54 protein-coding genes and 1 tRNA gene (1 of these 55 only partly in view) are annotated in these 57671 nt (G+C 63.3%); 30 read left to right on the forward strand and 25 right to left on the reverse strand.

The genetic code is table 11. From position 1 onward, the window contains the following. Positions 1–948: anhydro-N-acetylmuramic acid kinase (locus CTR53_RS11390; RefSeq protein ID WP_290813072.1), on the forward strand; the 948-nt coding region annotated here is incomplete at its 5' end. 184 nt (positions 949–1132) lie between these two features. Here the strand turns inward: CTR53_RS11390 and CTR53_RS11395 are convergent. Together CTR53_RS11395 and CTR53_RS11400 are read right to left on the reverse strand one after the other, a co-directional pair. Next, positions 1133–2563 carry a hypothetical protein gene (locus tag CTR53_RS11395; protein ID WP_290813074.1) on the reverse strand — a complete coding sequence of 477 codons (1431 nt, stop codon included), beginning with the start codon at positions 2561–2563 and terminating at the stop codon, positions 1133–1135. A gap of 124 nt (positions 2564–2687) precedes the next feature. Further along, positions 2688–3143, reverse strand: coding sequence for a GNAT family N-acetyltransferase (locus CTR53_RS11400; RefSeq protein WP_290813076.1), 456 nt, complete (start codon positions 3141–3143; stop codon positions 2688–2690). 231 nt (positions 3144–3374) lie between these two features. Here CTR53_RS11400 and CTR53_RS11405 point away from each other — a divergent pair, with 231 nt between their 5' ends. Beyond that, positions 3375–4106: a hypothetical protein gene (locus CTR53_RS11405; protein ID WP_290813078.1), complete on the forward strand. Its 732-nt coding sequence runs from the start codon at positions 3375–3377 to the stop codon at positions 4104–4106. 59 nt (positions 4107–4165) lie between these two features. On the opposite strand, the gene CTR53_RS11410 is transcribed toward CTR53_RS11405, so the two are convergent. Further along, positions 4166–4852, reverse strand: coding sequence for an alpha/beta hydrolase (locus CTR53_RS11410; protein ID WP_290813080.1), 687 nt, complete (start codon positions 4850–4852; stop codon positions 4166–4168). A gap of 111 nt (positions 4853–4963) precedes the next feature. On the opposite strand from CTR53_RS11410, the gene CTR53_RS11415 reads away from it, so the two are divergent. From CTR53_RS11415 to CTR53_RS11425, 3 genes are all read left to right on the forward strand, one after another. After that, entirely contained in the window at positions 4964–6106 is a 1143-nt protein-coding gene (locus tag CTR53_RS11415) for a cysteine desulfurase family protein (RefSeq protein WP_290813082.1), read from the forward strand. 165 nt (positions 6107–6271) lie between these two features. Continuing rightward, positions 6272–6598 carry a ferredoxin family 2Fe-2S iron-sulfur cluster binding protein gene (locus tag CTR53_RS11420; RefSeq protein WP_290813085.1) on the forward strand — a complete coding sequence of 109 codons (327 nt, stop codon included), beginning with the start codon at positions 6272–6274 and terminating at the stop codon, positions 6596–6598. A 10-nt stretch (positions 6599–6608) separates the two neighbouring features. Beyond that, positions 6609–7367: a sulfite exporter TauE/SafE family protein gene (locus CTR53_RS11425; protein ID WP_290813087.1), complete on the forward strand. Its 759-nt coding sequence runs from the start codon at positions 6609–6611 to the stop codon at positions 7365–7367. Here the strand turns inward: CTR53_RS11425 and CTR53_RS11430 are convergent. After that, positions 7364–7627, reverse strand: a complete 264-nt coding sequence (locus CTR53_RS11430; protein ID WP_290813089.1) for an FCD domain-containing protein — start codon at positions 7625–7627, stop codon at positions 7364–7366. The genes CTR53_RS11425 and CTR53_RS11430 overlap by 4 nt on opposite strands. Further along, positions 7617–7937, reverse strand: a complete 321-nt coding sequence (locus tag CTR53_RS11435) for a GntR family transcriptional regulator (protein ID WP_290813091.1) — start codon at positions 7935–7937, stop codon at positions 7617–7619. The genes CTR53_RS11430 and CTR53_RS11435 overlap by 11 nt, the downstream gene beginning before the upstream one ends. A gap of 87 nt (positions 7938–8024) precedes the next feature. On the opposite strand from CTR53_RS11435, the gene CTR53_RS11440 reads away from it, so the two are divergent. The 6 genes from CTR53_RS11440 (at position 8025) to CTR53_RS11465 (ending at position 14208) form a co-directional block, all read left to right on the forward strand. Beyond that, positions 8025–9014, forward strand: a complete 990-nt coding sequence (locus CTR53_RS11440) for a tripartite tricarboxylate transporter substrate binding protein (protein ID WP_290813093.1) — start codon at positions 8025–8027, stop codon at positions 9012–9014. Positions 9015–9075: 61 nt separating this feature from the next. Then, positions 9076–10815 (forward strand): L-arabinonate dehydratase, encoded by a 1740-nt coding sequence (gene araD, locus CTR53_RS11445; protein WP_290813095.1) that lies wholly within the window; start codon positions 9076–9078, stop codon positions 10813–10815. Positions 10816–10824: 9 nt separating this feature from the next. Then, a complete protein-coding gene (locus tag CTR53_RS11450) occupies positions 10825–11766 on the forward strand; it encodes an SMP-30/gluconolactonase/LRE family protein (protein ID WP_290813098.1) in 942 nt (313 codons plus the stop codon). 17 nt (positions 11767–11783) lie between these two features. Continuing rightward, positions 11784–12500, forward strand: coding sequence for a ribonuclease activity regulator RraA (locus CTR53_RS11455; RefSeq protein ID WP_290813100.1), 717 nt, complete (start codon positions 11784–11786; stop codon positions 12498–12500). A 373-nt stretch (positions 12501–12873) separates the two neighbouring features. Further along, on the forward strand, positions 12874–13710 hold the full coding sequence (locus tag CTR53_RS11460; RefSeq protein WP_290813102.1) for a ferredoxin--NADP reductase: 837 nt from the start codon (positions 12874–12876) through the stop codon (positions 13708–13710). 111 nt (positions 13711–13821) lie between these two features. Further along, on the forward strand, positions 13822–14208 hold the full coding sequence (locus CTR53_RS11465; RefSeq protein ID WP_290813104.1) for a TfoX/Sxy family protein: 387 nt from the start codon (positions 13822–13824) through the stop codon (positions 14206–14208). Positions 14209–14345: 137 nt separating this feature from the next. Here the strand turns inward: CTR53_RS11465 and CTR53_RS11470 are convergent, their stop codons facing one another. The 16 genes from CTR53_RS11470 to CTR53_RS11545 all read right to left on the reverse strand — a co-directional run bounded on the left by CTR53_RS11470 (position 14346) and on the right by CTR53_RS11545 (position 30058). Continuing rightward, positions 14346–14534 (reverse strand): DUF2783 domain-containing protein, encoded by a 189-nt coding sequence (locus tag CTR53_RS11470; RefSeq protein ID WP_290813106.1) that lies wholly within the window; start codon positions 14532–14534, stop codon positions 14346–14348. A 2-nt stretch (positions 14535–14536) separates the two neighbouring features. Further along, on the reverse strand, positions 14537–14971 hold the full coding sequence (paaI, locus tag CTR53_RS11475; RefSeq protein WP_290813109.1) for a hydroxyphenylacetyl-CoA thioesterase PaaI: 435 nt from the start codon (positions 14969–14971) through the stop codon (positions 14537–14539). Continuing rightward, complete coding sequence (locus CTR53_RS11480) at positions 14968–15759, reverse strand: enoyl-CoA hydratase-related protein (RefSeq protein ID WP_290813111.1); 792 nt, start codon at positions 15757–15759, stop codon at positions 14968–14970. Before CTR53_RS11480 ends, paaI begins: the two co-directional genes overlap by 4 nt. Positions 15760–15798: 39 nt before the next feature. Beyond that, positions 15799–16863: a GGDEF domain-containing protein gene (locus CTR53_RS11485; RefSeq protein ID WP_290813113.1), complete on the reverse strand. Its 1065-nt coding sequence runs from the start codon at positions 16861–16863 to the stop codon at positions 15799–15801. A gap of 106 nt (positions 16864–16969) precedes the next feature. After that, a complete protein-coding gene (locus CTR53_RS11490) occupies positions 16970–17680 on the reverse strand; it encodes an ABC transporter ATP-binding protein (RefSeq protein WP_290813115.1) in 711 nt (236 codons plus the stop codon). Positions 17681–17685: 5 nt separating this feature from the next. Further along, entirely contained in the window at positions 17686–18444 is a 759-nt protein-coding gene (locus CTR53_RS11495) for an ABC transporter ATP-binding protein (protein WP_290813117.1), read from the reverse strand. After that, complete coding sequence (locus CTR53_RS11500; protein ID WP_290813120.1) at positions 18437–19570, reverse strand: branched-chain amino acid ABC transporter permease; 1134 nt, start codon at positions 19568–19570, stop codon at positions 18437–18439. Before CTR53_RS11500 ends, CTR53_RS11495 begins: the two co-directional genes overlap by 8 nt. 12 nt (positions 19571–19582) lie before the next feature. After that, positions 19583–20500 carry a branched-chain amino acid ABC transporter permease gene (locus tag CTR53_RS11505; RefSeq protein WP_290813122.1) on the reverse strand — a complete coding sequence of 306 codons (918 nt, stop codon included), beginning with the start codon at positions 20498–20500 and terminating at the stop codon, positions 19583–19585. 70 nt (positions 20501–20570) lie between these two features. Then, positions 20571–21761, reverse strand: coding sequence for an ABC transporter substrate-binding protein (locus tag CTR53_RS11510; protein ID WP_290813123.1), 1191 nt, complete (start codon positions 21759–21761; stop codon positions 20571–20573). 217 nt (positions 21762–21978) lie between these two features. Further along, positions 21979–23172 carry an ABC transporter substrate-binding protein gene (locus CTR53_RS11515; protein ID WP_290813125.1) on the reverse strand — a complete coding sequence of 398 codons (1194 nt, stop codon included), beginning with the start codon at positions 23170–23172 and terminating at the stop codon, positions 21979–21981. Between the two features lie 431 nt (positions 23173–23603). Next, positions 23604–25259 (reverse strand): AMP-binding protein, encoded by a 1656-nt coding sequence (locus CTR53_RS11520; protein ID WP_290813128.1) that lies wholly within the window; start codon positions 25257–25259, stop codon positions 23604–23606. Next, positions 25246–26724, reverse strand: a complete 1479-nt coding sequence (locus tag CTR53_RS11525) for an NADH:flavin oxidoreductase (protein WP_290813131.1) — start codon at positions 26722–26724, stop codon at positions 25246–25248. Before CTR53_RS11525 ends, CTR53_RS11520 begins: the two co-directional genes overlap by 14 nt. Continuing rightward, positions 26721–27902 carry an acyl-CoA dehydrogenase family protein gene (locus CTR53_RS11530; protein ID WP_290813133.1) on the reverse strand — a complete coding sequence of 394 codons (1182 nt, stop codon included), beginning with the start codon at positions 27900–27902 and terminating at the stop codon, positions 26721–26723. The genes CTR53_RS11525 and CTR53_RS11530 overlap by 4 nt, the downstream gene beginning before the upstream one ends. A 1-nt stretch (position 27903) precedes the next feature. Further along, complete coding sequence (locus CTR53_RS11535; RefSeq protein ID WP_290813136.1) at positions 27904–28731, reverse strand: enoyl-CoA hydratase family protein; 828 nt, start codon at positions 28729–28731, stop codon at positions 27904–27906. Then, positions 28728–29249: a MarR family winged helix-turn-helix transcriptional regulator gene (locus tag CTR53_RS11540; protein WP_290813139.1), complete on the reverse strand. Its 522-nt coding sequence runs from the start codon at positions 29247–29249 to the stop codon at positions 28728–28730. The genes CTR53_RS11535 and CTR53_RS11540 overlap by 4 nt, the downstream gene beginning before the upstream one ends. Then, positions 29246–30058: an SDR family NAD(P)-dependent oxidoreductase gene (locus CTR53_RS11545; protein WP_290813142.1), complete on the reverse strand. Its 813-nt coding sequence runs from the start codon at positions 30056–30058 to the stop codon at positions 29246–29248. The genes CTR53_RS11540 and CTR53_RS11545 overlap by 4 nt, the downstream gene beginning before the upstream one ends. A gap of 183 nt (positions 30059–30241) precedes the next feature. Here CTR53_RS11545 and CTR53_RS11550 point away from each other — a divergent pair, with 183 nt between their 5' ends. Then, positions 30242–30751 carry a hypothetical protein gene (locus CTR53_RS11550; protein WP_290813145.1) on the forward strand — a complete coding sequence of 170 codons (510 nt, stop codon included), beginning with the start codon at positions 30242–30244 and terminating at the stop codon, positions 30749–30751. Positions 30752–30754: 3 nt separating this feature from the next. Here the strand turns inward: CTR53_RS11550 and CTR53_RS11555 are convergent, their stop codons facing one another. Together CTR53_RS11555 and CTR53_RS11560 are read right to left on the reverse strand one after the other, a co-directional pair. After that, on the reverse strand, positions 30755–30997 hold the full coding sequence (locus CTR53_RS11555; RefSeq protein WP_290813148.1) for an Lrp/AsnC ligand binding domain-containing protein: 243 nt from the start codon (positions 30995–30997) through the stop codon (positions 30755–30757). Between the two features lie 72 nt (positions 30998–31069). Continuing rightward, on the reverse strand, positions 31070–32632 hold the full coding sequence (locus CTR53_RS11560; RefSeq protein ID WP_367158967.1) for a DEAD/DEAH box helicase: 1563 nt from the start codon (positions 32630–32632) through the stop codon (positions 31070–31072). 199 nt (positions 32633–32831) lie between these two features. Between CTR53_RS11560 and CTR53_RS11565 the strand changes: the two genes are divergently transcribed. From CTR53_RS11565 to CTR53_RS11640, 16 genes are all read left to right on the forward strand, one after another. Further along, positions 32832–34001 (forward strand): M20 aminoacylase family protein, encoded by a 1170-nt coding sequence (locus CTR53_RS11565; RefSeq protein WP_290813154.1) that lies wholly within the window; start codon positions 32832–32834, stop codon positions 33999–34001. A 19-nt stretch (positions 34002–34020) separates the two neighbouring features. Continuing rightward, positions 34021–34845: an MBL fold metallo-hydrolase gene (locus tag CTR53_RS11570; protein ID WP_290813157.1), complete on the forward strand. Its 825-nt coding sequence runs from the start codon at positions 34021–34023 to the stop codon at positions 34843–34845. Between the two features lie 15 nt (positions 34846–34860). Beyond that, positions 34861–35421: a histidine phosphatase family protein gene (locus CTR53_RS11575; RefSeq protein WP_290813160.1), complete on the forward strand. Its 561-nt coding sequence runs from the start codon at positions 34861–34863 to the stop codon at positions 35419–35421. Between the two features lie 109 nt (positions 35422–35530). Continuing rightward, the gene (locus CTR53_RS11580) at positions 35531–35989 is read left to right on the forward strand and encodes a MarR family winged helix-turn-helix transcriptional regulator (RefSeq protein WP_290813163.1); all 459 of its coding nucleotides are present in this window, start codon (positions 35531–35533) and stop codon (positions 35987–35989) included. 171 nt (positions 35990–36160) lie between these two features. Further along, positions 36161–37018 (forward strand): xanthine dehydrogenase family protein subunit M, encoded by an 858-nt coding sequence (locus CTR53_RS11585; RefSeq protein ID WP_290813166.1) that lies wholly within the window; start codon positions 36161–36163, stop codon positions 37016–37018. A gap of 3 nt (positions 37019–37021) precedes the next feature. After that, positions 37022–39748 carry a molybdopterin cofactor-binding domain-containing protein gene (locus tag CTR53_RS11590; RefSeq protein WP_290813169.1) on the forward strand — a complete coding sequence of 909 codons (2727 nt, stop codon included), beginning with the start codon at positions 37022–37024 and terminating at the stop codon, positions 39746–39748. A gap of 15 nt (positions 39749–39763) precedes the next feature. Continuing rightward, positions 39764–41263, forward strand: a complete 1500-nt coding sequence (locus CTR53_RS11595) for a 6-hydroxynicotinate reductase (protein ID WP_290813172.1) — start codon at positions 39764–39766, stop codon at positions 41261–41263. Then, positions 41260–42135 carry a UPF0280 family protein gene (locus tag CTR53_RS11600; protein ID WP_290813175.1) on the forward strand — a complete coding sequence of 292 codons (876 nt, stop codon included), beginning with the start codon at positions 41260–41262 and terminating at the stop codon, positions 42133–42135. The genes CTR53_RS11595 and CTR53_RS11600 overlap by 4 nt, the downstream gene beginning before the upstream one ends. Before the next feature lie 5 nt (positions 42136–42140). Further along, positions 42141–42725, forward strand: coding sequence for an amino acid synthesis family protein (locus CTR53_RS11605; RefSeq protein WP_290813178.1), 585 nt, complete (start codon positions 42141–42143; stop codon positions 42723–42725). A gap of 70 nt (positions 42726–42795) precedes the next feature. After that, complete coding sequence (locus tag CTR53_RS11610; protein WP_290813181.1) at positions 42796–44001, forward strand: ABC transporter substrate-binding protein; 1206 nt, start codon at positions 42796–42798, stop codon at positions 43999–44001. A 74-nt stretch (positions 44002–44075) separates the two neighbouring features. Further along, entirely contained in the window at positions 44076–45971 is a 1896-nt protein-coding gene (locus tag CTR53_RS11615; protein WP_367158968.1) for an ABC transporter permease, read from the forward strand. Beyond that, positions 45971–46732, forward strand: coding sequence for an ABC transporter ATP-binding protein (locus CTR53_RS11620; RefSeq protein ID WP_290813184.1), 762 nt, complete (start codon positions 45971–45973; stop codon positions 46730–46732). The genes CTR53_RS11615 and CTR53_RS11620 overlap by 1 nt, the downstream gene beginning before the upstream one ends. 1 nt (position 46733) lies before the next feature. Continuing rightward, entirely contained in the window at positions 46734–47435 is a 702-nt protein-coding gene (locus CTR53_RS11625; protein WP_290813187.1) for an ABC transporter ATP-binding protein, read from the forward strand. A gap of 8 nt (positions 47436–47443) precedes the next feature. Next, positions 47444–49486, forward strand: a complete 2043-nt coding sequence (locus CTR53_RS11630; protein ID WP_290813190.1) for a hydantoinase/oxoprolinase family protein — start codon at positions 47444–47446, stop codon at positions 49484–49486. A gap of 4 nt (positions 49487–49490) precedes the next feature. Then, positions 49491–51206 carry a hydantoinase B/oxoprolinase family protein gene (locus CTR53_RS11635; protein ID WP_290813193.1) on the forward strand — a complete coding sequence of 572 codons (1716 nt, stop codon included), beginning with the start codon at positions 49491–49493 and terminating at the stop codon, positions 51204–51206. 28 nt (positions 51207–51234) lie between these two features. Then, positions 51235–52011 (forward strand): hypothetical protein, encoded by a 777-nt coding sequence (locus CTR53_RS11640; RefSeq protein ID WP_290813196.1) that lies wholly within the window; start codon positions 51235–51237, stop codon positions 52009–52011. Here CTR53_RS11640 and CTR53_RS11645 read toward each other — a convergent pair. Continuing rightward, on the reverse strand, positions 52008–52508 hold the full coding sequence (locus CTR53_RS11645; protein WP_290813199.1) for a hypothetical protein: 501 nt from the start codon (positions 52506–52508) through the stop codon (positions 52008–52010). The genes CTR53_RS11640 and CTR53_RS11645 overlap by 4 nt on opposite strands. Before the next feature lie 148 nt (positions 52509–52656). On the opposite strand from CTR53_RS11645, the gene CTR53_RS11650 reads away from it, so the two are divergent. After that, positions 52657–52733: transfer RNA gene (locus tag CTR53_RS11650), tRNA-His, on the forward strand. Positions 52734–52794: 61 nt separating this feature from the next. Here CTR53_RS11650 and CTR53_RS11655 read toward each other — a convergent pair. Beyond that, complete coding sequence (locus CTR53_RS11655) at positions 52795–54396, reverse strand: class I adenylate-forming enzyme family protein (protein ID WP_290813201.1); 1602 nt, start codon at positions 54394–54396, stop codon at positions 52795–52797. A 160-nt stretch (positions 54397–54556) separates the two neighbouring features. On the opposite strand from CTR53_RS11655, the gene putA reads away from it, so the two are divergent. Next, positions 54557–57671: the 5' portion of a trifunctional transcriptional regulator/proline dehydrogenase/L-glutamate gamma-semialdehyde dehydrogenase gene (gene putA / locus CTR53_RS11660; RefSeq protein ID WP_290813204.1), read on the forward strand. 722 nt of this gene lie beyond the right edge of the window; 3115 of the gene's 3837 nt are visible here — the first part of the coding sequence; it begins with the start codon at positions 54557–54559; its stop codon lies beyond the right edge, outside the window.

Raw genomic sequence — 57671 nt, forward strand, 5'->3', positions numbered from 1 at the left:
AACGATGGTCCCGGACATGCGCTCGGTTTAAGCCGCGACCTCGCCGTGGCGCATGCCGATGCCGTGCAGGCGCTGTTGGGCAAGGCCGGCATGGCGGCGAAAGATGTCGCCTGGCTCGGCTTCCATGGCCATACCCTGCTGCATCGTCCGGGTGAGCGACGGACATGGCAGGTGGGCGACGGCGCGCTGCTGGGCAAACTTACCGGCATCAGTGTGGTGAGCGACTTCCGCAGCCAGGATGTGGCGATGGGCGGGCAGGGCGCGCCGCTGGTGCCGCTCTATCATGCGGCGCTGGCAAAACATGCCGGCCTCGCGCCGCCCTTGCTGGTGCTCAATCTCGGCGGCGTCGGCAACGTGACGTACATCGGTGGTGACAGCGAAAATGACCTGATCGCCTTCGACACCGGCCCGGGCAATGCGCTGATCGACGACTGGATGCTGCGGCATGCCAATGCAACGCACGATGAAAGCGGAAAAACGGCGGCGGCCGGCGCGGTGAACGCGGATCGTCTCGCGCGCCTGCTCGATCATCCGTATTTCGCGCAGCGCCCGCCGAAATCGCTCGACCGCAACGACTTCTCGGCGGCGGCCGTCGAGGGCCTGTCGGTGGAAGACGGCGCGGCGACGCTCGCGGCCTTCACCGCAGCGAGCGTGGCGCGTGGCTTAAGTCATCTGCCGCAGCGTCCGCTGCGCTGTCTGGTCTGCGGCGGCGGACGCCACAATGCCACGCTGATGAAGCTGCTGACCCAGCATCTCAACATGCCGGTCGAAGCAGTCGAGGCAGTCGGCTGGAACGGCGATCATCTGGAGGCCGAGGCCTTCGCGTTTCTGGCGGCACGCGCCGTGCGCGGATTGCCGCTGAGTCTGCCCGGCACGACCGGCGTGGCGATGCCGGTGAGCGGCGGGCGGATTCACAGGTTGGTTCCGGACGAAAAGGCGAGCCTCTGATACCGGCTTGACCTGCATGAATTCTGCCGTGATATTATAAATGTATGCCCACTATGGGCGCTTGAGCCAGTTCTTTGGAACTGGCGGGTGCCACGGCCGGCAATGAAGCTCGTGGCACCTTGTAAACGCCCTGCCGGAAACGGTGGGGCTTTTTACTGAAGATTGATCCGCGCTTCTTCCAGCCTCAGGCTGTCGCCGCCCGCTGCGGGATATGGTCGAAGCGCAGCGCCTGACGATGGCCGGGCGTGGCGATCTGCGGTGCCACGGCATCGCCGAATACGAAGCTGAAACCGGCATTGATGCCGAGTTCCAGTTCGGTGGCATCGCTCACGTTCCACAGGATCGATTCCATCTTGTGCCAGGCAGCGCGCTTGGCGAAGGCCGACAGCGCCTGGAACCGCATGGCCGGATCGGCGATGGCGGTCGGCAGCGAGGTGGCAAAACCCTGGCAGCCGGTCTGGGCGTAGAGGTCGATCAGGCGGGCATCCGGCCCGATATCCAGGATGCGCACGGCGCAGAAGCGCTGGATGTAATTGAAGGCATCGGCAATACGGCTGGAGGGCGTGCCGTTCGGGATATTGGTGATCACGATCGACAGGCTGCGGAACAGGCCGGCGGGCAGATCCTTGAAGCGGTCGAGATAGATGTTTCGTGAGCGCGAGGTCGCCAGCGTGGCGAACGACACCGGAATGGAGATAAAGCCCTTGTAGCCGCCGGTCACCATGCGATGCAGGCCGAGCAAAGCGGTGGTGAGCCGGTAGCGGTCGAGCAGGAATTCCAGTTCCTCGGGATCTTCCAGCATCGGATCGCGGGCATCGGCGGCACGGCCGGTCGGCATATGCGTGACATGCACGGTGTAGAAGGAGAAGGCGCGGCGCCGCGTGCTGAAATTCGGATAGAAGGAGGCTTGGCATTCCTTCAGGAAAGCGGCGCTGGTCTTTTTCTGGAACAGTGAGGTCAGCGACTGGTCGAGATCGGTGAGGTCCGGTCCGGCGCCCAGCATCGGGGCGGGCCGCGGCTGCGCGGTGTCGGCAAAGCCGTCATGCACCGGCTCGTCGCCGAACAGCAGCACGTCGCCGCTGGCCCCGCCGGCTGCATCGGACGCCTCGGTGCCACCGGTCTTCACATGCTGCAGCAGTTCATCCATCGAATTCACCTTGCTGGACAGGAAGTCGCTGTTGACCTCGGCAACGCTGGAGGAGATGCGGATGGCGTGTTCAGGCAGCTCGCCGAGGATCAGGCGCTCGGCTTCCTGCGCAATGGCGGCGGCCTTGGCCTTGGCCTGCGCATGATTGAGCTGCACGAACAGCACCAGGTAATCGTCGTTTTCGAGGTGGAAATGGGTGTCGCCGGCGTCGACGCGGTCGCGGATCACGCCTTCGACAATGTTGTGGATCGTGTCGCGGCGTTTCGGCCATTCGTCGCCAAGCGCATCGCGCACGGCCTGCAGTCCGATCATCTGGAGATTGCCAGCCTGAATTTTACGAGGGAGCTGGGCATTGCCGGCCACCACCCGCAGATGCGGCGCGGTGCCGGTACCGGTGCGGCGGGCCGGGCGGACATCCGCGGCCTCTTCGTTGAACAGGAAAGATTTCATCCGGTCGAAGACAGACATGGTTTATTTCCTCCGTGGCTCCACTATGGACCCGCCGGGTCAAACCGCGAGTTACTACCCGGTTACGCTGCAACCGGAAGGCATTACTTTTCGGATAGGGGGAATCGGGAGCGGGGCCGGGAAATCAGGCCAGCGCTTTCGCCATCGCATAGGTGGCGCCGCTCGGATGCGGGAAGTAGCCGAGGCGCTGATAACCGAGGCGTTCGTAAAATTCCACGCCGGTGAGCGAGGCCGAAAGTTCGAGCTTTTCCAGTCCGCGTTGCCGCGCGAAATCCTCGATGTGATCCACCAGCAGGGTGCCCAGTCCCAGCCGCTGGCGTTCAGGCGAGACGAACAGCGCCCAGAGCTGGCCACGCGCATAGGCCCCAGTGCCGACGATTTCGCCGTCGATCTCGGCGACGAAGACATCCTGGTTGCGGATGCGGGCCAGCACGCGTTCCAGCGAAAAGCCGGCATAGACGCGATTGATCTCGGTGACGGAATAATCCGCCGCATTGCTGACGCGCAACGTGCGCCGGATCAGCATCGTGATCGCTTCGGCGTCAGTCTGGTCGGCGGGGCGGATCGGGATGGCGAACATGCAGAGTCAGATAGGGATGGCTCTCGAAAAACCCAATCGTCGTTCCCGCGAAGACCGGAACCCAGTTTTGCCAACGTTCCGGGCTCCGGGGCTGGGTCCCCGCTTTCGCGGGGGCAACGGGGGGAGGGCGGGGATATGAATAATATCCTTACAATGTTCTTTTTTTGTTTACATTGCCGTCAAGCCGCGCTACCCTGATCCGCCTCTGGGATTTATCCGATGGAGGCCGTCATGGCTCTGAACGAGATCGATCCGGCGCACGAGACACCAAGCGCCGGCAAGAAGACGCGTGTACGCATCGACTGGAAACGCGGTGCCGCCCTGCTGGTGGCGGGCGAGGCGCCCGATGGCGTCGCCGCCGCACTCGGCATCACGCAGGACAGACTCTGGCGCCATCTGCGCAGCAGTCTGCGATTCCAGTTCCTGCTGCGGCAGGCGCGCGAGACCCAGTTGCTGCTCGGCCGGTTGCAGCTCGAAGCGGCCAGCAACGCGGCGGCGATCCGCTGCGCGCAAAAAGCCGAGAAGTCGCCGGCCGGCCTGTTCGAACAATTCAAATCCGCCAGCGTGCCCGCCTGGACGCAGCCGTCCTCCGTCGATGGCCGTGACATGGTGCTGCGGCTGGCCGACAGCCTGCGCCGCGCACCGAAACGTCCGCCGCGTGTCGCCAAGGCGCCGGATAAGGGTGAAATAAGCAAAAATAAGGATGCCATAAGCGAAAATAAGACTCAGGCAAATGCGGATAAGCCTGCTGTCAGTACCGCTGTAGATGCGGATAAGCTGCTGAAAGATCAGGCTGTGATGCCGCAACGGCCGTCGGCAGCGCCCACACCGTCCTCACGGATACCGCCCTACGGCAGGGTGCCCGGTCCGCAGGGCGGCGGCACCGTTCAACGCACCGATGTCTTTGGTCGTCCGTTGCCGGATGTGGAGATGCCAGCCCCGGATCGTCATGGCCGGGTGTGACGAAAGGCCCTCACCCCGACCCTCTCCCGCAAGCGGGAGAGGGAGGGTGTGTGTCGCGCTTACGACTGCTGCGTCGCCTGCGCGCCCTTGCCGGCGCGGGCCGAGGTCGGTGTGAAGCTGGTCTTCACATACTTGTCGGCGGCAGCGGTCAGTTCGTCGAGCTTGCCTTCGAAGAAATGGTTGGCGCCCTGCACCTTCTTGTAGTCGATCTTGATGCCCTTCTGCAGGGCGAGGCGCTGCGCCAGCTTGGCCACTTCGCCTTCGGCCACGATCTTGTCCTCGGTGCCCTGGATGATCAGACCCGAGGAGGGGCAGGGGGCGAGGAAGCCGAAATCGAACATGCCGGCCGGCGGTGCCACCGAGATGAAGCCGTCGATCTCCGGGCGGCGCATCAGCAGCTGCATCGAGATCCAGGCGCCGAAGCTGAAACCGGCGATCCACACGGCCGAGGCATTGGCATTCACGCTCTGCAGCCAGTCGAGCGCCGAGGCGGCATCGGACAGTTCGCCCTGGCCGTTGTCGAAGGTGCCCTGGCTGCGGCCGACGCCGCGGAAGTTGAACCGCAGCACCGAGAAGCCGCGTTTGGCGAAAACGTGGAACAGGTTGTACGTGACCTTGTTATTCATCGTCCCGCCGTACAGCGGGTGCGGATGCAGGATCAGCGCGATCGGCGCATTGACCTCCGGCCCGTGGGTATAACGGCCTTCGAGCCGTCCGTCAGGGCCGGGGAATATGATGTCAGGCATCTCGGTTCGTCACTTTGGCGCCTCTGGGGAGGGGCGGCGCTGGATAATTGGTTGATCGGGGATCAGTTTTACCATACTCGGCAGAGCGAAATTCAAGCCTAAAAGCAGGAAATGAACTCCAGCTACCTTGACTATAACGCAACCGCGCCGCTGCGGCCCGAGGCCCGGGCCGCCCTGCTGGCGGCTCTGGAGGCGCCCGCCAACCCCTCGTCGGTGCACCGTTTTGGCCGCACAGCGCGTGGAATCGCGGATATCGCACGTGGCCAGGTCGCCGATCTGGTCGGCGCCGAGGCGCGCCGGGTGGTGTTCACCTCGGGCGGGACGGAAGCAAATAATCTGGCGCTGCGGCTGGCCATCGAGGGCGCCGGGGTCAAAAGCCTGGTCATGACCGGGATTGAGCACGACTCGGTTTTGCGCCCGGCCCGCCATTCCGGCCTGCCGACCTATGAAGTGGTGGCAGGTCCAGACGGGGTGGTTTCCCTTGCGGCACTCGAGGCGACGCTGGGGGCCGCGCGCGCCGCCCATCCGGGTCCGGCCCTGGTCGGCCTCATGCTGGCCAACAACGAGACCGGCACGATCCAGCCGGTGGCCGAGGCGGCCCGGTTCGCCCATGCGCACCAGTCGCTGCTGCTCTGCGACGCGGTCCAGGCGGCCGGCAAGATCGCCGTCAATCTCAGTCAGCTCGATGCCGACTTCCTGACCCTCTCGGGCCACAAGCTCGGCGGACCGACCGGGGTGGGGGCGCTGATCACCCGCGACGACTGGACCCCGGCGCCGCTGCTTCGGGGCGGCGGGCAGGAGAAGGGCATGCGGGCCGGCACCGAGAACCTGTCCGGCATCGCCGGCTTCGGGGCGGCGGCGGCGGCGGCCCAGCACGGGCTCTACGGGATGAAAAACGTCGCCGGCCTGCGCGACCGCCTGCAGGCCGGACTGCTGGAGGCCTGCGCGGAGGCACCCGTCTACGGCGCCGACGGGCCGGCTGGCCGGCTGCCCAACACGCTCTGCATCGGCATGCCCGGGGTGGCGGCCGAGACCCAGGTGATGGCACTTGACCTGGCCGGGGTGGCGGTGTCGGCCGGCTCGGCCTGCTCGTCGGGCAAGGTGACGCCGAGCCATGTGCTGACCGCCATGGGCCTGCCCGAGGCGGCGGCGCGCGAGGCGATCCGTTTCAGCCTCGGCTGGGCCAGCACGACGGCGGATGTCGACCGCGCCATCGAGGCCTGGGTCAAGCTATGGCATCGCAAGCGGAAGTGATGTGTTGGATTATATATAAAGTATAAATATATGAAATATAATAATAAATATATAACACTTAAAGTAAAAAATGCTGCGGATATCCTGCCGGTTGCTGAGCGGCCCGGCAGACGATATATCCACCGCGCCCGCCTGCGCGGCCTTACGTCCCGGAGTCTTTGAGCGATGCCGAAAATGACCTTCATCCAGCCGGACGGGAAACGCGTCGAGGTCGATGCGCCCATCGGCCTGTCGGTGCTGGAGATCGCCCACAAGCACGGCGTCGATATCGAAGGGGCCTGCGAGGGTTCGCTGGCCTGCTCGACCTGCCATGTCATCATCGACCCCGAGTGGTATGGCCGGCTCGCGGCCGCCAAGCCCGACGAGGAAGACATGCTCGACCTCGCCTTCGGCCTGACCAAGACCTCGCGGCTCGGCTGCCAGCTGATCATGTCGGAGGCGCTGGACGGCCTGGTCGTCAGCCTGCCGACCGCCACCCGGAATATGATGTAAGTCTCCCGACGTGGATCCGATCTACCTCGTCGTCGGCCTGGGCGCTGCGCTGGCCGGCTTCGTCCAGGGCCTGTCCGGTTTCGGCTTCGCCCTGGTCGCCATGTCGGTCTGGGCCTGGCTGATCGATCCCCAACTCGCCGCCGCGCTGGCCGTCTGCGGTGGCCTCAGCGGCCAGATCCTGTCCGCCGTCACCGTCCGCCGGGGCTTCGATCCGAAACTGCTGGCGCCTTTCGTGGCTGGCGGGCTGCTCGGGATACCGGTCGGCACGCTGCTGCTGCCGCTGCTGGATGTCGTGCTGTTCAAGGCGGTGCTGGGCGGGCTGCTGATTGTGCTCTGCCCGCTGATGCTGGCGGCGCCCCGGCTGCCGTCGGTCCGGATCGCCAGCCCGGCGCTGGCCCGGCTGGCCGATGCCGGCTTCGGCATGATCGGCGGCACATTGGGTGGCATCGGCGGCTTTTCCGGCGTGGTGCCGACGCTCTGGTGCACCCTGCGGGGCATGCCCAAGGACAGCCAGCGGGCGGTGATCCAGAATTTCAATCTCGCCCTGCTGATGGTCACCATGCTGGGCTATGTCGCCACCGGGCTGGTGACGATGGCGACGGTGCCGCTGCTGCTGGTGGTGATCCCGGCGATGATGATCCCGTCGCTGCTCGGCGCGCGGCTTTACATTGGTATCAGCGAGGCGAGCTTTCGCCGCATCGTGCTCGGGCTGCTGACGGTCTCGGGCATCGCCATGCTGGTGGCCTCGCTGCCGAAGCTGGCGGGCTAGTCGCGGAAATACTCGGCCGGGTAATGCGCCCGGATGCCCTCGATGAAGGCCAGCGAGCGCGACAGATGCGCCCGCACCTCGCGCGCTGCCGCGATCGGATCGCCGGCGGCGATGGCCTCGACGATGGCGATATGGTCGCGGACGGTCTGGTCGACCTTGCCCTTCATCGGCAGATGCAGACGGCGCAGGCGCTCGATATGGCCGTTGCGCTTCAGCATCACGGTCCACAGGTCGGGCACGCCGGCAGCGTCATACATCATGCGGTGCATNNATGGAGCGGCGCAGGAAGGCGGCCTGGCGCGCATGGTCGAGGTCGATCCGGCTGACCACCGTGGCATGCTGCGGGAAGATATCGACCAGCGCCTCCTCGGCCAGCCGCATCAGCGCATCGCGGATCGGGGTCGAACTCAGGCTGAACTGCAACTGTAGCTCGGGCCGCGACAGCACCGTGCCCGGCACCAGGTCGAGATTGATGATGGCGTCGCGCAGCAGGTCGAAAACCTGCGGCGCCACCTGGCGCGAACGGTCGCGCGGCAGGGTGAGGGCGAGGTGACTGACGGTCGAAGCCATGCCTCTCTATAGCACAGATCGGATTTGACGCACTAATGCATTAGTGCTTTAATGCCGGCCATAAGAAAATCAGAGGAGGAAACCCATATGTCGAATTTCCCGACGCGCCGCCTTGTCGGCGCCGCCATGCTCGGCCTGCTGGCCAGTGCAGCTGCCTTCGGCACTGCGCAGGCGCAGCAGTATCCCGACCGTAACGTGACGATGATCGTGCCGTTCCCCGCGGGCGGCGCTTCCGACATCACGGCGCGCAACGTGGCCGCCAAGCTGACCGACAGCTTGGGCAAGACGGTGGTGGTGGAGAACCGTGCCGGCGCCAATGGCTCGCTCGGCGCCACGTTGCTGAAGCAGGCAGCACCCGACGGCTACACCATTCTGGTCGGTTCGATCGGCGTTTTCGCGATCAATCCGGCGCTGTTCCCGGATCTGAAATACGATCCGATGAAGGATTTCGACCTGCTCTCCGTCGCCGTCCGCACCCCCAACGTGCTGGTGGCGCATCCGGGCTTTCCGGCCAACAGCGTGAAAGAGCTGGTCGAATATATGAAGAAAAATCCGGACAAAGTGTCGTTCGCCTCGTCCGGCACCGGCTCGTCGGACCATCTGACCGCCGCGCTGTTCATGCAGAAGACCGGCACGGTTGGCGTGCATGTGCCCTATAAGGGCGGCGGGCCGGCCATCGGCGACCTGATCGGCGGCCATGCCAATGTGTCGTTCCAGAATCTCGGCGCCATCGCCAACCACGTGCGCGGCGGCAAGCTGAAGGCGCTGGCGGTCACCGCCAGCAAGCGCAACCCGGCGCTGCCGGATGTTCCGACCCTGGCGGAAGCCGGCGTGAAGGATGTCGAGGTCTATTCCTGGCAGGCTGCTGCGGCACCCAAGGGGCTTCCGCCGGCGATCCGCGCCCGGCTGGAAAAGGACATTATCGCCGGCCTGAAATCGGCCGAGACGACCGCCAAGTTCAACGATATCGGCTTCGATGTGGTGGCGAATACGTCCAAGGAATTCGAAACCTTCCTCGCCGCCGAGATTGCCCGCTGGAAAACCGTGATCGAGGTCGGCAAGATCAAGCCGGAATAACTGTTCGCTGACGACGGGGCGGGCAGCGATGCCCGCCCCATTCATTTTCAAGAGTCCCCCCATGACCGGCAAGAAGAAAACCCCAGATCAGCTCCGCAGCGCGCGGTGGTTCGCACCCGACGACCTGCGCAGCTTCGGCCACCGGTCGCGCATCATGCAGATGGGCTACGCCGCCACCGAGTGGACCGGCAAGCCGCTGATCGCCATCGTCAACACCTGGTCCGACATCAATCCCTGTCACGCGCATTTCAAGCATCGCGTGGAAGACGTGAAGCGCGGCGTGCTGCAGGCCGGCGGCCTGCCGATCGAACTGCCGGCGATCTCCGTCTCCGAAAGTTTCGTCAAGCCGACCACCATGCTCTATCGCAACATGCTGGCGATGGAGACCGAAGAACTGATCCGCAGCCATCCGGTCGATGGTGCCGTGCTGATGGGCGGCTGCGACAAGTCGACGCCCGGCCTGATGATGGGCGCCACCAGTGCCGGCCTGCCGATGATCTACCTGCCTGCCGGTCCGATGCTGCGCGGCAACTGGAAGGGCAAGATCCTCGGCTCGGGCTCGGATGCCTGGAAATTCTGGGACGAGCGCCGCGCCGGCAATATCTCGAATCAGGAATGGAACGATATCGAAGCCGGTATCGCGCGCAGCTATGGCACCTGCATGACCATGGGGACGGCCGCCACGATGATGGCGATCACCGAATCCATCGGCATGACATTGCCCGGCGCGTCGTCCATTCCCGCTGCCGATGCCGGCCATATCCGCATGAGCAGCGAATGCGGTCGCCGCATCGTGGACATGGTGTGGGAAGACCTGACGCCGCAGAAGATCCAGACTCGCAAGGCCTATGAGAATTCCATTGCCGTCGCCATGGCGATGGGTTGCTCGACCAATGCGATCATCCATGTGATTGCGATGGCGCGCCGTGCCGGGCAGGATATTTCGCTGGATGATTTCGAGATCGCCAGCCGTAAAGTGCCGGTGATCGCCAATATCCGCCCCTCGGGCGAGGAATACCTGATGGAGGACTTCTTCTATGCCGGCGGCCTACCGGCGCTGATGACCCGCATCAAGGACCATCTGCATCTCGATGTCGTGACGGTGACTGGTCAGACGCTGGCCGAGAATATCCAGCATGCCCAGGTACACCACGAGGACGTGATCCGCACCACTGAGAACCCGATCTATGCCGAGGGCGCGCTGGCGGTGCTGAAGGGCAACCTTGCGCCGGATGGCTGCGTGATCAAGCCGAGCGCCTGCGACCCGCGATTCCTCAAGCATTCCGGTCCGGCGCTGGTGTTCGACGACTATCCGTCGATGAAGAAGGCGGTGGATGACGAGAACCTGGAGGTCACCGCCGACCATGTGCTGATCCTGCGCAATGCGGGGCCTCTGGGTGGGCCGGGCATGCCCGAATGGGGCATGCTGCCGATCCCGAAGAAGCTGGTGAAGCAGGGCGTGCGCGACATGGTGCGTCTGTCGGACGCGCGCATGAGCGGCACCAGCTATGGCGCCTGCATCCTGCATGTGGCGCCGGAATCCTATATCGGCGGGCCTCTCGCACTCGTGCAGAACGGCGATATCATCTCACTGGATGTCAACAAGCGCACCATCACGCTGGATGTGTCGGATGCGGAGCTGGCCAAGCGCAAGGCGGCGTGGAAACAGCCCGAGGTGCGCTACGAGCGCGGCTATGGCTGGATGTTCAGCAAGCATATCAGGCAGGCCGACCAGGGCTGTGACTTTGACTTCCTCGAAACCGGGTTCGGCGCGCCGGTGCGCGAGCCGGATATCTTCTGAGGTCGCGCCATGTGGACTCCGTCATCCCGCTATCCCGATCCGGCCGTGCAGGTGCTGGACGACAGTTTTGCGAAACTGCGCCTGCGCACGGCTGCCGTGGAAAAGCTGGCCAGCGGCTATCGCTGGGCCGAGGGGCCGGTCTGGTTCGGCGACCAGCGCTGCCTAATCTGGAGCGACATACCGAACAACCGCATGCTGCGCTGGGACGAACAGACCGGTGCGGTCACCACCTTCCGCCAGCCGTCCAACCATGCCAACGGCAATACGCGCGACCGCCAGGGCCGCCTGGTGACCTGCGAACATGAGACGCGGCGCATCACCCGCACCGAATACGACGGCAGCATCACCGTGCTGGCCGATCGCTTCGAGGGCAAGCGGCTGAATTCGCCGAACGACATCGTTGTGAAGTCGGATGGCAGCATCTGGTTCACCGATCCTATTTTCGGAGTCAACAGCAATTACGAAAGCCGCAAGGGCGTCTCGGAACTGCCGCAGCATGTTTACCGCCTTGATCCCGAGAGCGGCGCGCTGAGCGTTGTTGCCGAAGGCCTGAACGGACCGAACGGACTCGCTTTTTCGCTCGATGAAAGCCGGCTTTATATCGTGGAATCGCTGGCTGCACCCAATCGCCTGATCCACGCCTACGACGTAACCAATGGCGGCAGGGCGCTGAGCAACAAGAAGCTGCTGATCGATTGCGGTGCCGGCTCGTCAGATGGCTTCCGTGTCGATACCGCCGGCAATCTGTGGTGCGGCTGGGGCATGGGCAGCGACGATCTCGACGGTGTCATGGTGTTCAACGCCGATGGCCGCGCCATCGGGCGGATCGCGCTGCCGGAACGCTGCGCCAATCTCTGCTTCGGCGGCGTCATGCGCAACCGACTGTTCATGGCCGCCAGCCAGTCGCTTTACGCGCTCTATGTCGATGTGCAGGGCGCCACACTCTCTTAGTCAGAAGGAAGCCTCTCGTGCCTGTTAAAGCCGAAACCATTGCCAAACTGAAAACCGTCAGCACGCCGACGCTGGCCACCGCGCTGTACAAGCGCGGCCTGCGCAACCAGTTCATCCAGGATGTGGTGCCGCTCAATCCGTCGCTCCCGACCATGGTGGGCGAAGCCTTCACCCTGCGCTACATGCCGGCGCGCGAGGATCGCAATCCGATCACCGTGTTCCAGAACCCGGAGCATCCGCAGCGCAAGGCGGTGGAAATCTGCCCGCCCGGCGCGGTGCTGGTGATGGACAGCCGCAAGGATGCGCGGGCTGCCTCGGCCGGTTCAATCCTGATCTCGCGCCTGATGGTGCGTGGCGTCGCCGGCGTGGTCACCGATGGCGGTTTCCGCGATTCCGCCGAGATCGCTGCTCTGAAGATCCCGGCCTTCCACAGCCGTCCGTCGGCGCCGACCAATCTGACCCTGCATGAAGCGATCGACATCAATGTGCCGATCGGCTGCGGCGATGCCGCCGTCTTCCCCGGCGATGTGATCGTGGGCGATGCCGACGGCGTGATGGTGATCCCGTCCGAGATCGCCGACGAGATCGCCACCGAAGCGGTCGAGATGACGGCGTTTGAAGACTTCGTCACCGAGCAGGTGCTGGGCGGCCGTTCGATCAAGGGGCTGTATCCGGCCACCGATCCGCAGACCAAGGTCGACTTCGAAGCCTGGCGCAAGCAGAAGGGCCGGTAAGGCCCTCGGCCGCCCATACCATCATCGTCATGGCCGGGCTTGACCCGGCCATTTCATGCAGGATTGCGAGAGATCCTCGGGACGAGCCCGAGGATGACGGGCGGGGCGTGTAGCCGGGCTAAAAAGCCCACTTGCGTGCCACTAAAACTATTTTATATTTAAAATACTTTGGCCGCCGCCTGCAATGAGGCGCTAGCGTTTAAACAATCCTGTGCTGTATATTGTTCCTAAACCTTGATTTTAGTCGTGGAATGCGAAATATGCGCTGTTCAGGCGGCCGGAATCATATTATATGTGTACATATGATTTAGGCCGTGAGTTCCGGTCAGCCCCATCGTTGTCCTGTGCTGTCCTCAAACGGATTCAAGAGCCCATGTCTTCCCAAGCTGCCGCCGCTGTCGTTCCTGCCACGCCGTCGCATCCGCTGCTGAAACCCGGCGGCAATCTGCGCGAGGAGGAAGTGACCTTCGTCCACCACTGGACCGACAGCCTCTTCACTTTCCGCACCACGCGCGATCCGAGCTTCCGTTTCATCAACGGCCAGTTCGCCATGATCGGGCTTATCGTGGATAACAAGCCGCTGCTGCGCGCCTATTCGATGGCGAGCGCCAATTACGAAGAGCATCTCGAATTCTTCTCGATCAAGGTGCAGGACGGCCCGCTGACATCAAAGCTGCAGCATCTGAAAGTGGGCGACAAGATCATCGTTGGCCGCAAGGCGACCGGCACGCTGCTGCAGGACAACCTGCATCCGGGAAAGACGCTCTGGCTGCTTGGCACCGGCACCGGGCTGGCGCCCTTCATGTCCATCATCAAGGATCACGAGGCCTACGAACGCTACGACCGCGTCGTGCTGGTGCATGGCGTGCGCACGGTGGGCGAACTGGCCTATCAGGATTACATCACGCGCGAACTGCCGGAGAACGAGTTCTTCGGCGAGGATGTGAAGCAGAAGCTGCTCTACTACCCGACCGTGACGCGCGAGGATTTCCGCAACAGGGGGCGTATCACGGACCTGATCCGCTCGGGCAAGCTGTTCGCCGATCTCGGCTTGCCGCCGCTCAGCAAGGAGACCGACCGGCTGATGCTCTGCGGCAGCCCGCAGATGCTGGCCGAGATGCGCGAACTGCTCGACGGCCTGGGCTGGAACGAAGGCTCGACCACCGGCGCCGGGCATTACGTGATCGAGAAGGCCTTCGTCGAACAGTAGGGCTGGCTTCACCCGGACGTGACAGGGCGGCGGAGCGATCCGTCGCCTTTTTTGTCGCAGTACGCAAAGCCCCCTTGGCCGGGTGCAGGCGGTTGGCTATCTTTCCCCGCCATGACCGCGAGTCGCGATTTCACCGCCTTTGTGCAGGAGCTGTTCGCCCCCCTGGGCGGCGTTGCCGTCCGCCCGATGTTCGGCGGGGCCGGGGTCTATTCGCGCGGCGTGATGTTCGCCCTGATCGACGACGATACGCTCTATCTGAAGGCCGATGCCGAGAGCAAGAAAGCCTTCGAGGCACGCGGTTGCGAGCCCTTTGTCTATGACGGCAAGGGCAAGCCGGTGCAGATGAGCTACTGGAAGATGCCGCCCGAACTGGTCGACGACGCCGACGAAGCGGTGAAATGGGCGCAGACCGCGCTCAGCATTGCCAGGGCCGAGAAGGCCGCCACCCCGCCGCCGTCGCGCCGGGTGACGCTGGGCGCCGCACGCCGGCATAGATAACGTTTCAGTCTCGGCTCTGTTGCCTACCTTACAACCGTCATTCTCGGGCTTGTCCCGAGAATCCATCTGCGTGTTCCGATGCGTGGAGGGTTGGGATGGATCCTCGGGACAAGCCCGAGGATGACGAAAAAGAAAAGTCAGCCGCGCGCGATCTTCATCGCTTCATTGAGCACATCCTGGTCGCCGACATGATTGGCGAGCAGCAGCACCAGTTTCGCCATCGCCTTCTGTGCGGCGGCGTCGTCCAGGCCTTCGGTCATTTTCACCAGCGCGGCATAGGTTGCATCGCCATCGGCGAGATTGGGCTCGGTGATCAGCTTTCCCATGCTCAGCCTCCAGGATTCGGAATCGTTTCGCCTGGCACTTCGCGCGACAGGCCGCGGAACAGCGCCACGGTAGTTCCAGCCGCATCGCGCACGGTCATGTCATAGACGCTGCTACGGCCGGCCGACTCCCGCAGTTCGGCGGTGGCGGTCAGCACCGTGCCGACGGCCACTGGCTTCAGATAGGTGATGTCGCATTGCTGCGCCACGGCATTGCGATTGAAGCTGTTGCAGGCATAGCCGAATGCGCTGTCGGCCAGCGTGAAGATCATGCCGCCGTGGCAGGTGCCGTGGCTGTTGACCATGTCAGGCTGCACGGTCATCCGCAGCACGCAGCGGCCCGGTCCCATCGACACCAGTTCGATGCCAAGTTTACGCGCGGTGAGGTCGCGTTCGGCGGCGGCCTTGCCGATCTTATCTGCGATCTGATGCGGCGTCATTTTCCGCTGAACTTCGCCGCACGCTTCTGCAGGAAGGCGGTCACGCCCTCGATGAAATCGCGGGTGCGGCCGGCGATCACCTGGCTTTCACGCTCGGCTTCCAACTGCGCATCCAGGCCGTTGGTGGCCGACTGGCGGATCAGTTTGCGGATCTGCGCCAGACCGACCGTGGGTCCGTTGGCGAATTTCGTCGCCACTTTCATCGCGGCCGGCATCAGTTCGGCGTCGTCCACGCATTGCCAGATCAGGCCCCATTCGGCTGCTGTCTCGGCCGGCAGCTTCTCGGCCAGCATGGTGAGGCCGAGCGCGCGCGCGGTACCGGCCAGACGCGGCAGGAAGAAGGTGCTGCCGGCATCGGGCACCAGACCCAGATTGCCGAAGGCCTGCAGGAAGGTGGCGGATTTCGCCGCGATCACGATGTCGCCGCAGAGCGCGAGGCTCATACCGGCGCCGGCCGCCGGGCCGTTCACCGCGCAGACCACCGGCATGTGATAGGCGGCGAGCTTGCGGATCACCGGATGATAGCGGTCGTGCAGCGCCTTGCCGAGATCGGGCATGCCGCCGTCGGCGCTGAGATCACCACTCGCGAGGTCTGCGCCGGAGCAGAAGCCACGGCCGGCGCCGGTGAGCAGCAGGCAGCGGATCGACGCATCCTGGTCGATGTCTTCCAGCGCCTTGAGCAGCTCGCTCATCAGTTCGAGGCTCAGCGCGTTGAGCCGCTCGGGGCGATTGAGCGTGACGGTGGCGATGCCGTCCTTCTTCTCGACGATCAGGGTCTTCCAAGCCATGCGTTTTCTCCCTTATGGGGATGAACGCTAACCGATTTGTCAGGAGCGGAGAACCGTCTCCGTAACGGCAGCGGCGTTGGTTTCCGTTGCGGCAACCACGCGGTTGCGGCCCTCGCGCTTGGCACCGTAGAGCGCGCCATCGGCCCGCTGCACGAAGGTGCTGAGCGATTCCCCGATGCGGAATTCGGCCACGCCGGCAGACACCGTGATGCGGCCGAGCTGTTCGCCGGAATGACGCTTGACCAGCTTACGGGCCGCGATCAGCGCGCGGATATTGTCGCCGAGCTTCACCGCCTGGTCGGCACGGGTGCGCGGCAGCAGGATGGCGAATTCCTCGCCGCCGTAACGCGCAGCCAGATCCTGGCCCTTCACGTTGTCGCTGAGCGTGCGGGCCACCAGCTGCAGCACGGTATCGCCGGTCTGATGGCCGTGGCGGTCGTTGAACAGCTTGAAGTGATCAATGTCGAGCAGCATCAGTGTCAGCGGCTCGCCGCTTTCCATCGCTGCCTTGGCCAGCAGCGACAGTGTCTGTTCGAAATTCTTGCGGTTGGCCAGGCCGGTGAGGCCGTCCGACAACGCTTCGCGGCGCGCCTGTTCAAAATGCTCGCGCAGCTGCTGCACTTCCGCCGTGGTCTCGGCCAGACGATCTTCCAGCGACTGGTTGCGCTCCTGCATCGTGCGGGTTTCCTGCAGCATCGCGCCGACCAGTGAGCCGAAGGCGGGCGCATGACCGTGCTGGTCGAGGCTGTCGGAGAAATCCTCCAGCTTGTCGCCATAGGCCTTGGTGTCCTGCTCGGCGCTGCCGACGAAGCTGCGCAGTTCGTCCATCGCTTCCTGCAGCTTCTCGGTGGTTTCGCGCGAGGCGCGCAGCATGCGCGCGGGATTGAGATACTCTTCGTAGAGCTGCAGCGTGGTGTCGGGCGTAAACGCTGTGCCGGCAGCCAGCAGCGCGTCGATGGCACGGCTCAGGGCCGGATCGCGACCGGCATGGTATTCGTACCAGATGGTGAAATTGATCGGGGTTGGCGGAATCGAGAACCGCGTCATGCTCGCGACCGCCGCGTGGGCGTATTCAGCCGCCTGATGCAGGTCGTCGTGGTACATACCGGGCTCCCTCGGCGCCAGCCGGTCTCCCCCGATCCCGTGCCTGCGCGCGCCTACTTTGCGGCGGGGCCGGGGCGTCTGTCCACGATTTTACCGACGAAATCGCTCAGATGCCGAGATAGCGGTGCTGGACGTCGGGTGCGGCCTTCAGGTCGGCCGAGTTGCCCTGCCAGACCACGCGACCTTTCTCGATCACGTAATGCCGGTCGGCCAGCTTGGTGAGCGCGCCGACGTTCTTATCCACAACCAGGATGGACTGCCCGGCCTGCTTGAGCCGCTCCAGGCAATGCCAGATTTCCAAGCGAATCAAAGGGGCAAGGCCTTCGGTAGCCTCGTCCAGAATCAACAGATGCGGATTGGTCATTAACGCGCGACCGACCGCCAGCATCTGCTGCTCGCCGCCGGAAAGCTGGCTGCCCATGTTGCCGGCGCGCTCGGCCAGGCGCGGGAAGAGTTCGATCACCCGTTCATAGGTCCAGGGCTGGGCCGATCCGTTGCGATTGGAAGCCGTGGCGATCAGGTTTTCTTTCACCGAGAGGTTGGGGAAAATCTGCCGACCTTCCGGCACCAGGCCGACGCCGACCTTGGCCACGCGGTAAGACGGCAGGCCGCGGATCTCGGCGTCGCGGAAGCGGATGCGGCCACGCGCCGCCGGGGTGAGGCCCATGATCGAGCGGATCGTGGTGGTCTTGCCCATGCCGTTGCGGCCCATGAGCGTGACGACTTCGCCGGCCTTGATGGACAGCGACATGCCGAACAGCACCTGGCTGCGGCCGTAGAAGGTGTCGATCGCGTCGACGGTCAGCAGTTCGGTCATCGCGTTTACTCCACCACCGCTTCTTCGTCGCCGAGATAGGCCTGGCGGACCTGCTCGTTGCGGCGGATCTCGTCGGGCAATCCCGTCGCGATGGCGTGGCCATAGACCAGCACGGTGATACGGTCGGCCAGCGCGAAAACGGCATCCATGTCGTGTTCGATCAAAAGGATGGTGACGCTGCCCTTGATGCCGCGCAGCATCTGCACCATGCGGGCGGAATCCTCCGGGCCCATGCCGGCCATCGGCTCATCCAGCAGCAGCAGCTTCGGCTTGGTGGCCAGCGCCATGGCGATTTCGAGCTGGCGATGTTCGCCGTGGCTCAGCGCACTGGCGGTGATGTCGGCGCGATGGGCAAGGCCGACCTGTTCCAATGCCTGCATCGCCGGTTCGCGCAGGGATTTGTCCTTGCGAGCTTCGGCCCAGAAACGGAAGGAATGGCCATCATGGGCCTGCACAGCCAGCGCGACATTGTCCAGCGCGGTGAAGTTCTGGAAGATCGACGTGATCTGGAACGAACGCGCGATGCCGGCGCCCGAGCGCTGATGCACCGGCATCGCGGTGATGTCCTGGCCCATGAAATGGATCGTGCCGGCATCGGGACGCAGTTCGCCGATCAGCTGACCGATCATCGTGGTCTTGCCGGCACCGTTTGGACCGATCACGGCATGGATTTCACCCTGACGCAGGTCGAGCGACAGGTTGTCGGTGGCAGTGAGGCCGCCGAAGCGCTTCACCAGATTGGAAACCTTGAGCACTTCAGTCATGACGGTTCTTCCGGCGCTGGATTTCCCACTTGGCGAACCAGGCCAGCGCACAGGCGGCAACCAGGATCAGGGTGGGGATCAGCCATTGATCTTCATAGGTGGTATGGATGCCGTAGAGCAGGAAGAAGGCGGCGCAGCCGGCCAGCAGCGTGCAGGCCTGGCCGCGCACCATCGCACCATCGATGCCGCCACGCGCGAACAGCACCACCAGGATCAGGATCGGGCCGAACACGATCTTCCAGTATTCGGTCCAGCTGGACAGCACCTCTTCCAGCAGCAGGAAGGCAACGGTGCCGAAAACGGGCCCAAACAGGCTGCCCATGCCGCCGAGCACCACCATGACGATCAGGTCGCCCGAGCGGCTCCAGTGCATCATCGCCGGGCTGATGAAACCGGTGAAGGTGGCGGTCAGCACGCCGGCCAGGCCACAGAGCATGCCGGCGATCACGAAGGCGGTGAGCTGGTAGCGATGCACCGGAAAACCGATCGTGGCCATGCGGCGGTCGTTCGACCGGGCGCCCTGCAGCACCATGCCGAAGCGCGAATTGACCGTGCGATGGACGAAGTAGATCGACGCCAGCAGGATCACCCAGCAGAGGTAATAGAAGGTCGGGCGGTTATCGAGGTTGAGCAGCCCACCGAAATCCGACCGCGTCATGATGTTGAGGCCGTCGTCGCCACCGTAGGCGAAGGCGCCGTTGCCGAGATAGTAGACCAGCTGCGAGAAGGCCAGCGTGATCATGATGAAAAAGATGCCCTTGGTGCGCAACGACAGCAGGCCGATCAGAGCTGCGACGACGCCCGAGATGATCACCGCCAGCGGCCACTGGATCCAGGCGGCGTGCACGCCATGGAAGGCGAGGATGCCGACGGTATAGCCGCCGACGCCGATATAGGCGGCATGACCGAAGCTGACCATGCCGCCATAGCCGAGGATCAGGTTCAGGCTGACCGCGGCAATCGCCATGATGACGATGCGGGTGAACAGCGTGAGCAGGAAGGGATCGTCGAAGACGACCGACAGGACCGGGATCAGGCCGAGGAAGCCGAGCAGGGCGAGGCCGACGACGAAGGTGAGGCGCGAAGACGTGGCGGTCGAGGCGGAGGAGTTGGAAGCGGACGACACGAACAGAACTCCTCAGCGGCCGGGTGCGGGGAACAGCCCGGCGGGACGCAACACCAGTACGGCGGCCATCAGGATATAGATCAGCATCGACGACAGCGCGGTGGCCAGCGTGCTGGCATCCGACGGCGACAGGAAGGCGCCGAGCATATTGGGCAGAAATGCACGCCCCATGGTGTCGATGATGCCGATGGCCAGCGCAGCGATGAAGGCGCCGGGCAGCGAGCCGATGCCCCCGATTACGATCACGACCAGCGCCAGGATCAGGATGTTGTCACCCATGCCGATCTGCACCGTGGTGACCGGACCGGCCATCAGGCCGGCCAGTGCTGCCAGCGCCGAACCGAGACCGAAGACCAGGGTGAAGAGCTGCTTGATGTTGATGCCGAGTGCGCCGACCATTTCACGGTTCGATGCGCCGGCGCGGATCAGCATGCCGAGCCGCGTGCGCTGTACCAGCACATAGAGGAAGGCGGCACAGAGCAGCCCGACCAGGATGATCAGGAAACGATAAGAGGGGTAGGGCAGACCAGGCAGAATCTCGATCTGGCCTTGCAGCCAGTTGGGCGTCTCGATGGTCATGCCGCCGGCGCCGAACATCAGGCGCGCGAGTTCGTTGAAGAACAGGATCAGGCCGAAGGTGGCCAGCACCTGATCCAGGTGATCGCGGGTATACAGCGTGCGCAGGGCGATGATCTCGGTGACGATGCCGAGCAACGCGCCGGCCGGTAGGGCAAGGGCTGCACCGAGGAAGAAGCTGCCGGTCCATTCGGTGAAGACGGCGGCGAAATAGGCGCCCATCATATAGAGCGAGCCATGCGCCAGATTGACCATGTCCATGATGCCGAAGACCAGCGTCAGGCCGGCGGCCAACAGGAACAGCAGCAGGGCGATCTGCAGGCCGTTGAGGAATTGCTCGAAAATCAGCAGCATGGTGTTAAGGGGTGCTCACTGGTCAGAAGATGCGCCCCGCCGAAACTGGCGGGGCGCATCGGGTGTCACATCACATCTTGCATTTGGCGGCGTGCGGATCGGTATGCGCGGTCAGCACGGTGCTGACAGTGCGCAGGTCGTATTCGGTATCCGACACCTTGTAGGCTTCCTGCTGATAGACATTCTGGATCGGGAAATTGTTATTCCCGAACTTGAACGGGCCACGCACGGAATCGAACTTCGCCGCCTTCAGGGCCGCACCGACAGCCTTCTTGTCCTTCAGGTTGCCCTTGGTCGCGGTGACGGCCGAGGCAATCAGGTTGGCGGCATCGTAGCTCTGTGCGCCATAGAAGGCCGGCGTCTCGTTATACTTCTTCTTGTAGTCGGCGACGAATTTCTGGTTCGCCGCATAAGGCAGGTCGGTGGCCCAGGTCGACGTCAGATACGTGTCGAGCACCAGATCCTTCTGCAGCTTCAGTGTCACCGCGTCGATGGTGAAAGCCGAATAGACCGGAATGTCCTTCTTCAGGCCAGCCTGACTGTATTGCTGGAAGAACTGCACGCCGGCGCGGCCGGGGAAGAAGACATAGACCGCCTCGGGCTTCGCAGCGCGGATCTTGGAAATCTCACCGGAGAAGTCGAGCTGGTCGGGCCATTTGGTCATGTCCTGGCCGATCACCTGGCCCTTGAACAGCGATTTCACGCCGTTGGTGCCGTCGACGCCGGCGGCATAGTTCGGCGCGACCATGTAGAGCTTCTTGACGCCCTTCTGGTTCAGCAACTCGCCGACCGCCATGTGGTTCTGGTCGTTCTGCCAGGAGGCAGCAAAGAAATACGGGCTGCAGCCTTCACCGGCCAATTGAGAAGGGCCGGCATTGGTGCCGATCAGGAAAGTCTGTGCATCCAGCACCGGCTTGTAGGAGGCCAGCAGCACGTTCGACCAGATATAGCCGGCGACGAAATCGACCTTGTCGCGCTGTAGCAGCTTTTCGGTCTTCTGCTTGCCGACTTCGGGCTTTTGTTCGTCGTCTTCGTAGATCACTTCCACCGGTACGCCGCCCATCTTTTTGCCGAGATGGTCGAGCGCCAGGTTGAAGGCGTTCTGCATGTCGCGTCCGTAGGCCGCGTTGGGCCCGGACAGCGTGGTGACGAAACCGATCTTGATCTTCTTCGCAGCTTGCGCCGCGGCATCATCGGCCGCGAAAGGGAAGGCCATGAGAGCGGTGGAAAGAAGAGCCAGGGTCTGGAAAGCGGGACGCATCGTTCGTGTCTCCTTCAGTGACATGCCAGCTGCACGGTGCATCGGACGATGCACCGCATTACGCAGTTTCTTATGCAAGCCCTTGGGAGTCCCCCGTTTGAGATATTTTAAGCATTAAATACTTGGCGAGGCAATCGAAGTGTGCCGCTTCAGGTCCGGATATGGATGGGGCGCCAGCCGCAGCCGGCGCCCCGCCATTTTGCCGGTCAGATGCCGGTTATTTCATCGGGCACTTGGCAGCATACGGGTCGACCAGGTCCTTGTAGACCGTGCTGACCGTGCGGATGTCGTACTCGGTGTCCGACACCTTGTAGACTTCCTGCTGGTAGATGTTGTGGATCGGGAAGTGGTTCTTGCCGAACTTCATCGGACCACGCACCGAGTCGAACTTGGCGGCCTTGATCGCGTTGCGCAGGGCATCCTTGTCCTTCAGGTTGCCCTTGGTGGCGACCACCGCCGAATTGATCAGGTTGATCGTGTCGTAGGACTGGGCGCCGTAGAAGGATGGCGTGTCCTTGTGCTTCTTCTTGAATTCCGACACGAACTTCTGATTGGCGGCATAGGGCAGATCCGGCGCCCACCACAGCGTCTGGAAGGTATCGAGTGTCAGATCCTTCTGCAGTTTCAGCGTGATCGCGTCGACCGTGAACGTCGTGTAAAGCGGAATGTCCTTCTTCAGGCCAGCCTGGCTGTACTGCTGGAAGAACTGCACGCCGGCCCGGCCCGGGTAGAACACGAAGACGGCGCCCGGCTTGGCGGCGCGGATCTTCGAGATTTCCGCCGAGAAGTCGAGTTGGTCAGGCCACTTGGTCATGTCCTGGCCGACGACCTGGCCCTTGAAGGTGGACTTCACGCCATTGGCCATGTCCAGGCCGGCGGCGTAGTTCGGTGCCACGATGTAGAGCGACTTGATGCCCTTCTGGTTCAGCAGTTCGCCGGCCGCCATGGTGTTCTGGTCGTTCTGCCAGGAGGCCGCGAAGAAGTAGGGATTGCACTGTTCGCCAGCCAGCGGCGAGGGACCGGCATTGGCGCTGATCAGGAAGGTCTTGTTGTCGGTGACCGTCTTGTAGGAGGCCAGCAGCACGTTCGACCAGATGTAGCCGGCGACGAAGTCGACCTTGTCGCGCTGCATCAGCTTTTCGGTCTTCTGCTTGCCGACTTCGGGCTTCTGCTCATCGTCTTCGTAGACGATCTCGAGCGGGATACCGCCCATCTTCTTGCCGAGATGCTGGACCGCCAGCTCGACCGAATTCTTCATGTCCACGCCGATCGCGGCATTCGGGCCCGACAGGGTGGTGACGAAGCCGATCTTGATCTTCTTGTTCGCCTGGGCGGCAGCGTCGCCGGCCACGAAGGGCACGGCCGCAAGCGCCAGCGCGCTAGTCAGACTCAGCAAAGTCGAAAATTTCATGGATGGTCTCCTCTCCCTGCACGGTGCCGGTCTGTCCGGCCCAATGCTTCTCCTGTTTATGGCCCCTGCCGCCCGCCCTGAGGGAGACGGCACATGCCCCGGTACGCAACTGTACTCTACGCCTGCACGATACGTCCAAACTGACCTTCACCGCATCGCTGCGACGAGGGATTCACGACGGATTTATGCTGCTGGTCTAAAGCCTTGCGGCCCGGCCCAGGTCGCTGACGGCGACTCTCGCCCATTTCCCTCGTTTATTGTCGAGTAGGTACTATAATGCCGGTCTCGGTTGCCGCAAGCACTATCGTGCATGTTACGGCCGATGCCGGCGCAAGTTCCTGATCCTGACGCACCTTAGCCCTTCCCCAGCGGCAGCCAATGGACGCAGAGGAGGGAAACCTGCACTTTTGCGCCGGTAGACGACAGCCTGGCTATTCGCCTTGGGCGGCCTTTTGACGCAACACGAAACGCTGCACCTTGCCGCTCTCGGTGCGCGGCAGCGCATCGATAAATTCGATCTGGCGCGGATACTTGTAGGGTGCGATCTCGGCTTTGACGAAATCCTGCAGCGCCCTCATGGTCTCGGGCGTTGCCGGTACGCCGTTACGCAATACCACATAGGCCTTCACGACCTGACCGCGCTCGGGGCAGGGTGCGCCGACCACGGCGCAGTCCTGCACCTGCGGATGCAGCAGCAGCACGGATTCCACTTCAGGGCCGGAGATGTTGTAGCCAGCCGAGACGATCATGTCGTCGGCGCGCGCCTGGTACCAATAATAGCCATCCTCATCGCAGAGATAGGCGTCACCGGTGAAGTTCCAGCCATTCTGCACATAGGCTTTCTGGCGTTCCGGGTTGTCGAGATAGCGGCAGCCGACCGGCCCGCGGATGGCGAGCCGACCAACAGTGCCGGCCGGTACCGGCCGGCCATCGTCGTCGAAGATTCCTGCCTCGTAGCCCGGGATCGGCTTGCCGGTGGCACCAGGGCGAATGCCGTCGCCTTCGGATGTAATGAAGATATGCAAGATCTCGGTGCCGCCAAGTCCGTCGATCAGCTTCACACCGGTGGCTTCGCGCCAACCCTCATACGTGGCGAGCGGCAGGGTTTCGCCAGCCGAGACGCCTTTCTTGAGCGAGGAGAGATCGTAATCTTTCACCATGTCGATCATCGCGCGGTAAGCGGTCGGCGCGGTGAAAGAGATCGTGACCTTCTTGGCCTGGATCGTCTCCAGCATCTTCTGGGGATTGTACTGTTCCACAAGAACAGTAGATGCCCCGACATGCATTGGGAAGGTGACCAATGCGCCCAATCCGAAGGTGAAGGCGAGTGGCGGTGAGCCGGTGAAGACATCGTCTTTCGTGGGCCGAAGCACATAGCGGTTAAAGGTGTCGCAGATCGCCAGCACGTCGCGATGGAAATGCATGCAGCCTTTCGCGGGGCCGGTGGTGCCGGACGTAAAGGCGATCAGGCAGACGTCGTCCCAGGCTGTGTCGAGAGTCTCGAACTCCACCGGTTTTCTGGCCATGCGGGTTTCGAGTGAGTCTTCGACGCCTTCGCTGTAGTAGTAGCAGATGCGTTTGAGATGCTTCGACTCCTTTCGGGTCGTTTCCATCTCGTCGCGCAGCCGCCAGTCGCAGATCGCGAATTCGATCTCGGCCTTATCCGTCATGAAGGTGAGTTCGCGCCAGCGATACAGTGGCATGGTGGCGACCGCGATGGCACCGACCTTCATCACCGCGAACCAGCAGGCGACATACATCGGATTGTTCGGCGCGCGCAGCATCACGCGGTTGCCCGGCCTGATGCCATAGTCTTCCACCAGGACATGTGCGATGCGGTTGGCAGTCTCCAGCAGGCGACGATAGGTCCAGACTTCGTCATTATAATGGATGGCCGGGCGGTCGCCATGGATCGCGGCCTGCTTGTCGAGCAGTTCGCGCGCACAGTTCATGCGCTTCGGATAGGCCCTCAGCTCAGGCAGCGTATCCCACAGCATGATGGGCCATTGGTCCTGCGGCGGCAGGTGATCGCGGGCAAAGGTATCGGTGTGAGCCGACGACTCGAAAATGTGGTCAGTGCGGGACATGACGAACCTCGGAAGACGGCGAAGCAGGTCCGGCGAACGGGAGCGGCATTTCGATACGCACCGCATCTGACGGCGGTGTTGCACGGCCGGCGGCATCATGGCCGCGGACGTAATAGGTGTAGCGCAGGCCGCCCAGCACCACCTTGTCGGCATGCTTGGTCGACTTTACGGCTTCGGTGACGCGGGCATCGCCGTCGTCTTCCGCACGATAGACATTGTAACCGGCGATCTCGGTGCTGCCGGCGACCGCCCTGTTCCAGGTCAGCTTGACCTGGCCCTTTTCGACGGTAGCCGTGAGTCCGGCGCCGGCGTCGGGCCAGCGCGGCGCATCGCCATCGGTGACATCGGGCGGTGCCTGCATCAGGCCCTTGGGCCAGAGGAAGCAGGTCACTTCCTTGAACTTCTCGTCGAGCTGCTTGCAGACGTTGCAGTAGATGCAGCGCACGATCTGGCCGCTACGCTGTTCTTCCAGCTTCTTGACCCAGTCGGGATCGGCCAGCAGCTGGCGCGCCATACCGATCATGTCGGCCTGACCAGTCTGCACCAGCTGTTCGGCATCCAGCGGATCACTGATCTTGCCGACCGAGATCACAGGCACGGTGAAGCCCTTGGCATTGATATACTGCTTTACGGCCGCAGCCATATGGGCATGCGGCAGAGATGGGTACCAGTCGCCCGGCATGCAGCGGTCGCCGGAATAGCCGGTGTAAGGATAGAGCGGCTGGCCCTCGCGATGCACCGCATCCTCGAATTTGCCGCCGACCGACAGCGAGATGTAATCGACGCCGAGCTGTGCCATGCGCAGCGCGATCAGTTTGGCCTCTTCGATAGTGTAGCCTTCCTTGATCGCCTCTTCGGCGAGGAAACGCACGCCAACCGTCCAATCGTGGCCGACATGCTTGCGGACGCTCTGCATGACCCGGCCGAACATGGCAAGCCGGCCTTCCAGTGTGCGGCCGTCGTATCCGTCACGGCGCGGATTACGGCGCGACAGGAAGGACGACAGCGTATAGGCATGTGCCGAGTGCAGTTCGACGCCGTCATAGCCAGCGGTGCGGGCGCGGGCGGCGGCCTGGCCGAATTCCTCGATGATGCGTTCGATATCTTCTTCCGACAGACTGTCGATGGTTTGGCGCCAGCCCGACCGCGCCACTTTCAGGAAGTGGATGATCTGCGGCATGACCTTGGAGTCAGAGGTGTCGTGCACCTGTTTGGTCAGCTCGTGATGGCCGGGAATGAATTCATCATCCGACAGGCGCAGCAGTGGCCCGGATTTGTTGGAATGGACAGCGGTTGCTTCGACAACGATGAGCCCGACATGGCCTTCGGCGTAGCGCACATAGCGGTCGATGATCGGCTGATTGACGAAGCCGTCCTCGCCCGAGAGTCGCGTCACCATTGCCGGTACCGCGATGCGGTTCGGCAGGGTCATGCCATTGAGCTTGAGCGGTTCGAGGATCTTCATCCCTTGATCTCCGCTGCATAGGCTGCATAGGTCTGGCCGGCGATGACCAGCTTGTTGACCTCGGTGGTGCCCTCGTAGATGCGCAGCGCGCGGATTTCGCGATAGAGGCTTTCCACCATGACACCGCGGGTCACGCCCAGTCCGCCCCAGAGCTGCACGGCAGCATCGATCACGCGCTGGGCTGCTTCGGTGGCATACATCTTGGCCATCGAGGCCTCGCGGGTGACGCGGGCAGCACCCTGGTCCTTGGTCCAGGCGGCGCGATAGATCAGCAGCGCCGAGGCATCGATCTCGGTCGCCATATCGGAGATCTTGGCCTGGGTCAGCTGATAGTCGGCAAGTTTCTGGTTGAACACCTTGCGCTCATGCACGCGCTTCAGCGCCTCGTCCAGCGCACGGCGGGCGAAGCCCAGCGCTGCGGCGCCGACGGTGGAGCGGAAGACGTCGAGATTGCTCATGGCGATCTTGAAGCCCTCGCCGGGCTGGCCGATCAGGTTGCCGGCCGGAATGACGCAATCCTTGAACTCAAGCTTGCCCAGCGGATGTGGCGCGATCACGTCGATGCGTTCGGCCACGCTGAAGCCCGGCGTACCGGCTTCGACCACGAAGATGGCGAGACCTTTCGCACCGGGCGCATCGCCCAGCCGTGCGACGACCGTATACTGGTCGGCGATGCCGCCATTGGAAATCCAGGTCTTCACGCCGTTCAGACGATAGCCCTGTCCATCCGGCACGGCGACGGTGCTGACCGCGGCGACATCGGAGCCGGCATCGGGCTCGGACATCGCGAGTGCGGCAATACGCGTCCCCTCGGCGACGCCGGGCAGCCAGCGCTTCTTCTGCTCCGGCGTGCCGAACAGGCTGATCGGGCCGGAGCCCAGTCCCTGCATCACGAAGGAGAAATCGGCCAGGCCATGATGGTAGGCGAGGATTTCGCGGGCTAGCGCGAGCGAGCGCACTTCCAGCCTGTCGTATTTGCCGCCACCATCCTTGGGTACGGTGAGACCGAGGAAGCCGGCCGCACCCAGACGCGCGACGAAACCGCGGCAGACCGCGTCGATATCGTCGCCTTCATCATGATGGCTGGCGTATTTCTTCGCCCAGCTTTCCAGTTCGGCGGCCAGCGCGCGATGGCGTTCCTCGAAAAACGGCCAGCCGAGATAGCTCTTGTCCGCCATTTCAGTTGCCCTCGAAAACGGGTTTCTGCTTGGCGACAAAGGCGTGATAGGCGCGGGCGAAATCCTGCGTCTGCATGCAGATCGCCTGCGCCTGAGCTTCCGCTTCGATGGCGGCATCCAGATCCATCGACCATTCCTGATGCAGGCAGGTCTTGGTGATGCCATGCGCAAAGGTCGGGCCGTCGCTCAACTCCTTTGCCAGCGCCTGCGCATCGGCCAGTATCCGCTCGGGTGCCACCAACCTGTTGTAGAAGCCCCAGCGTTCGCCTTCCTCGGCGCTCATGCTGCGGCCGGTATAAAGCAGTTCGGCAGCACGGCCCGAGCCGATGATGCGCGGTAAGATGTTGCAGGCGCCCATATCGGCGCCGGCAAGGCCGACACGCACGAACAGGAAAGCGGTCTTGGTGCGCGGCGTACCGAGGCGCAGATCGGAGGCCATGGCGAGGATCGCGCCGGCGCCGGCGCAGATGCCATCGACCGCGGCAATCACCGGCTGCGGGCAATGCTGGATCGCCTTGACCAGATCGCCGGTCATGCGGGTAAAGGCCAGCAGCCCGGCCATGTCGCCGGCGTCTTTCATCTTCACCAGCGGGCCGATGATCTCATGCACATCACCGCCGGAGCAGAAATTGCCGCCTTCGCCGGTGATCACGACGGTTTTGACATCATCGGCATAGTTCAGCGCGCGGAAGGTATCGCGCAGTTCGGCGTAGGAGTCGAAAGTGAGGGGATTCTTGCGTTCGGGGCGGTTGAGCGTGACGGTCGCGACCTTGCCCTCGACCGACCAGCCGAAATGCTTCGGTTTGAAATCCTTGCCCAACTTGCTCACTTCGTCTCTCCCTGATCGGCGTCGACGGCGTTCTGGTGCACAGACTGCTTCAGTTTTCCGAGCAGCTGAAACAGCTGCTGCATGTCCTGGCGGCTGAGGCTCGCCATCATCCGGTCGACCCAGCCTTCATGCACCGGCGTCATGGCATCGAAGGCCTTCTTGCCGGCCGGCGTCAGGCTGATATGGCTGGAGCGGCGGTCGCGTTGCGACGGCGTACGCTTGACCAGGCCTTCTTCCACCAGGCGATCCGCTAGCCCGGTGATATTGCCGTTCGACACCATCATGCGGGCGGACAACTCGCTCATGGTCAGGCCGTCGGGCGCACGATCGAGTTGGGCCATAAGATCGAAGCGGGGCAGGGTGGTGTCGAACTGCAGGCGCAGCGCGCCGCGCACATTCTGTTCGATCAGGCTGGAGCAGGTGAGCAGCCGCAGCCATAGCCGCAGTTCCAGCTTGTCGTCGCGATGCGTCGCGGTTTCGCGGTCGTTCGCCGGTGCTGGCTGGCGCAGTTCACTCATGACATCACTTCTCCCCCTGCAACGGCGATGCACTGGCCGGTGATCGAAGCCGCGCTGGCTCCGGCCAGCCACAGCACAGCATCGGCCACTTCCTCGGGCTGGATCAGGCGGCCCTGCGGATTGCCCTTGGCCAGTTCGGCGCGGGCATCATCGGCCGAGCGGCCGGTTTTCTTCACGATGGTTTCGATGGTGCCGGCCGTCATATCGGTGTCGACATAGCCGGGGCAGACCGCATTCACGGTGATGCCGGCGGTGGCATATTCGCGCGCCAGCGCCTTGGTCAGGCCGACCACACCATGCTTGGCGGCGACATAGGCGGCAACATAGGCATAACCGGTCAGGCCCGCTGTGGAGGCCACGTTGATGATGCGGCCCGATTTGCGTGGCAGCATGTCGTTAATGGCAGCGCGTGTGACGTGGAAAACGCTGGAGAGATTGATGGCGAGCATCTGGTTCCAGTGCTCGGCGCTCATCTTCGCAAAGGGCTGGCTGGCGCCGTAGCCGGCATTGTTGACCAGGATATCGACCGCGCCATGCGCGGCGACGGCATGGCGTACCATGGCAGTGGCGGCGGCGGCATCAGTGAGGTCGGCTGCGAAAGCCGTATGGTCGGGGCCGCCCGGCGCATTCAGTGCTGCCCTGCGCTGTTCCAGCAGGGCTGCGTCGCGGCCAGCAAGACTGAGGCGGGCGCCGCGCGCGGCAAAAGCCTGCGCAATCGCCCAGCCGATGCCGCGGCTGGCGCCGGTGACCAGTATATGCTGGCCGGCAAAAGCGCGACTTTCTGACCTGACTGCCGTCTGCTCGTTCACCCGCACCTCCCGAGCGATATTATTTTAAGTATAAAATAAATTTCCGGTCGCAGCAAGGTGGAGTCTTTCCGCCGAAAACCTGCGGGCACGGCGCGCGAGTACCGGGCAAGGCAAAGGCGACTTGCCCGGGCATTTATGGTAAAGAAAAGACTTACCGATTCGCCGGGGGGATGACGGGCACCGATGACCTTTGCAAGCCAAGGATATGGCCCGCTGACCAGGGCGCTCACGCTTGTGGTGGCACTGGCCGCACTGGCGGGCTGCTCCACTGTCTGGAACAGCAGCGCGAGCCAGTCGTCTGACGGCGGCAAGGCCGGCAGTGGCCCGCCGACGCAGATCGCCGGTGTTGCGCTGCCCGAAGGCTATTCGCTCGATGCCAACCGTACCATCGTGCTGGGCGAGGGCGACCGCTGGATCGGCCGCCTGTCCTACAGCGTCAATTCCTCGTCCGATGCGATGTTCGATTTCGTGCGCCGGGAAATGGCCAACTACGGCTGGACCGAAGTGGCCGTGGTGCGCGCTGAAACCAGCCAGCTGACGTTCCTGTCGTCAGGTGGCGACCGGGTTGCTTCGGTACTGATCACCCGCTCGACACTGTATGGCTCGAAGGTCGACATGACCGTGGCGCCATCCACGGGCAGTACGGTCGGCACCCAGCCGCGCCAGGTTGCGCCGCGGCCGGCGCGCCAATAAAGCTTAATTGAAAGCTTTGAAGGTGATCATCGTGAAGGTGTCCTTCACGGCGGTGATGGTCTGCAGCTTGTTGACCACGAAATGGCCGATATCCTGCCCGTCGGGCAGGTAGCATTTCATCATCAGGTCGTACTGGCCGGAAATGGAATGTACTTCGGAGACCTGTTCGATCTCCTCCACGGCCTTCACCGCCACGTCATAGGCGCGACCGAGTTCGCATTTCACCATCACGAAAATCGTTTGCATCGCCGGCTCCGTTGGCATTCCTTTAGCGAACTGTAAACGAAGCGGCTGGCCGCAGCCAAGGCTTCAGCAGGCTTAGGACGCGCGACGGCTCGGACGCAGCAGGAATTCCGGGACGTGATCGCCCATGCCGATCACCGGCGGTTCGCGGTCTTCGCGATGGTCGCGGCGACCGCCACGGTCATTGCGGTCGCGGCGGGCTTCGCGCGGCTGATCCTGCTGTTCGGAGCGCTCCTGGCGGGGACGGTCCTGCTGCGGGCGATCGCGGCGCGACCGGTCCCGGCGCGGCTTGCGCTCTTCCTGGCTGGCGACTTCAACCGGCTCGGCCATGGGCTGCTCGATGCTGGCGGGGCTGGCCACGGCCGGCTCCATAGAGGCATCGCTGGCACGTGGCTCACGGCTGCGGTCGCGGGCGCGATTGCGGTCGCCTTCACGATCCCGGCCACGGCCCCCGCGGCCGCGACCACGGCCTTCCTTACGGTCGCCGCGTTCGGCGCGCTCATCGGCGGCGGTGGCGGCGGCATCGCCCTCTTCATGAGTAAAGCCCTGAAGTTCCATCACCGGGATGTCGCGCTGGATCAGGCGGGTGATCTGCTGCAGATATTTGCCGTCCTCGCCGGCCACCAACGTAAAGGCACGGCCATTCATGCCGGCGCGACCGGTGCGGCCGATCCGGTGGACGTAATCTTCCGGATGGGTCGGAACGTCGAAATTGAACACATGCGTCAGACCCTGGACGTCCAAGCCGCGCGCGGCGACATCGGAGGCAACCAGAATGCCGATTTCACCCTTCTTGAACTTCTCCAGCGTCGCAGTGCGCACCGACTGGTCCATGTCGCCATGCAGGGCGGCGGCATCGAAGCCGTGGCGGATCAGCGATTTCGCCAGGATGTCCACGTCGCGCTTGCGATTGCAGAAGATGATGGCGTTCTTCACATCTTCGTTGCGGATCAGCGTGCGGAGCGCCTCGCGCTTCAGACGATGCGAGACCTGGATCTGGAACTGGGCAATCGACTCAGCGGTCGTGGCCTGGCGCGCAACCTCGATTTCCTTAGGATTGCTCAGGAACTTGTCGGCCAGCTTGCGCATGTCGGCGGCCATGGTGGCCGAGAAGAACAGTGTCTGGCGCAGCGGCGGCAGCATTTTGCCGATGCGCTCGATGTCGGGCATGAAGCCCATGTCCAGCATGCGGTCGGCTTCGTCGATGACGAAGATCTGCACGCCGGTCAGCATGACCTTGCCGCGCTCGAAATGGTCGATCAGGCGGCCCGGCGTGGCGATCAGCACATCGACGCCGCGATCCAGCAGCTTTTCCTGCTCGGTGTAGTTCACGCCGCCGATCAGCAGCGCCATCGAAAGCGGGGAATTCTTGCCGTATTTGTCGAAGCTTTGCGCTACCTGGTCGGCGAGTTCGCGGGTCGGTTCCAGGATCAGAGCACGCGGCATACGGGCGCGGGCGCGGCCACCGGCCAGGATATCGATCAGCGGCAGGGTGAAGCCGGCGGTTTTGCCAGTGCCGGTCTGCGCCGTGCCGAGCACGTCGCGACCCATCAGCACGATGGGGATGGCCTGCGCCTGGATCGGGGTAGGCGTGCTATAACCGGCATCGGCGACGGCCTTGAGGACCGGCTCGCTCAAGCCCAAACTTTCAAAATCCATGGATTTCCGCGTTCTTAGAACAGCCGGCGCAAGATGCCCGGCGTCCGCGGCCGGACAAGACCACAGGAACCCCCTTGAGTCAATGCCCCCTTCTGCAGGTGGAAAGAGCAAAATCAATCGGTTATCGTCTGCTTTCTGCCTTTTTACCCCAGCTGTATCCGTAGCCGGAGCGCCCGAAATGAAACTGATCCCTGAGATCATTGCCAACAAGTCCCAACTGACCGAATGGCGCCGCGATCTGCACATGCATCCCGAGACCGCCTTCGAGGAGCATCGCACTTCCGAATTCGTCGCGAAGACGCTGGAGTCCTTCGGCATGCCGGTGCATCGGGGCCTGGCCAAGACCGGTGTGGTCGGTACGCTGAAGGCGGGCAAGGGTAACCGCGCCATCGGCCTGCGCGCCGACATGGATGCGCTCGACCTGATCGAGATGAACGATTTCGGTCACAAGTCGAAGCATGACGGCAAGATGCATGGCTGCGGCCATGACGGCCATACCATCATGCTGCTGGGTGCCGCGCAGTATCTCGCCAAGTCAAAGAATTTCGACGGGACCGTGCATTTCATCTTCCAGCCGGCCGAGGAGAACGTGGCCGGCGGCAAGGTGATGGTGGACGAAGGTCTCTTCACCAAGTTCCCCTGCGAGTCCGTCTTCGGCATGCATAACATGCCGGGCATCGATATCGGCAAGTTCGCCGTGCGCACCGGTCCGATGATGGCCTCGGCCGACATGTTCTGGATCAAGATCAAGGGCGTCGGTGCCCATGGTGCCTATCCGCATCGTGGCGTCGACCCGGTGGTCATTGCTTCGGAAATCGTGCTGGCGCTGCAGAACATTGTGGCACGCAATGTCGATCCACTGCAGTGCGCCGTGGTGAGCTGCTGCCAGATTCAGGGCGGCCATACCACCAACGTGATCCCGGAAGACGTGATGATCGCCGGCACCACGCGCGCCTTCCTGCCGGAAGTGCAGGACATGATCGAAGCGCGCATGAACCAGATCGTCACCGGCATTGCGGCGGCCCATGGCGCCAGCGCCACGCTGGACTATCAGCGCCGCTATCCGCCGACCATCAACACCGCCGACGAAACCGAACTCGCTGCCGCTGCCGCTGCGGCCGTGGTCGGCGGTGAGAATGTGCTGCGCAACGTCAATCCCAGCATGGGTGCGGAAGACTTCGCCTGGATGCTGCGCGAGAAGCCGGGCTCGTATGTCTGGATCGGCAATGGCGCCGGCGAAAGCAGTTGCATGGTTCATAACCCGCGCTACGACTTCAACGACGAGAATCTGACGATCGGGGCCACCTACTGGTCGCGCCTGGTCGAGCAGACGTTGCCGGCCAGCTGACGCGAAAGGTGGGCGCAGCATGAGCTTCAAGGTGAAGTTCTGGGGCGTCCGCGGCAGCATTGCCACGCCGTCGCCACGTCATATCGGCTTCGGCGGCAATACGTCCTGCGTCGAACTGAAGATTGGTAGTCGCGTGGTGATCCTGGATGCCGGCACCGGCATCCGAAATCTCGGCCACTGGCTGCTGCGTCGCAATGCGATGCGGGGAGATCTGTTCCTCTCGCATACGCATTGGGACCACATTAACGGTTTCCCGTTCTTCTCGCCTGCCTTCAAGAGTGATCGGCATTTCACCATCCATGCCGGTCATCTCGCCGACAAGGGCGGCATCGCCAGGGTGCTGGCCTCGCAGATGGCGCAGCCGTTTTTCCCGGTGCCGCTCGAGAAGATGGGCGCGCAGATGGACGCGGTGGATTTCCACGCCGGCGACAGCTTCAACCTGGGCGACAAGATCCGCGTGCGCACCGCACCGCTCAACCATCCCGACGGCGCCACCGGCTACCGCTTCGAATATGGCGGCAAGGCGCTGTGCTATGTCACCGATACCGAACATACGCCCGGCAAGCCGGACCAGAATATCCTCGGTCTGATCGAGGGTGCCGATCTGGTGATCTATGACAGCACTTATACCGACAAGGAATTCGAAAGCCACGTCGGCTGGGGGCATTCCACCTGGCAGGAGGGCGTACGCCTTTGTCAGGCCGCCGGTGCCAAGGCGCTTGCGATTTTCCATCATGATCCCGATCATGAGGACCAGTTCATGGAGGAGTTGGAGGCGGAAGCGCGCCAGCTCTGGTCCGGGGCCATGGTGGCGCGCGAAAACATGCGCGTGAATCTGCTCTAGGGGAGGGCGCGGGAAATGTCCCGTATATATCTGGTGCGTCATGCCAAGGCAGCGGCGCGATTTGACGAGGATCCCGATCCGAGCCTGTCGGAAGACGGCAAGGAAGCGGCGGTCGATCTGGCGCTCGACCTGGAGAAGCTCGGCCCCCTGCCGATCTATACCTCGCCAATGGAGCGTGCGCGCGAAACCGCGCTGCCACTGGCCAATCGCTGGGGTCTGGTGCCGGAAGTGAGCGCCGCCTTTTCCGAAATCCCGACGCCGCCGGAAATTGCCGAACAGGGGATCAAGGCGCGCGGTCCGTGGCTGCAGCAAGTTGCGAGCCAGCGTTTCCCCGCACAACCGTCGATCATCCGCGCCTGGCGCGAAGGCCTGATCGGCATGCTGAAATCCTGCCGCAGCGACACGGTGATCTTCACGCATTTCATGGTGATCAACGCGGCGATGAGTGCGGCGATGAACGATGATCGTCTGGTGGTGATGCAGCCCGACTACTGCTCCTGCACCGTGGTCGAGACCACGATGCGTGGTCTGGCGGTAGTGTCGCGCGGCAAGGAAGCCTCGACAAAGGTGCTGTAGCCGACAGCGTATGCATTGCGGCCGCGTAACCCCAGTGCGGGAATGGCTTGGCCGGGGCGAGGTGGGCCGGTAGATTGGTACCGGTTCGATCCAGCAAAAAGAGCGGCGGATGAATGTGAAACCGGAGATCAAGGCTGAACCCAGCACCATGCCGGATGGCTACGTGCTGGAGGATCAGGTCGGCCATCTGATCCGCCGCGCGCATCAGCGCCACACAGCCTTGTTCATGGCCATGATCGGTGATGAGCAGATCACCACCACGCAATATGCTGCACTGGTGAAGCTCTATCAGATGGGCGAGTTATCGCAGAATCATCTCGGCCGTCTCACTGCGATGGATCCGGCTACCATCCAGGGTGTGATCCGCCGCCTCACGCTGCGCAAGCTGATCTCGCATCGGCCTGACAAGAACGACAAGCGGCGCCGCTGTCTGAGTCTCACCTCTGCAGGCCGCGACCTGGTCGGTCGTTTGCTGAGCAACGGCCCGAAAGTGAGTAAGGCGACGCTCGATCCGCTCAGCCCGGCGGAGCAGCAGCAGTTCGTCGCATTGCTCAAGCGCCTGACATAAGCGTTTTCCTGCACTGATAGCGTCTTATTGCGCTGCCGCATTCCTGCGCAGTGACTGCCTGAATTTTGACGTTGACTCTTTTGTGGCCGCGACGCAGCATCGTATGCGTACAAACGATATCGGCCTGCGGGGGTGGGCGAGGCGTTTGTGCCGACCGGAGGCCCCAACCCGATGGCGTCGTATTTGCGTCCCACGAATCTGGCTGAAGCGCTCGAGTCCCTGAGCGCCGCCAATCAGAATACGTCTGCGCCGGTGATTCTGGCTGGCGGCACCGATTTCTTTCCCGCCCGCGTCGGCCGTGCTGTTGACGAGGATATTCTCGATCTCACCGGCATCGCCGATCTGCGCGGAATTACTGAGTCTGACGACGGCTGGCGTATAGGCGCCACCACCACCTGGAGTGAGGTGGCGAATGCCGACCTGCCGCCATTTTTCGATGCGCTGCGCGCCGCCGCGCGCGTCGTGGGCGGCGTGCAGATCCAGAATTCCGGCACGGTCGCAGGCAACCTGTGCAACGCCTCGCCGGCCGCCGACAGTGTGCCGCCGCTGCTGGCGATGCGCGCGCGACTCGAACTCGCCTCGACCAAAGGCAAGCGTGAATTGGGTTTAAACGATTTCATCACCGGCAACCGCCGCACGACGCTGAAGCCCGGCGAAATCGTCTCTGCTATCTTGATCCCGAAGCCGCGCAAAGACGCCCATAGCATCTTCCTCAAGCTCGGTGCACGCGAGTATCTGGTGATCTCGATTGCCATGGTCGCTGTGGTGCTGGAAGTCGAAAACAACGTGATTTCCGCAGCCACCGTCGCGGTCGGCGCATGTTCGGCGGTGGCGCAGCGCCTGCCGTATCTGGAGGCCGAACTGATTGGCCGCCGGCTCAATACGGCGCTCGCCAATCGTGTCGAGCCCGCGCAATTCGAAGGCTTGCAGCCGATTGACGACATCCGCGCCAGCGCCGCCTATCGACGCGAGGCAGCCGTCGTGCTGGTGCGTCGGGCGCTGACCCAGCTCGGCAAGAAGGGAGCCTGAGGCATGCGGCTGATCGTCAATGGCAAACCGCATACCTATCAGGGCTCACCGGCCAAGCGGCTCAGTGACGTGCTGCGCGACGATCTTGGCCTGACCGGTACCAAGGTCGGCTGCAATGCTGGCGATTGCGGTGCCTGCACGGTGATGATCGACGGCCGCCAGGTTTGTTCCTGCCTCACGGCGGTTGGCCAGGCTGCCGGTCGTCCGGTGGTAACGGTCGAAGGCCTGAAGGCACACGGCACGCTGAACCGCCTGCAGACGTCGTTCCTCAAACACGGCGCGGCGCAATGCGGCATTTGCACCCCCGGCATGCTGATGGCAGCGACCGACCTGCTGGCCGAGGTGTCGAAACCCGATGAGCAGCAGGTGATGGATGCCATCGGCGGCGTGCTCTGCCGCTGCACCGGTTACCGCAAGATCGTTGAAGCCGTGCTGGATGCCACCCGTACGCCCGATCTGCCCGAAGCGCCGCAGGTCGGCGCTGCCGTCGGCGCGCGCAGCCTGAAGGTGGATGGCGTGCAGAAGGTGGAGGGCACCGAGAAATACGGTGCCGATTATATTCCGGCCGATGCGCTATGGCTGCGCGTGATCCGCAGTCCGCATGCCCGCGCCGGCTTCACACTCGGCGATTTCTCCGGCGTGATCCGCAAATATGGCCTCGAGCGCGTGTTCACCGCTGCCGATGTGCCGCGCAACGGCTTTGCTATTTTCGATATGAAGGATCAGCCGGTGTTGGCCGACGGCATCGTGCGCTATCGCGGCGAAGCGGTTGTCGCACTGCTCGGTTCGCGCGAGGCGGTCGAGGCCGTAAAGCCTGATGATCTGCCGATCCAGTATGCGCCGGAAGAGGCCGTCAGCGGCGTGATCATGGCAGCGGCGCCAAATGCCAAACTGGTGCAGGCCGACAAGGCGGAGAACGTGCTGATCCGCGGAAATGTCGCCAAGGGCGATATTGCGAAAGGCTTTGCCGAAGCGGCTGTGACCGCTGAAGGCCTGTTCCAGACCAGCTTCGTCGAACATGCCTATATCGAGCCGGAAGCCGGCTGGGGCGTGCGCATCGGCGACCGGATCGAGATCCATGCCTCGACCCAGGCACCTTACATGGATCGCGACGAAGTCGCCGGCGTGATGCAACTGCCGCCGGATCGCGTGCGTATCGTGCCGACGGCTTGCGGCGGTGGCTTCGGCGGCAAGCTGGATGTCTCGGTGCAGCCGCTGATCGCGCTGGCGGCGTGGCATACCGACCGCCCGGTGGCGCTGGTCTATACGCGGCCGGAAAGCATGGCCTCCAGCACCAAGCGGCATCCGGCGCGCATCCACGCGAAGTTCGGCGCGGCCAATGACGGCAAACTGGTCGCGGTCGAAACCCATGCCGATTTCGATACCGGCGCCTACGCCAGCTGGGGGCCAACGGTGGCCAACCGCGTGCCGGTGCATGCCAGTGGGCCATATCGTGTGTCGCATGTGCAGAACCGCAGCCGCGCGCTGTTCACCAACGCACCGCCGTCGGGTGCCTTCCGTGGCTTCGGCGTGCCGCAGGCGGCGATTGCGCATGAAACCCTGATGGACGACCTGGCTGGCAAGCTGGGCATCGACCGGCTGGAGATGCGTTATATCAACGCGATCCGTGCCGGCGATCTCACCGCCACCAGTCAGCAGCTGGAACATTCCGCCGGCCTCGCCGATTGCATCGCCGCACTGCGACCGCAATGGCAGACGCTGGGCGCCGAAGTCGAGGCTTTCAACGCGCGGCGCAAGAACCTGCGGCGCGGCATCGGCATCGGCTGTATGTGGTATGGCCTGGGCAACACCTCGATCTCCAATCCGTCCACCATGCGGATCGGCCTGCGTGGCGACGGCCGCGTGTTCTTCTACAACGGCGCGGTCGATATCGGGCAGGGCTCGAACACCATCTTTGTGCAGATCGTGGCCGATGCGCTGGGCGTTTCGATGGATCGCATCGACTATGTGATGGGTGATACCGACCGCACCGAAGATGCCGGCAAGACCTCGGCGTCGCGCCAGACCTTCGTATCGGGCAAAGCGACGCAGTTGGCGGCAGAGGACCTGCGCACGCAGGTTCTGCGGCTGGCCAATGCGGGCGAAGGCGCGAAGCTGAATTTCGATGGCGCGGTACTCTCCGTGGAAGATGGCGGCACGGTACGCCGCCTTGATCTCGCTACGCTGCCGCGGCTAAACGATGACGGCGATGTGCTGCTGGGTTCGGGCCGCTTCGATCCGCCCACCACCATGCTGGACGCGAATGGCCAGGGTGTGCCTTACGCCACCTATGGCTTTGCTGCGCAGATGGCGCTGGTTGAGGTCGATATCGAGCTTGGCACCGTGAAGGTGAAGAAGATCATCGCCGCGCATGACGTGGGCAGGGCAGTAAATCCGACCCAGGTGGAAGGTCAGATCCATGGCGGTATCGCGCAGGGCCTTGGCCTGGCGCTGATGGAGGAATACCTGCCAGGCCGCACCGAGAACCTGCACGATTACCTGATTCCGACCGTGGGTGATGTGCCGGAGATCGACGTGATCATGATCGAGGATATCGAACCGCTCGGTCCCTTCGGCGCTAAGGGTGTCGGTGAGCCGGGCCTGGTACCGACCGCGCCGGCCATCCTCGGTGCCATTCGCCATGCGACGGGTGTGCGGGTGACGGAAGTTCCGGTGCTGCCGCATCGCCTGCATGCTGCCCTGAAGCAGCTGCCGCAGGCGGCAGAGTAGGAGAGGGGGAGTGCCATGAGCCAGGCTGCCGCGACCACCGCTCCGAAGGATGATGTCGTCCGCTGCGATGCCTGTCCGGTACTGTGCCGCATCCGGCCCGGCAAGGCCGGCGCCTGCGACCGCTATGCCAATGTCAACGGCATGCTGACCCGTGTCGATCCTCTGGTGATCACCGAGCGCGCCGCTACCGAGGGCAGCGTCGTACCGTTTCTGTCCGGTTCCGAAGGCTGGAATGGCAGCGTCGCCGCGCCGGCGCCGTTGCCAGCCGCGAGTTTTGTCACCGGTATCGGCGCCGGCACAACCTATCCTGATTACAAGCCGGCACCTTTTATCGTTTCGTCGCAGCATGACGGCGTCGATATGGTCACGGTCGTGACCGAGGGTATCTTCAGCTATTGCGGCGTGAAGGTGAAAATCGACACCGACCGCTATCTCGGCCCGGAACAGGCTGCCGTGCGCGTCAATGGCGAGGCGGTCGGCCATGTGACGACGGCCGAATACGGTTCGCAGATGCTGTCGCTCGGCGGTGTGCATCATCTGACCGGCGGCAGCAAGAAGGAAGGCACCGTCACCTGCGATACCCTGCTGGCGCTGTGCAACAAGCAGGCCGTGACCCTGCAGATTGATGGTGGCTCGGAACTGGTCGTGCAGGCCGGCCGTCCGCCGGTGGTGAACGGCACGCCGGAAGCGCGTATGCGCGTCGGCTGCGGCTCGGCCACCATCGGGATTTTCGCCAAGCAGTGGCTCGGTCATGCCGACGAGGTGATCGTGGTCGACGACCACATTACCGGCGTATTGACCGAGCACCAGGCCGGCCGCTTCCTCGACATGCCGCTCTCGGGCATCCGCGTGCGTGGTCGCAAGTCGACACCCGGCCGATATTTCCAGGTCGCTGATCCCGGCCTCGGCTGGGGCGGCACCAATATTTCCGATCCGCTCGAAATCGTGGAGAACATCGACGCCAAGACTGCCTGGCCCGGCATGAAGCTGCTGATGGTGTCCACTACCGGCGAACACAGCGCCTGGTATGTGCTGGACGACCAACTGAAGCCGCAGCCTGCCGAGATGCCCGCGCCGATCAGGCTGGTGGTCGACCGCATCGCCGAGAATTGCGAGCCCTCGCTCTGCACCGTGCTGTTCATGGCTGGCGCAGGCGGCAGTCTGCGCGCTGGCGTCACCGAGAATCCGGTGCGACTCACGCTGTCAGTGAAGGATCGCCTTACCCGTGTCACCTCCGGTGGCGCGCCGGTCTATGTTTGGCCTGGTGGCGGCATCACCTACATGGTGGATGTGGCGCGCATGCCTGACAATTCGTTTGGCTATGTGCCGACTCCGGCGCTGGTCGCGCCTATCGAGTTCACACTGCGGCGCGACGACTATGCCGTGCTCGGCGGCCATATGGATTATGTCGTGCAGCTGCAGGATGTGCTGCAGGCCGGTCGCCTCAGCAAGCTGGCCCAGCGTGCCGACAATCCCTGGCCGATTACACGGCCGACCGCTGAGGAGCAGCCATGACGGCTCCCAGTGCACACTGGCTGCTCGGCCGCGACGGCGCCTCACGCCGCCTGCATTTGCAGCACGGGCCTATCGACCTGGTGATCGAGGCCTTTGGCGCCGACGCCGCGCGCGCCTACGAGCAGGCTGTGGCGCGGTTCCAGGACATCCTCTCCATCCTGGTCAGCGAACTGGCCGAACTGCGCCAGCCGCTGGGTGCTGCGCATCCTCTGTTCCGTGGTCCGGTGGCGCGGCGCATGGCCGCGGCTTGCTGGCCCTATCGCGATGTATTCATCACGCCGATGGCAGCGGTGGCCGGGGCGGTGGCCGATGAAGTGTTGACGGCCATGCTGGATGGAACGCAGGTGTCGAAGGTTTATGTGAACAACGGTGGCGACATCGCTTTCCATGTTGCGCCGGGTGAAAGCTTACGTGCGGCTGTTGTCTGTAACCCGGAGCTGCCGCATCTGGATGCCATCGCCACACTGGAAGCCATGCAGCCGTCACGCGGCATTGCGACCTCGGGCTGGCGCGGACGTTCCTTCTCGCTCGGCATCGCCGATGCGGTCACAGTGCTGGCAACAAATGCCGCACAGGCTGATGCCGCCGCCACGATCATCGCCAATGCGGTGAATGTCGATCATGAAACGATTCGCCGTCAGCCGGCACACGCATTGCGTGACGATAGCGATCTTGGCGCGCTGCCGGTCACGGTTTCCGTAGGTACACTGCCGATTTTTGCCATCAACGAAGCCTTGTCGGCCGGCGTAATGCGCGCGCAAGATTTGCGTCGCAGCGGCCTGATTCAGGCCGCGTTTTTGTCGCTGCAGGGCGAGAACAGGATCGTTGGCGGCGAGATGCTGCTCGGCCATGACATGAAAGCGCTGGGGTAGGGACCATGAGTCTGGTGGAAGTCCGCAAGATCGTCTGCATCACCGAGGACACATTCCACGATGGCGGTCCGGTGGCGAGCAAGCGTCCGATGAAGGGCGCGATCGGCGCTTTCGTGAAGAACCCCTATGCCGGCAAATATGTGCAGGACATCACGCCGATGATGGATGCGCTGAAGCCGCTCGGCCTTGATCTTACCAGGCGCCTGGTTGCGGCGCTCGGCAACGATCCCAAGGCGATCGAAGCCTATGGCAAGGGCGCCCTGATCGGTGCTGCCGGCGAACTGGAACACGGCGCGCTGTGGCATGTGCCCGGTGGTTATTCAATGCGCGAGATCCTGGGTAATGCCAAGGCCATCGTGCCGTCCGCCACCAAGGTCGGCGGTGCCGGCGCAAGGATCGATATCCCGCTCCATCATGTGAATGCCGCCTATGTGCGCAGCCATTTCGATGCCATTGAATTTGGCGCGGCAGATGGCCCGCGCGACAACGAGATCGCCTTCATCCTGGCGATGAGCACCGGCGGACGTGTGCACGCCCGTGTTGGCGGCTTGCAGGTCCACGAGATCAAGGGCGAGGATGGGCAGCGATAAGGCGTAAAATAAACCGTCAGTTTGCGTTCGCGTTCACAAAAATCATGGAATCAACAGGAGGCAGACTAAAATGGATCGCAGAAGCTGGTTGAAACTGAGTGCCGCTTTCGGTGCGGCGATGTTCGCGATGTCGGGCGCCCAGGCGCAGGACACGATCAAGATCGGCGAAATGAATTCCTACAAGAATTTCGCCGCCTTCCTCGAACCCTACAAGAAGGGTTGGGAGTTGGCTGTCGAGCAGGTCAATGCTTCGGGCGGCCTGCTGGGCAAGAAGCTGGAAATCGTCAGCCGCGACGACAACGGCAACCCGGGCGACGCCGTGCGCATGGCCGAGGAACTGGTGACTCGTGAGAAGGTGTCTTTCCTGATCGGCACCTTCCCCTCGCATGTCGGTCTCGCGGTCGCCAGCTTCGCCAAGGAGAAGAAGGTTCTTTTCATTGCCGCCGAGCCGTTGACCGACAAGATCGTCTGGGACCAGGGCAACAAGTATACTTACCGCCTGCGCGCCTCGACCTACATGCAGACGGCGATGCTGGTGCCGGAAGCTGCCAAGCTGAAGAAGAAGCGTTGGGCCATCGTCTACCCGAACTATGAATATGGTCAGTCGGCCACTGCTGCCTTCAAGCAGTTGATGAAGCAGGCGCAACCGGATGTCGAATTCGTCATCGAGCAGGCACCACCGCTCGGCAAGATCGAGGCCGGTGCGGTGGCCGATGCGATCGCCGCCGCCAAGCCGGATGCGATTTTCTCCTCGCTGTTCGGTCCTGATCTTGCCAAATTCGTGCGTGAGGGCCAGACCCGCGACCTGTTCAAGGGTGTGCAGGTGTTCAACCTGCTCGCCGGCGAACCGGAATATCTCGATCCACTGAAGGACGAGGCGCCGACCGGCTGGTGGGTGACGGGCTACCCCTGGTATGCCATCAACACACCGGAGCATAAGGCTTTCGCTGATGCTTATCAGAAGCGGTTCAAGGATTATCCGCGTCTGGGTTCCATCGTCGGTTATGCCACGGTGCAGTCCGCTGCCGCCGTGATCAAGAAAGCCGGCACGCTGGACACCGAGAAACTGGTGGCGGCGATGAAGGGCCTGACGCACAGCACGCCGCTGGGCAACATCACCTATCGTCCGCAGGACAACCAGTCCACGATGGGCGCCTATGTCGGCAAGATCGGCTTGAAGGATGGCAAGGGCGTCATGACCGACTGGTATTATGCCGATGGTGCGAAGTTCCTGCCGTCGGATGCCGATGTCGCCAAGATGCGCCCTGCTGATTAAGCCCTACCCCACCCCCGTCCTGTTCTCAGACAGGGCGGGGGATTTTCTTCTCTCCAGCCTGACCGGAACCGGCCTTGCTCGCGAATATTGTCATCCAGTTCATGAACGGCCTTGCCGGCGCATCGTCGCTGTTTCTGGTCGCCGCCGGCCTCTCGATTATTTTCGGTGTCAGCCGCATCGTGAATTTCGCCCATGGCTCGCTCTACATGCTGGGTGTCTATCTGGCTTATATGCTGGTCGAATTCTTCGGCCGCAGCAGCATCTTCGGCTTCTGGGGCGGCGTGCTGATGGCGGCGCTCTGTGTCGGCCTGATCGGCGTGGTGATCGAGATTGTCGTGCTGCGCCGCATCTATCGCGCCCCTGAATTGTTCCAGCTGCTTGCCACTTTTGCGCTCGTTCTCGTGATCAAGGATGCCGCACTCTATATCTGGGGCGCGGAAGATCTGGTCGGCCCACGCGCCGCCGGCCTGCGCGGTGCCGTCGAAATCCTCGGCAAGCGTTTCCCGCAATACGACCTCGCGCTGATCGCCATCGGTCCGGTCGTGCTCGGCCTGCTCTGGCTTTTGATGAACCGCACGCGCTGGGGCACGCTGGTACGCGCCGCCACGCAGGACCGCGAAATGGTCGGCGCGCTCGGCGTCAATCAGAGCGGTCTCTTCACGGGCGTGTTCTTCCTCGGCGCATTTCTCGCCGGCCTGGGCGGTGCCGTGCAACTGCCACGCGAGCCGGCCCAGCTGGCACTCGATATCACTGTAATTTCGGACGCCTTCGTGGTCGTCGTGGTCGGCGGCATGGGCTCGATCGGCGGTGCCTTCCTGGCGGCTTTGCTGATCGCGCAGGCCAAGGCCTTCTGTATCGGTATTGGCGACGTGAGCATCTTCGGCACAGTATTCTCCTTCAGCAAATTCACCCTGGTGGTCGAGTTCGTCATTATGGCCGTCGTGCTGGTGGTGCGCCCGTGGGGCCTGCTAGGCAAGCAGCAGGGCACACAGCGCGGCACCTTCATGGTCGAGCCGCCGCTTTATCCGCTCAACCGGAATTTCTGGCTCGCTGTTCTGGCTGTGGTCGTGCTGCTCGGCCTGGTGCCGTTTGGCGGTGACGGCTATCTGCTGGTACTGCTGATCGACATCGCCGTCTTCGCGCTGTTCGCCGTCACGCTGCATTTCCTGATGGGCCCGTCCGGCATGGTCAGCTTCGGCCATGCCGCCTATTTCGGGCTGGGCTGCTATGGCGCGGCGCTGGCGCTGCTCAAGCTCAAGCTGCCGATGGAACTGGCGCTGTTCGCGGCGCCCTTGGCTGGCGGTCTGGGCGCGTTGGTATTCGGCTGGTTCTGCGTGCGGCTCTCCGGCGTCTATCTCGCCATGCTGACTCTGGCCTTTGCGCAGATCGCCTGGTCGGTGATCTACCAGTGGGATGCCTTCACCGGTGGCTCGAATGGCCTTGTCGGCCTGTGGCCCAGCGAATGGCTGAAGGACCGCACGGTCTTCTATGCCTTTGCGCTGCTGCTCTGCATCGGCGGCATCCTGTTCCTCTGGCGCGTGGTGCATGCACCCTTCGGCTATGCGCTGCGGGCCGGGCGCGATTCCGCGCTGCGCGCCGATGCCATCGGAATCAATGTGCGCCGTTTCCAGTGGTTCGGCTTCACGCTGGCGGGCACCTTCGCCGGTCTGGCCGGCGGGCTCTTCGCTTTCTCCAAGGGCAGCATCTCGCCCGAGACGCTCGCCGTGCCGCGGTCGGTCGATGGTCTTGTCATGGTGCTGCTCGGCGGCGTGCAGACGTTGACCGGTCCGGTCGCGGGCGCGGCGGTCTTCACCTGGTTGCAGGATTCGATTGCACGCAATACCGAATACTGGCGCGCCATCCTCGGCCTGACCATTCTGGTGATCGTGTTGGCCTTCCCGCAGGGCATTGCGGGCTTCACTAAGCAGGTGGCCACGCGCATCGGCGTGATGCGCAGGGAGGCCGCGTGATGACCGTCCTCTCTGTCAGCAACCTCTCCAAAGCCTTCGGCGGCGTGAAGGCCGTGCAGGATGTGGCCTTCAGTGTTGCGGCTGGAGAATTGCTTGCTCTGATCGGGCCGAACGGCGCCGGCAAGAGCACCTGCTTCAACATGCTGAACGGCCAGCTCAGGCCCGATAGCGGCATTGTCAACCTGCTGGGCCGCAGCCTGGTCGGCATGAAGCCGCGCGACATTTGGCGGCTCGGCGTTGGCCGTACCTTCCAGATCACGGCGACCTTCAACTCGATGACGGTGCGCGAGAACATCCAGATGGCGCTGCTGTCGCACCACAATGCGCTGCTATCCCTGTGGAAGTCGGCCAACGAGATGTATCTCGACGAGGCGATGGTGCTGCTCGACCGTGTCGGCATGGCCGACCAGAGCGAGCGGCCCTGCGGTATCCTGGCCTACGGCGACATCAAGCGGGTGGAGCTGGCGATTGCGCTGGCCAATCAGCCCAAACTGCTGCTGATGGATGAGCCGACTGCCGGCATGGCGCCGAATGAGCGCGTCAACCTGATGGCGCTGACGGCGAGGCTGGCGCGGCAGGACAATATCGCCGTGCTGTTCACCGAACATGACATGGATGTGGTCTTCGCTCAGGCTGACCGTATCATCGTACTCAATCGCGGCAGGTTGATCGCCGAAGGCAGCCCGATGGAGGTGCGCGCCAATCCGGAGGTGCAGGCAGTCTATCTCGGCAGCGGCGTCACCTATGCGGGAGGCCATTGACATGCTGACCGTCGAAGGCCTCAACACCTATTACGGCCGCGCACATATCCTGTCCGACTTGGCGCTCAAGGCCACGGCCGGCGAAGTCGTCGTGCTGCTGGGCCGCAATGGCGCGGGCAAATCTACCACGATGAAATCGGTGATTGGCCTGGTGCCGGCCGAGACCGGCGGGATCACTTTCGATGGCGCGCGCATCGATCGCCAGTCGCCGCACCGTATTGCCCGGCTGGGTCTGGGTTATGTGCCCGAAGATCGCCGCATCTTCACGGATCTCAATGTGATGGAGAATCTGGAAGTCGGCCGGCAGAAGCCGCGCGATGGCGCGCCGACCTGGACGCCGGAACGCCTGTTCGAGTTGTTCCCCAATCTCGGCAATATGAAGGATCGCCCCGGCGGTCGCATGTCGGGCGGCGAACAGCAGATGCTCACCATCGCCCGCACGCTGATGGGCAATCCCCGCCTGATCCTGCTGGATGAGCCCTCGGAAGGCCTGGCGCCGGTGATCGTCGAGCAGATGGCGCGCACGATTCTGCAGCTGAAGGCCGAGGGTCTCTGCGTGCTGCTTTCGGAGCAAAACCTGCATTTCGCTCAGATGGTGGCAGATCGCGCCTACATCATCGAGAAGGGCCGTATCCGCTATTCGGGTACGATGGCCGAACTTGCCACCGACGCGGCGGTGCGTGAACAGTATCTGTCGGTATGAGGTAGATTATGGGCTGGATTGTCGGAATCGATGTCGGCGGTACTTTCACCGACCTGATCGGCATCGAACCCCAGCTGGGCAAGGTGGCACTGGCGAAGGTGCCGACTACGCTCGATAACCAGGCCTTCGGCGTGCTCGGCGCGTTGGAGAAGGGCGATATTGCGCTCGCCCAGACCGACACTATCGTGCATGGCACCACGACAACCACCAATGCGTTGCTGGAGCGCAAGGTGGCGAAGATCGGGCTTATCACCACGAAAGGCTTCCGTGACAGCCTTGAACTCGGCCGTCGCACCCGGCCGCAGCCCTATGGCCTGACCGGCCATTTCGAGCCGCTGGTGCCGCGTCAGTGGCGGCTGGAAGTGCCCGAGCGCATGGATGCCGACGGCGATGTGGTCATCGCGCTGGACGAAGCAGCGGTGCGTGCCGCGGCTGAGCAGCTGAAGGCGGCTGGCTGTGAAGCGCTGGTGATCCATTTCCTGCACAGCTACATCAATCCGAGCCACGAAAAACGCGCGCTGGAAATCGCGGCCGAGGTCTGGCCGAACGGCTATATCACCGCTGGCCATCAGCTGCTGTCGGAATACCGCGAATACGAACGCGGCACGACGGCCTGCGTGAATGCATCCGTGCAGCCGGTGCTGCACCGCTATATCGAGCGGCTGAACGGCGAGCTGAAGGGCAAGGGCTTCGGGCGGGATCTTCTCGTCATGCAGGGCAATGGCGGCACGATTGCGGCCGGCATCGTCGCTGAAGCGGCTGTGAATACCGTGATGTCGGGGCCTGCGTCCGGCGTGATGGCGGCAGCCTACACCGCGCGCGCCGCCGGCTTGCCCAATGTGATCACCTACGATATGGGCGGCACCTCGTCGGATGTCGGCCTGATCCAGGATGGCGTGCCGCAGGTCTCGTCGGAACTGGAACTCGAATACGCCATGCCGATTCATGTCCCGATGGTGGATGTGCATACCATCGGTGCCGGCGGCGGTTCGATTGCCTTCATCAATGAAGCCGGCATGCTGCAGGTCGGTCCGGAAAGTGCCGGCGCGCGGCCGGGCCCGATCTGCTACGGACGCGGCGGCACGCGCCCGACGATTACCGACGCCAACCTGGTGCTCGGCCGTCTCAATCCCGATGGGCTGCTGGCGGTCGACAGCAAGGTATCGCTGCAGGATGTGAAAGACGCCATCGATCGCGATGTCGGCAAGCCGCTCGGCCTGAAGACCGACGAGGCGGCCGCCGCCATTCTTCGTATTGCCAATGACAAGATGGCTGGCGCGATCCGCATGGTGTCGCTCAGCCGTGGCCATGATCCGCGCGACTTCGCCCTGTTCGCCTTTGGCGGCGCCGGGCCGCTGCATTCGGCGGCGTTGGCGCGCGAACTCGGCATTCCCAAACTGCTGATCCCGGCCCGGCCGGGCATCACCAATGCGCTGGGCTGTGTGGTGGCCGATCTGCGCCATGACTATGTGAAGACCGTCAACAAGCCGCTCTCGGTGCTGGAAGACGGGCTGGTCGACAAGGTGCTGGCCGAACAGGTCGCCGAGGGCAAGGCGACAATCGAACGCGATGGCGTTGATGTCGACGAGGTGCAGGTGCTGCACACCGCCGACATGCAGTTCCAGGGCCAGAGTCATCTGCTCACGGTGGCAGTGAACGATCCGAAGATCGGCCGCGATGCGCTGCAGCAAGCCTTCGAGGAGGCCTACTGGCAGCGTTTCGAGGTCGAACTGCCCGAGATCCGCGCCGTGCTGGTCAATCTCCATACCGCCGTGATCGGCCGTCGTCCGCAACTGTCGCTGGATCGCCTGCTGTCGGCTGAACCCGCGAAGGATGTTGCTGGCGCGAAGAAGGGCAGCCGGAGCGTTTGGTACGAAGCCGGCGGCTGGCAGGACACGCCGGTCTATGACCGCGAGCGGCTGCCGCGCAATGTCGGTTTTGCCGGTCCGGCCATTCTGGAACAGCTCGACACCACCGTAGTGATCGAACCCGGCAACCAAGTGAATGTCGATAAGCTCGGCAACCTGATCGTCAGCGTGACAGCGGAGTAAGACGATGACAAAGAAGCCCATCGACCCTGTCACCCTCGTTGTCATCCAGAACGGCCTGCAGCAGGTCTGCAATGAGATGGACCTGGCCTTCTGTCGCGCCGCCTTTTCGCCGGTGATCTCGGAGGCACTCGACCGCTCCGACGGCATCTATCATGGCGAGACCGGCGAACTGATTGCACAGGGCGAACTTGGCTTGCCGGTTTTTGTCGGCACTATGCAGTTCTCGACGCAGGCCGTGATCGAACGTGCGCACAAGACGCCCTTGCTAGCGCCGAAGCCCGGCGATGTCTATATCGTCAACGATCCCTATCTGGGCGGCACCCATCTGATGGATGTGCGCTTCGTGAAGCCCTTCTTCTACAAGGGCAAGCTGTTTTCCTGGCTGTCTAATACCGGGCATTGGCCAGATATCGGCGGCATGGTGCCGGGCGGCTTCTCGGCCAATGCCACCGAAGTAGAGCAGGAGGGTCTGCGCCTGCCGCCGGTGAAGCTCTACAAGGAAGGCAAGCTGGACGAGGAAATCCTCTCCATCATCCTGAGCAATATCCGCATCGCCGACCAGCGCATCGGTGACATCAAGGCCCAGGCGGCAGCGCTGACCATCGGGGAGAAGCGGCTGACCGCCTTGCTGGATCGCTACAGCGCCGATGTGGTGGAGCAGGCCATCGAGGAGCTGAAGCAGCGCGCCAGCCAGCAGATGCGCGCCCGCATCCGCACCATTCCCGATGGCGTCTATCTCGGTGAGGCCATCGTCGATTCCGATGGTGTGGTGGATGAGCCACTGGTCATCAAGATGAAGGTGACCAAGGCTGGCGAGGAAATGCATTTCGATATGACGGGTTCCAGCCCGCCATGCAAAGGCCCGATGAACAGCGTGATCGCGACAACCTATTCGTCGATCTACCTGGCCGTGAAGCATATATTCCCGGATGTACCGATCAATGCCGGTACGTTTGAGCCCCTGAAGGTGCTCGATCCGCATGGCACATTCCTGTATGCGAAGTATCCGCGCCCGGTTTCGGGCTGTGCTGCCGAAGTCAGTCAGCGCATCGCCGAGGCGGTGTTCAATGCATTGGTGCAGGCGATGCCCGACCGGCTGTTCGCCGCGCCGGCCGGCACGTCGGGCAATCTGGCGCTCGGCGGCTACGATCCCAAGCGCGACCGCAGTTATGTGATGTATGTGATCTCCGGTGGCGGCTATGGCGGCTGGCATGGCGGCGATGGCATCAGCAACGGCTGCTCGACCATCGGTATTTCCAAGACCACGCCGATCGAGGTGATGGAACAGTATTATCCGGTGCTGTTCGAGGAATACTCGCTGCACGAAGGTTCCGGCGGCGCCGGAGAGCATCGCGGCGGTTTTGGTGTGAACTACACGATCCGTTTGCGCCGGGGCGAGGCGCGCGCCTCGATGGTGATGGACCATGGCCGCAGCGGTCCGCGCGGCGTGCTGGGCGGCGAGGACGGCGGCCTCAATACCGTGCGGGTCGAAACCGCGAGGGGCAGTTACGTGCCGCCGCATCTGTCCAAGGACCAGGATATCGAGATCGCGGTGGGCGATCGCCTGCATGTCTCGACTCCCGGCGGCGGTGGCTATGGTGATCCGGCCCGGCGCGATCCGGCCGATGTGGCCCGCGACCTCGAACGCGGTTACTACACGGCCGAGCAGATCAAGGCGCGATTTGGTGTTGTCCCATCGGTGAAATCCGCCGCCGAATAGCGTTACACTCCAGCCCATGTTGGCAGAGATGCTGGTATGGGTGGGAACACAGGCGAGTAAACCGGCGCGGCAGCTGGGTTATGCCCGCGCCGCCGTCAGCCTGTGGTCGCGCCGCCGCCGCTGGACCCGCGAATGGGCCGAGCATGAAGCCAATACCCGCGATTTTGCGCTGAAGACGGCGGACGCCTGTCGTCACCTCGATACAGTCTGGCTGCTGGGTGGCGGCACGCTGTCCGACCTGCCGCTCGCTGAGCTGAGCGGATTGTTCAAACGCGTGCTGGTCTTCGATATCGCCTGGCTGCCGCAGGCGCGCGCTTTGGCCCGGCGCTGGCCGAACGTGGAATTGCGGCTCGCCGATGTTTCTGGCGTGGTGCTGCCGCTGTCGGAATGGCGGCTCGGTATGCCGCTGCCGATCCCGACTGCCGAGGCGATGAAGGAACTCGATCCGGTGCCACCCGATTGTGTGCTGTCGCTCAACCTGTTGTCGCAGCTGCCGCTGCTGCCGATGGAATATGTGCAGCGCCAGGGCATGACGATGCAGTCAGCGGAAACGTTCGGTCGTGCCATTCTGCAGGCGCATCTGCAGGGTCTGCAGGATTTTACCTGTCCGGTCGGGCTGACTGCCGATGCGCGCCGTATCTGGCGCAGCCGGGCGGGAGAGATTGTACTGAGCGAAAGCGCGGTGCTGGGCGTGAAGCTGCCGGCACCGGAAAAAACCTGGCACTGGCCGGTGGCGCCGCGCGGCGAGATCGATAACGAGACCGGACTGGAGATCACGGTGGAAGCGTCGCGGCTGAATGCCTAGCTGGTCTTTTTCACCAGATGAACAGATTCGATGACGAAGCCGCGTTCAGGCGGGAATTTGCGCATGATGGTGCGGCGTACTTCGTCTTCGCCGGCGCCGTTCAGTTCGACGTAATTGATCTCGCCCCATTTGTCGTCGAGCTGGCGGTGCTTCTCGCCCATCATATGGGCGCGGCGCACTTCTGAATTGTAGATGCCGATACTGAAGGTCTTGGTATTGGTCTCCTGCGCTACAGCTTCGCTCGCCAGCTTTTCCAGCTTGGTGACCTGGGCTTCCAGTTCGAGTTTCTGCTTGGTCAGTTCGGCGATTTTCTGCTGGGCATTTTTGGACAGCTTCTCCAGCTCGTCCATGCGCTGGCCACGTCGCACCACTTCGGCCGAACTCCACTCATAGGCACTAACCTGCCTTTTGTGCTGCGCGATCAGCTGCAGCACAATAAAGGTGGCGCCGGGCACGCCAATCAGCATCGCCCCCATGATCAGCCAGAAGCTACCCATAAGCTTCTCTTAGCGGACCGCTGATTTTCGTACAAGATACTGAAATAGCGGCCAAAGTCCGTAACCCGCAAAACCGTGGCGGGTGCCGCGACGGTATGTTAACGGCTTGACCCCGCCGGGCAGGGCGGTTAATAAGCGGCTTCCTGTGGCGGGGGTAGCTCAGTTGGTTAGAGCACCAGATTGTGGCTCTGGGGGTCGCGGGTTCAAGTCCCGTTCCTCGCCCCAAATTCTAAAGGCCGGTCAATAGCTTAGCTGTTGGCTGGCCTTTTCCTTTTCAGGCTCTGGTTCACGCCGCCGGCAATCGCTCGCGCAGCACCCGTTTCAGCAGCTTGCCATTGGCATTCCGGGGCAGTGGTTCATCCAGCAGGGTGAAGGTCTCAGGCACCTTGTAGTCGGCCAGCCGCCCGGCGCAGAAGTCTTTCAGATCCGACTCGGTGACCGCACTATCCCTGCGGGCGACAAAAGCATGCACCCGCTCGCCCAGCACCGGGCAGGGGCGGGCGATGATGGCGCTTTCCAGCACGCCCGCATGGTGGCTCAGCACATTTTCCACCTCGACCGAGAAGACCTTGTAGCCGCCGCGGTTGATCATGTCCTTCACGCGGTCGAAGACGCGCACGAAGCCATCGGCATCGATCGAGCCGATATCGCCCGAATGCCAGAAACCGGCGGTGAATTCACGCGCCGTGGCGTCGGGGTTGTTCCAGTAGCCCGGCACCACCATAGGTCCGCGGATCCAGATCTCGCCGGTTTCGCCGCGTGGGACTTCGCGGCCCCCGGCATCCACGACAATCACCTCGGCGCAGGGCGCTTCCAGCCCCACGCTGTCGGAATGCGATGCGCTTTTCTCGGGCGGCAGCATCGTGGTGGGCGAGGTGGTCTCGGTGGCGCCATAGGCGTTCATCAGGCCGAGCTGCGGCAGCTTCTGCGCCAGCGCGGCAATCGTGGCCTGCGGCATCGGCGCACCGCCATAGCCGCCGACGCGCCAGCTCGACAGATCATGCAGGTCGAAATCCGGCTGCAGCAGGCAGAGATTGTACATCGCCGGCACCATGATGGTGTGCGTCAGCCTTTCACGTGCTGCCAGCGGCAGGAACTCGCGTGCCTTGAATTCCGGCACCATGATCACCGCGCCGCCGCCCTGCCAGGCGGTGACGATGATGGCGATCAGTCCGGTGACATGGCTGGCCGGCACCGCCAGCAGCGAACGGTCGGCCGGCGTCAGTCCCATGCAATACTGAAAATGCAGCGCGGAATGCACGATGTTGAAATGTGCCAGCATCGCGCCTTTCGGCCGGCCGGTGGTGCCGGAGGTATAGAGGATGACGGCGGTGTTTTCCTCGGCCGGATCTGCTGCGGCCGGTATGCCGTCATCCTTCTGCAGAACGGCGAAAGGCTGCGATCCCACACCATCACCGCCGATTGCAAAGCGATGTCGCAACTTCGGCAGCTCCGCACTGGCTGGCAGACGGTCGGTCAGATCTGCTTCATGCACCAGCAAAGCGGCGCCGCAATGATCGAGGATGTACGCGATCTCCGGCGTCTGCAGCCGCGTACCAAGCGGCACGCAGATCGCGCCGATATGCAGACAGGCGAGCAGGGTGGTGACGAACTCGACGCGGTTGCCCAGCAGCATGCCGACGCGGTCACCGGCTTTGATCCCGGCCGCGAGGAGCCCGGCGGCAACACGATCCGATTCCGCCGCCAGTTGCCGATAGGTCAGGCGGATGTCGCCGGCGACCAACGCCTCGTTGTCGGGATGACGGGCGAGGGTGGCGGTGAAGATGCCGTAGGTGTGGCTCGGCCGGTCGGCAAAGCAGCGCACCACCCGGTCGTCGAAATGCGCCTCGCTGCGGATCGGAATTGACGAACCAAGATCCCAGGCCATGCCAGATGTTCCTCCCGTTACGGTCAATATTCGAACCATCCTCCATGAGTATCAAGGTCTTAATTAAGGTTGTGCCTTTCGGATTGACTTGGTTGCGCTTATCTGGAAATTCTGAGGTTAGGCGGGTTGCGCCGGTGCCGTGAGTCGCAGGAACCCAGACATGGCCGTCACCACCATCGGCGTGAAGATCGACGAAGACCTCAAGGCCCGGCTGAAACGTGCCGCCGACGGCATCGGGCGTTCGCCGCACTGGCTGATCAAGCAGAGCATCTTCTCCGTGCTGGAGCGCGTCGAGCGCGGCGAGGCACTGAACGAACTGCTCGCCCCGGCCATCGACGTAACGGACGTGCCGTCCGCGCCCGATACACCGCTTCCGCCGTTTCTGGAGTTTGCCCAGACGGTGCAGCCACAGAGCGTGTTGCGGGCAAAGATCACCGCCGCCTATCGCCGGCCCGAAACCGAATGCCTGCCGCTGCTGATTGCCGAGGCCACGCTGCCCAAACCGGTGACGACGGAGGCGCGCGACCTGGCGCGGAAACTCGTCGAGGCATTGCGGGATAAAAGCCAGTCGGGTGGCGTCGAGGGGCTGATCCACGAATATTCGCTGTCCAGCCAGGAAGGCGTGGCGCTGATGTGCCTGGCCGAGGCATTGCTGCGCATCCCCGACCGGGCCACGCGCGACGCGCTGATCCGCGACAAGATCGGCGATGGCGACTGGGAGGCGCATCTCGGCCACAGCCCGTCGCTGTTCGTCAATGCCGCCACCTGGGGATTGCTGATCACCGGTCGTCTGACCAGCACCAGCAGCGGCAAGTCGCTGTCTACTTCGCTGACCAGGCTGATCGCGCGCGGCGGCGAGCCGCTGATTCGCAAGGGCGTCGATATCGCCATGCGTATGATGGGCGAGCAGTTCGTCACCGGCCAGACGATTGCTGAGGCGCTGGCCAACAGCCGGCAGTGGGAAGCGCAAGGCTTCCGCTATTCCTACGACATGCTGGGCGAGGCGGCGGCGACGGCCACCGATGCGCAGCGCTATTACGTCGATTACGAACAGGCGATCCACGCCATAGGCAAGGCGGCGGCCAAGCGCGGCATCTACGACGGGCCGGGCATCTCGGTCAAACTTTCGGCGCTGCATCCGCGCTACAACCGCGCCAATCTGGAGCGCGTGAAGGCCGAGCTGCTGCCGCGCCTCAAGACACTGACGCTACTGGCGCGGCGCTACGATATCGGCCTCAATATCGATGCCGAGGAGGCCGATCGCCTCGAAATCTCACTCGACCTGCTGGAAAGCCTCTGCTTCGATCCTGAACTGGCCGGCTGGAACGGTATCGGTTTCGTGGTGCAGGCATACCAGAAGCGCGCGCCCTTCGTGATCGAATGGCTGATCGACCTAGCGCGACGCAGCGGCCATCGCATCATGGTGCGGCTGGTGAAGGGCGCCTACTGGGACAGCGAGATCAAACGCGCACAGGTCGATGGCCTCGAAGGCTTCCCGGTCTATACGCGCAAGATCCATACCGACGTGTCGTATCTCGCCTGCGCCCGCAAGTTGCTGGCCGCGCCCGATGCGGTCTTTCCGCAATTCGCCACGCATAACGCGCAGACACTGGCGACGATCCATGCGATGGCTGGCGCGAATTACTATCCCGGACAGTATGAATTCCAGTGCCTGCATGGCATGGGCGAGCCGCTTTATGAGGAAGTGGTTGGCCGCGAAAAACTCAATCGACCGTGCCGCATTTATGCGCCGGTCGGTACGCATGAAACCCTGCTGGCCTATCTGGTGCGCCGCCTGCTCGAGAACGGCGCCAACACCTCTTTCGTCAACCAGATCGCCGACAAGGACGTCGCGCTCGACCGCCTGATCGCCGATCCGGTCGAGTCGGCAAAGGCGATACAGCCGCTTGGCGCATCGCATCCGAAAATCGCGCAGCCGCGTGACATCCTCGGCGAGCGTCGCAATTCTTCCGGCATCGATCTTTCGAACGAACAGCAGCTCGCCTCGCTGTCGGCCGCCTTGCTTTCCAGCGCGGACCGACCGTGGCGCGCCATGCCGCTGCTGGCAGACGGGCCTGCAGACGGCGAGGGCGTCGCGCTGCGCAATCCGGCCAACCGCAACGACATCGTCGGCAAGGTAACCGAAGCCACGCCCGCACAGGCTGGGCGTGCCGTCGATCATGCTGTCGCTGCGGCGCCGATCTGGCAGTCGACGCCGCCGGCCGAGCGCGCACAATGTCTCCTGCGCGCCGCCGATTTGCTGGAAAGCCGCATGCCGCTGTTGTTGGGCCTGATCGTGCGCGAGGCCGGCAAGTCGCTGCCGAATGCCATCGGCGAGGTGCGGGAGGCGGTGGATTTCCTGCGCTACTACGCCGCCGAAATCGAAGGCTACTCCAGCGACACGCATCGCCCGCTCGGGGCCATCGTCTGCATCAGCCCGTGGAATTTTCCGCTGGCGATTTTCACCGGCCAAGTGGCAGCGGCGCTGGCCGCCGGCAACGTCGTGCTGGCCAAGCCGGCCGAAGAAACCCCGCTGATCGCCGCGCAGGCCGTGCAGATCCTGCATGAAGCCGGTGTGCCGATGGGCGCAGTGCAGCTTTTGCCTGGTGACGGCCGCATCGGCGCGGCACTGGTGGGCGACCCGCGCATTCGCGGCGTGATGTTCACCGGCTCCACCGAAGTGGCGCGTCTGATCCAGAAGCAGCTCGCCAATCGCCTGCTGCCGGACGGTCGCCCGGTGCCGCTGATCGCCGAAACCGGTGGGCTGAATGCGATGATCGTCGATTCCTCGGCTTTGCCCGAACAGGTGGTGGCCGATGTGCTGGCCTCCGCCTTTGACTCGGCCGGTCAGCGCTGCTCGGCGCTCCGCGTCCTCTGCATTCAGGAAGACGTTGCCGACCGCATGCTCACCATGCTCAAGGGTGGCCTGGCAGAATTGTCGATGGGGTCGCCGGATCGTTTGTCGGTAGACGTAGGCCCGGTGATCACGCCGGCGGCGCAGCAGACTATTCTCACGCATATCGAGGCGATGCGCGCGAAGAAATGCCGTACCGAACAGCTGCCACTGCCGGCCTCGGCGCGGCATGGAACATTTGTGTCGCCGACCATTATCGAACTGGCGAAACTGTCGGATCTCAAGGCCGAAGTCTTCGCTCCGGTGCTGCATGTGGTGCGCTACAGGCGGCAGGAGCTTGATGCCCTGATCGATACGATCAACGCCTCCGGCTACGGCCTTACCTTCGGCCTGCACAGCCGGATTGATGAAACCATCGCCC

This window comes from Ferrovibrio sp. (assembly GCF_002796975.1).
Taxonomy (GTDB): domain Bacteria; phylum Pseudomonadota; class Alphaproteobacteria; order Ferrovibrionales; family Ferrovibrionaceae; genus Ferrovibrio.

Bases quoted from the DNA above. Each gene is read 5' to 3' on its own strand.
- CTR53_RS11395 (WP_290813074.1), bottom strand. From the start codon at position 2,563: ATGTCTGTCTTCGACCGGATGAAATCTTTCCTGTTCAACGAAGAGGCC.
- CTR53_RS11400 (WP_290813076.1), bottom strand. From the start codon at position 3,143: ATGTTCGCCATCCCGATCCGCCCCGCCGACCAGACTGACGCCGAAGCG.
- CTR53_RS11405 (WP_290813078.1), top strand. From the start codon at position 3,375: ATGGCTCTGAACGAGATCGATCCGGCGCACGAGACACCAAGCGCCGGC.
- CTR53_RS11410 (WP_290813080.1), bottom strand. From the start codon at position 4,852: ATGCCTGACATCATATTCCCCGGCCCTGACGGACGGCTCGAAGGCCGT.
- CTR53_RS11415 (WP_290813082.1), top strand. From the start codon at position 4,964: ATGAACTCCAGCTACCTTGACTATAACGCAACCGCGCCGCTGCGGCCC.
- CTR53_RS11420 (WP_290813085.1), top strand. From the start codon at position 6,272: ATGCCGAAAATGACCTTCATCCAGCCGGACGGGAAACGCGTCGAGGTC.
- CTR53_RS11430 (WP_290813089.1), bottom strand. From the start codon at position 7,627: ATGATGTATGACGCTGCCGGCGTGCCCGACCTGTGGACCGTGATGCTG.
- CTR53_RS11440 (WP_290813093.1), top strand. From the start codon at position 8,025: ATGTCGAATTTCCCGACGCGCCGCCTTGTCGGCGCCGCCATGCTCGGC.
- araD (WP_290813095.1), top strand. From the start codon at position 9,076: ATGACCGGCAAGAAGAAAACCCCAGATCAGCTCCGCAGCGCGCGGTGG.
- CTR53_RS11450 (WP_290813098.1), top strand. From the start codon at position 10,825: ATGTGGACTCCGTCATCCCGCTATCCCGATCCGGCCGTGCAGGTGCTG.
- CTR53_RS11460 (WP_290813102.1), top strand. From the start codon at position 12,874: ATGTCTTCCCAAGCTGCCGCCGCTGTCGTTCCTGCCACGCCGTCGCAT.
- CTR53_RS11465 (WP_290813104.1), top strand. From the start codon at position 13,822: ATGACCGCGAGTCGCGATTTCACCGCCTTTGTGCAGGAGCTGTTCGCC.
- CTR53_RS11470 (WP_290813106.1), bottom strand. From the start codon at position 14,534: ATGGGAAAGCTGATCACCGAGCCCAATCTCGCCGATGGCGATGCAACC.
- paaI (WP_290813109.1), bottom strand. From the start codon at position 14,971: ATGACGCCGCATCAGATCGCAGATAAGATCGGCAAGGCCGCCGCCGAA.
- CTR53_RS11480 (WP_290813111.1), bottom strand. From the start codon at position 15,759: ATGGCTTGGAAGACCCTGATCGTCGAGAAGAAGGACGGCATCGCCACC.
- CTR53_RS11485 (WP_290813113.1), bottom strand. From the start codon at position 16,863: ATGTACCACGACGACCTGCATCAGGCGGCTGAATACGCCCACGCGGCG.
- CTR53_RS11490 (WP_290813115.1), bottom strand. From the start codon at position 17,680: ATGACCGAACTGCTGACCGTCGACGCGATCGACACCTTCTACGGCCGC.
- CTR53_RS11495 (WP_290813117.1), bottom strand. From the start codon at position 18,444: ATGACTGAAGTGCTCAAGGTTTCCAATCTGGTGAAGCGCTTCGGCGGC.
- CTR53_RS11505 (WP_290813122.1), bottom strand. From the start codon at position 20,500: ATGCTGCTGATTTTCGAGCAATTCCTCAACGGCCTGCAGATCGCCCTG.
- CTR53_RS11510 (WP_290813123.1), bottom strand. From the start codon at position 21,761: ATGCGTCCCGCTTTCCAGACCCTGGCTCTTCTTTCCACCGCTCTCATG.
- CTR53_RS11515 (WP_290813125.1), bottom strand. From the start codon at position 23,172: ATGAAATTTTCGACTTTGCTGAGTCTGACTAGCGCGCTGGCGCTTGCG.
- CTR53_RS11520 (WP_290813128.1), bottom strand. From the start codon at position 25,259: ATGTCCCGCACTGACCACATTTTCGAGTCGTCGGCTCACACCGATACC.
- CTR53_RS11525 (WP_290813131.1), bottom strand. From the start codon at position 26,724: ATGAAGATCCTCGAACCGCTCAAGCTCAATGGCATGACCCTGCCGAAC.
- CTR53_RS11530 (WP_290813133.1), bottom strand. From the start codon at position 27,902: ATGGCGGACAAGAGCTATCTCGGCTGGCCGTTTTTCGAGGAACGCCAT.
- CTR53_RS11540 (WP_290813139.1), bottom strand. From the start codon at position 29,249: ATGAGTGAACTGCGCCAGCCAGCACCGGCGAACGACCGCGAAACCGCG.
- CTR53_RS11550 (WP_290813145.1), top strand. From the start codon at position 30,242: ATGACCTTTGCAAGCCAAGGATATGGCCCGCTGACCAGGGCGCTCACG.
- CTR53_RS11555 (WP_290813148.1), bottom strand. From the start codon at position 30,997: ATGCAAACGATTTTCGTGATGGTGAAATGCGAACTCGGTCGCGCCTAT.
- CTR53_RS11565 (WP_290813154.1), top strand. From the start codon at position 32,832: ATGAAACTGATCCCTGAGATCATTGCCAACAAGTCCCAACTGACCGAA.
- CTR53_RS11570 (WP_290813157.1), top strand. From the start codon at position 34,021: ATGAGCTTCAAGGTGAAGTTCTGGGGCGTCCGCGGCAGCATTGCCACG.
- CTR53_RS11575 (WP_290813160.1), top strand. From the start codon at position 34,861: ATGTCCCGTATATATCTGGTGCGTCATGCCAAGGCAGCGGCGCGATTT.
- CTR53_RS11580 (WP_290813163.1), top strand. From the start codon at position 35,531: ATGAATGTGAAACCGGAGATCAAGGCTGAACCCAGCACCATGCCGGAT.
- CTR53_RS11585 (WP_290813166.1), top strand. From the start codon at position 36,161: ATGGCGTCGTATTTGCGTCCCACGAATCTGGCTGAAGCGCTCGAGTCC.
- CTR53_RS11590 (WP_290813169.1), top strand. From the start codon at position 37,022: ATGCGGCTGATCGTCAATGGCAAACCGCATACCTATCAGGGCTCACCG.
- CTR53_RS11595 (WP_290813172.1), top strand. From the start codon at position 39,764: ATGAGCCAGGCTGCCGCGACCACCGCTCCGAAGGATGATGTCGTCCGC.
- CTR53_RS11600 (WP_290813175.1), top strand. From the start codon at position 41,260: ATGACGGCTCCCAGTGCACACTGGCTGCTCGGCCGCGACGGCGCCTCA.
- CTR53_RS11605 (WP_290813178.1), top strand. From the start codon at position 42,141: ATGAGTCTGGTGGAAGTCCGCAAGATCGTCTGCATCACCGAGGACACA.
- CTR53_RS11610 (WP_290813181.1), top strand. From the start codon at position 42,796: ATGGATCGCAGAAGCTGGTTGAAACTGAGTGCCGCTTTCGGTGCGGCG.
- CTR53_RS11620 (WP_290813184.1), top strand. From the start codon at position 45,971: ATGACCGTCCTCTCTGTCAGCAACCTCTCCAAAGCCTTCGGCGGCGTG.
- CTR53_RS11625 (WP_290813187.1), top strand. From the start codon at position 46,734: ATGCTGACCGTCGAAGGCCTCAACACCTATTACGGCCGCGCACATATC.
- CTR53_RS11630 (WP_290813190.1), top strand. From the start codon at position 47,444: ATGGGCTGGATTGTCGGAATCGATGTCGGCGGTACTTTCACCGACCTG.
- CTR53_RS11635 (WP_290813193.1), top strand. From the start codon at position 49,491: ATGACAAAGAAGCCCATCGACCCTGTCACCCTCGTTGTCATCCAGAAC.
- CTR53_RS11640 (WP_290813196.1), top strand. From the start codon at position 51,235: ATGCTGGTATGGGTGGGAACACAGGCGAGTAAACCGGCGCGGCAGCTG.
- CTR53_RS11645 (WP_290813199.1), bottom strand. From the start codon at position 52,508: ATGGGTAGCTTCTGGCTGATCATGGGGGCGATGCTGATTGGCGTGCCC.
- CTR53_RS11655 (WP_290813201.1), bottom strand. From the start codon at position 54,396: ATGGCCTGGGATCTTGGTTCGTCAATTCCGATCCGCAGCGAGGCGCAT.